54 protein-coding genes (2 of these 54 cut by a window edge) are annotated in these 56119 nt (G+C 67.7%); 23 read left to right on the top strand and 31 right to left on the bottom strand.

The window, feature by feature from the left end; all coding sequences use genetic code 11:
- The 3 genes in view from C1927_RS05855 to C1927_RS05845 are tightly spaced (at most 2 nt apart) and all read left to right on the top strand, a layout consistent with a single transcriptional unit that may run on beyond the window.
- Positions 1-115 carry the 3' portion of a DUF692 domain-containing protein gene (locus C1927_RS05855; RefSeq protein ID WP_108746159.1) on the top strand. The gene continues 731 nt to the left of window position 1, outside the view, so the window shows 115 of its 846 coding nt (coding positions 732-846); the start codon falls outside the window, past its left edge; the stop codon is at positions 113-115.
- Positions 108-890, top strand: coding sequence for a putative DNA-binding domain-containing protein (locus tag C1927_RS05850; protein WP_108746158.1), 783 nt, complete (start codon positions 108-110; stop codon positions 888-890). Before C1927_RS05855 ends, C1927_RS05850 begins: the two co-directional genes overlap by 8 nt.
- Positions 891-892: 2 nt before the next feature.
- Positions 893-1531, top strand: a complete 639-nt coding sequence (locus C1927_RS05845) for a ferric reductase-like transmembrane domain-containing protein (RefSeq protein WP_108746157.1) — start codon at positions 893-895, stop codon at positions 1529-1531.
- A gap of 38 nt (positions 1532-1569) precedes the next feature.
- Here C1927_RS05845 and C1927_RS05840 read toward each other — a convergent pair whose 3' ends face one another.
- From C1927_RS05840 to C1927_RS05820, 5 genes are all read right to left on the bottom strand, one after another.
- A complete protein-coding gene (locus tag C1927_RS05840; protein ID WP_108746156.1) occupies positions 1570-1974 on the bottom strand; it encodes a hypothetical protein in 405 nt (134 codons plus the stop codon).
- 71 nt (positions 1975-2045) lie between these two features.
- A complete protein-coding gene (locus tag C1927_RS05835; protein WP_254051540.1) occupies positions 2046-3173 on the bottom strand; it encodes a metallophosphoesterase in 1128 nt (375 codons plus the stop codon).
- Between the two features lie 146 nt (positions 3174-3319).
- Positions 3320-4858 (bottom strand): TerC family protein, encoded by a 1539-nt coding sequence (locus C1927_RS05830; RefSeq protein WP_079221006.1) that lies wholly within the window; start codon positions 4856-4858, stop codon positions 3320-3322.
- A 42-nt stretch (positions 4859-4900) separates the two neighbouring features.
- Positions 4901-5125: a helix-turn-helix transcriptional regulator gene (locus tag C1927_RS05825; protein ID WP_079221005.1), complete on the bottom strand. Its 225-nt coding sequence runs from the start codon at positions 5123-5125 to the stop codon at positions 4901-4903.
- On the bottom strand, positions 5125-5592 hold the full coding sequence (locus tag C1927_RS05820) for a DUF2975 domain-containing protein (protein WP_108747778.1): 468 nt from the start codon (positions 5590-5592) through the stop codon (positions 5125-5127). The genes C1927_RS05825 and C1927_RS05820 overlap by 1 nt, the downstream gene beginning before the upstream one ends.
- Positions 5593-5838: 246 nt before the next feature.
- On the opposite strand from C1927_RS05820, the gene C1927_RS05815 reads away from it, so the two are divergent.
- The gene (locus tag C1927_RS05815) at positions 5839-6150 is read left to right on the top strand and encodes a metalloregulator ArsR/SmtB family transcription factor (protein ID WP_079221004.1); all 312 of its coding nucleotides are present in this window, start codon (positions 5839-5841) and stop codon (positions 6148-6150) included.
- A gap of 14 nt (positions 6151-6164) precedes the next feature.
- Positions 6165-7556, top strand: a complete 1392-nt coding sequence (locus tag C1927_RS05810; protein WP_108746154.1) for a DUF2867 domain-containing protein — start codon at positions 6165-6167, stop codon at positions 7554-7556.
- A gap of 34 nt (positions 7557-7590) precedes the next feature.
- Here C1927_RS05810 and C1927_RS05805 read toward each other — a convergent pair whose 3' ends face one another.
- Positions 7591-8022: a pyridoxamine 5'-phosphate oxidase family protein gene (locus C1927_RS05805; RefSeq protein WP_108746153.1), complete on the bottom strand. Its 432-nt coding sequence runs from the start codon at positions 8020-8022 to the stop codon at positions 7591-7593.
- Positions 8023-8160: 138 nt separating this feature from the next.
- Positions 8161-9186, bottom strand: coding sequence for an AI-2E family transporter (locus C1927_RS05800; RefSeq protein WP_108746152.1), 1026 nt, complete (start codon positions 9184-9186; stop codon positions 8161-8163).
- A gap of 139 nt (positions 9187-9325) precedes the next feature.
- On the opposite strand from C1927_RS05800, the gene C1927_RS05795 reads away from it, so the two are divergent.
- Positions 9326-9739, top strand: a complete 414-nt coding sequence (locus tag C1927_RS05795; RefSeq protein ID WP_079221000.1) for a hypothetical protein — start codon at positions 9326-9328, stop codon at positions 9737-9739.
- A gap of 27 nt (positions 9740-9766) precedes the next feature.
- Here C1927_RS05795 and C1927_RS05790 read toward each other — a convergent pair whose 3' ends face one another.
- Complete coding sequence (locus C1927_RS05790) at positions 9767-10774, bottom strand: LacI family DNA-binding transcriptional regulator (RefSeq protein WP_079220999.1); 1008 nt, start codon at positions 10772-10774, stop codon at positions 9767-9769.
- A gap of 95 nt (positions 10775-10869) precedes the next feature.
- On the opposite strand from C1927_RS05790, the gene C1927_RS05785 reads away from it, so the two are divergent.
- The 5 genes from C1927_RS05785 to C1927_RS05765 are packed head-to-tail and all read left to right on the top strand — an operon-like array spanning position 10870 to position 15502.
- On the top strand, positions 10870-11922 hold the full coding sequence (locus C1927_RS05785; protein WP_079220998.1) for a sugar phosphate isomerase/epimerase family protein: 1053 nt from the start codon (positions 10870-10872) through the stop codon (positions 11920-11922).
- Between the two features lie 27 nt (positions 11923-11949).
- Complete coding sequence (locus C1927_RS05780; protein ID WP_108746151.1) at positions 11950-13167, top strand: nucleoside permease; 1218 nt, start codon at positions 11950-11952, stop codon at positions 13165-13167.
- Positions 13168-13179: 12 nt separating this feature from the next.
- A complete protein-coding gene (locus C1927_RS05775; RefSeq protein WP_108746150.1) occupies positions 13180-14304 on the top strand; it encodes a Gfo/Idh/MocA family oxidoreductase in 1125 nt (374 codons plus the stop codon).
- Between the two features lie 19 nt (positions 14305-14323).
- Entirely contained in the window at positions 14324-15187 is an 864-nt protein-coding gene (locus C1927_RS05770; RefSeq protein WP_108746149.1) for a sugar phosphate isomerase/epimerase, read from the top strand.
- Between the two features lie 18 nt (positions 15188-15205).
- On the top strand, positions 15206-15502 hold the full coding sequence (locus C1927_RS05765) for a cytochrome c (protein WP_174208674.1): 297 nt from the start codon (positions 15206-15208) through the stop codon (positions 15500-15502).
- A 9-nt stretch (positions 15503-15511) separates the two neighbouring features.
- Here the strand turns inward: C1927_RS05765 and C1927_RS05760 are convergent, their stop codons facing one another.
- The 5 genes from C1927_RS05760 to C1927_RS05740 all read right to left on the bottom strand — a co-directional run bounded on the left by C1927_RS05760 (position 15512) and on the right by C1927_RS05740 (position 20526).
- Positions 15512-16261: a DUF1080 domain-containing protein gene (locus tag C1927_RS05760; RefSeq protein ID WP_174208673.1), complete on the bottom strand. Its 750-nt coding sequence runs from the start codon at positions 16259-16261 to the stop codon at positions 15512-15514.
- Positions 16261-16836, bottom strand: coding sequence for a gluconate 2-dehydrogenase subunit 3 family protein (locus C1927_RS05755; RefSeq protein WP_108746147.1), 576 nt, complete (start codon positions 16834-16836; stop codon positions 16261-16263). The genes C1927_RS05760 and C1927_RS05755 overlap by 1 nt, the downstream gene beginning before the upstream one ends.
- The gene (locus tag C1927_RS05750) at positions 16836-18521 is read right to left on the bottom strand and encodes a GMC family oxidoreductase (protein WP_108746146.1); all 1686 of its coding nucleotides are present in this window, start codon (positions 18519-18521) and stop codon (positions 16836-16838) included. Before C1927_RS05750 ends, C1927_RS05755 begins: the two co-directional genes overlap by 1 nt.
- 27 nt (positions 18522-18548) lie before the next feature.
- Entirely contained in the window at positions 18549-19445 is an 897-nt protein-coding gene (locus C1927_RS05745) for a TIM barrel protein (protein ID WP_174208672.1), read from the bottom strand.
- A gap of 148 nt (positions 19446-19593) precedes the next feature.
- Positions 19594-20526 carry an AraC family transcriptional regulator gene (locus C1927_RS05740; RefSeq protein ID WP_202818505.1) on the bottom strand — a complete coding sequence of 311 codons (933 nt, stop codon included), beginning with the start codon at positions 20524-20526 and terminating at the stop codon, positions 19594-19596.
- 61 nt (positions 20527-20587) lie between these two features.
- On the opposite strand from C1927_RS05740, the gene C1927_RS05735 reads away from it, so the two are divergent.
- On the top strand, positions 20588-21337 hold the full coding sequence (locus tag C1927_RS05735) for an SDR family oxidoreductase (protein WP_108746145.1): 750 nt from the start codon (positions 20588-20590) through the stop codon (positions 21335-21337).
- An 80-nt stretch (positions 21338-21417) separates the two neighbouring features.
- On the opposite strand, the gene ssb is transcribed toward C1927_RS05735, so the two are convergent.
- Positions 21418-22029: a single-stranded DNA-binding protein gene (ssb, locus tag C1927_RS05730; RefSeq protein WP_108746144.1), complete on the bottom strand. Its 612-nt coding sequence runs from the start codon at positions 22027-22029 to the stop codon at positions 21418-21420.
- Between the two features lie 375 nt (positions 22030-22404).
- Between ssb and C1927_RS05725 the strand changes: the two genes are divergently transcribed.
- The 4 genes from C1927_RS05725 (at position 22405) to C1927_RS05710 (ending at position 28574) form a co-directional block, all read left to right on the top strand.
- Positions 22405-23436, top strand: a complete 1032-nt coding sequence (locus C1927_RS05725; RefSeq protein WP_079220988.1) for a LacI family DNA-binding transcriptional regulator — start codon at positions 22405-22407, stop codon at positions 23434-23436.
- A gap of 277 nt (positions 23437-23713) precedes the next feature.
- Positions 23714-24616, top strand: a complete 903-nt coding sequence (locus C1927_RS05720; RefSeq protein ID WP_079220987.1) for an ABC transporter ATP-binding protein — start codon at positions 23714-23716, stop codon at positions 24614-24616.
- 12 nt (positions 24617-24628) lie between these two features.
- The gene (locus tag C1927_RS05715) at positions 24629-28213 is read left to right on the top strand and encodes a M1 family aminopeptidase (protein ID WP_108746143.1); all 3585 of its coding nucleotides are present in this window, start codon (positions 24629-24631) and stop codon (positions 28211-28213) included.
- A 61-nt stretch (positions 28214-28274) separates the two neighbouring features.
- Positions 28275-28574, top strand: a complete 300-nt coding sequence (locus C1927_RS05710; RefSeq protein WP_159095301.1) for a hypothetical protein — start codon at positions 28275-28277, stop codon at positions 28572-28574.
- Positions 28575-28615: 41 nt separating this feature from the next.
- On the opposite strand, the gene C1927_RS05705 is transcribed toward C1927_RS05710, so the two are convergent.
- The 7 genes from C1927_RS05705 to C1927_RS05675 all read right to left on the bottom strand — a co-directional run bounded on the left by C1927_RS05705 (position 28616) and on the right by C1927_RS05675 (position 35689).
- A complete protein-coding gene (locus C1927_RS05705; RefSeq protein ID WP_079220984.1) occupies positions 28616-28927 on the bottom strand; it encodes a hypothetical protein in 312 nt (103 codons plus the stop codon).
- Positions 28928-29018: 91 nt separating this feature from the next.
- Positions 29019-29303: a hypothetical protein gene (locus tag C1927_RS05700; protein ID WP_108746141.1), complete on the bottom strand. Its 285-nt coding sequence runs from the start codon at positions 29301-29303 to the stop codon at positions 29019-29021.
- Positions 29304-29317: 14 nt separating this feature from the next.
- The gene (locus C1927_RS05695; protein WP_079220982.1) at positions 29318-29704 is read right to left on the bottom strand and encodes an SseB family protein; all 387 of its coding nucleotides are present in this window, start codon (positions 29702-29704) and stop codon (positions 29318-29320) included.
- A gap of 93 nt (positions 29705-29797) precedes the next feature.
- Positions 29798-30199, bottom strand: coding sequence for a hypothetical protein (locus tag C1927_RS05690; RefSeq protein WP_159095300.1), 402 nt, complete (start codon positions 30197-30199; stop codon positions 29798-29800).
- A gap of 86 nt (positions 30200-30285) precedes the next feature.
- On the bottom strand, positions 30286-32001 hold the full coding sequence (locus tag C1927_RS05685) for an alpha-amylase family glycosyl hydrolase (RefSeq protein WP_108746139.1): 1716 nt from the start codon (positions 31999-32001) through the stop codon (positions 30286-30288).
- Complete coding sequence (locus C1927_RS05680; RefSeq protein WP_108746138.1) at positions 32001-33488, bottom strand: MFS transporter; 1488 nt, start codon at positions 33486-33488, stop codon at positions 32001-32003. Before C1927_RS05680 ends, C1927_RS05685 begins: the two co-directional genes overlap by 1 nt.
- A complete protein-coding gene (locus C1927_RS05675; protein WP_108746137.1) occupies positions 33485-35689 on the bottom strand; it encodes a Six-hairpin glycosidase-like protein in 2205 nt (734 codons plus the stop codon). The genes C1927_RS05680 and C1927_RS05675 overlap by 4 nt, the downstream gene beginning before the upstream one ends.
- 236 nt (positions 35690-35925) lie before the next feature.
- Here C1927_RS05675 and C1927_RS05670 point away from each other — a divergent pair, with 236 nt between their 5' ends.
- Both C1927_RS05670 and C1927_RS05665 read left to right on the top strand, forming a co-directional pair.
- Positions 35926-37977 carry a glycoside hydrolase family 97 protein gene (locus C1927_RS05670; protein WP_108746136.1) on the top strand — a complete coding sequence of 684 codons (2052 nt, stop codon included), beginning with the start codon at positions 35926-35928 and terminating at the stop codon, positions 37975-37977.
- A gap of 255 nt (positions 37978-38232) precedes the next feature.
- Positions 38233-40989 (top strand): TonB-dependent receptor, encoded by a 2757-nt coding sequence (locus C1927_RS05665; protein ID WP_174208671.1) that lies wholly within the window; start codon positions 38233-38235, stop codon positions 40987-40989.
- A gap of 168 nt (positions 40990-41157) precedes the next feature.
- Here C1927_RS05665 and C1927_RS21800 read toward each other — a convergent pair whose 3' ends face one another.
- Entirely contained in the window at positions 41158-41292 is a 135-nt protein-coding gene (locus tag C1927_RS21800) for a hypothetical protein (protein ID WP_265349647.1), read from the bottom strand.
- 25 nt (positions 41293-41317) lie between these two features.
- Complete coding sequence (locus C1927_RS05660; RefSeq protein WP_079220976.1) at positions 41318-41779, bottom strand: hypothetical protein; 462 nt, start codon at positions 41777-41779, stop codon at positions 41318-41320.
- A 107-nt stretch (positions 41780-41886) separates the two neighbouring features.
- On the opposite strand from C1927_RS05660, the gene C1927_RS05655 reads away from it, so the two are divergent.
- Complete coding sequence (locus tag C1927_RS05655; protein ID WP_108746135.1) at positions 41887-42516, top strand: hypothetical protein; 630 nt, start codon at positions 41887-41889, stop codon at positions 42514-42516.
- 40 nt (positions 42517-42556) lie between these two features.
- Here C1927_RS05655 and C1927_RS05650 read toward each other — a convergent pair whose 3' ends face one another.
- Both C1927_RS05650 and C1927_RS05645 read right to left on the bottom strand, forming a co-directional pair.
- A complete protein-coding gene (locus tag C1927_RS05650) occupies positions 42557-43072 on the bottom strand; it encodes a hypothetical protein (protein WP_159095299.1) in 516 nt (171 codons plus the stop codon).
- Between the two features lie 154 nt (positions 43073-43226).
- Complete coding sequence (locus C1927_RS05645) at positions 43227-44840, bottom strand: alpha-glucosidase family protein (protein WP_108746133.1); 1614 nt, start codon at positions 44838-44840, stop codon at positions 43227-43229.
- A 215-nt stretch (positions 44841-45055) separates the two neighbouring features.
- On the opposite strand from C1927_RS05645, the gene C1927_RS05640 reads away from it, so the two are divergent.
- Positions 45056-46054, top strand: coding sequence for a polyprenyl synthetase family protein (locus C1927_RS05640; RefSeq protein WP_108746132.1), 999 nt, complete (start codon positions 45056-45058; stop codon positions 46052-46054).
- Positions 46055-46240: 186 nt separating this feature from the next.
- Here the strand turns inward: C1927_RS05640 and C1927_RS05635 are convergent, their stop codons facing one another.
- Positions 46241-47026 carry a dienelactone hydrolase family protein gene (locus tag C1927_RS05635; RefSeq protein ID WP_108746131.1) on the bottom strand — a complete coding sequence of 262 codons (786 nt, stop codon included), beginning with the start codon at positions 47024-47026 and terminating at the stop codon, positions 46241-46243.
- A 129-nt stretch (positions 47027-47155) separates the two neighbouring features.
- On the opposite strand from C1927_RS05635, the gene C1927_RS05630 reads away from it, so the two are divergent.
- On the top strand, positions 47156-47746 hold the full coding sequence (locus tag C1927_RS05630) for an SMI1/KNR4 family protein (RefSeq protein ID WP_108746130.1): 591 nt from the start codon (positions 47156-47158) through the stop codon (positions 47744-47746).
- A gap of 26 nt (positions 47747-47772) precedes the next feature.
- Here C1927_RS05630 and C1927_RS05625 read toward each other — a convergent pair whose 3' ends face one another.
- The 4 genes from C1927_RS05625 to C1927_RS05610 form a co-directional block, all read right to left on the bottom strand.
- Positions 47773-48306 carry a hypothetical protein gene (locus tag C1927_RS05625; RefSeq protein ID WP_108746129.1) on the bottom strand — a complete coding sequence of 178 codons (534 nt, stop codon included), beginning with the start codon at positions 48304-48306 and terminating at the stop codon, positions 47773-47775.
- 110 nt (positions 48307-48416) lie between these two features.
- Positions 48417-49826, bottom strand: a complete 1410-nt coding sequence (murD, locus tag C1927_RS05620) for a UDP-N-acetylmuramoyl-L-alanine--D-glutamate ligase (RefSeq protein WP_108746128.1) — start codon at positions 49824-49826, stop codon at positions 48417-48419.
- Complete coding sequence (gene murL / locus C1927_RS05615) at positions 49807-51159, bottom strand: UDP-N-acetyl-alpha-D-muramoyl-L-alanyl-L-glutamate epimerase (RefSeq protein ID WP_108746127.1); 1353 nt, start codon at positions 51157-51159, stop codon at positions 49807-49809. Before murL ends, murD begins: the two co-directional genes overlap by 20 nt.
- A gap of 76 nt (positions 51160-51235) precedes the next feature.
- The gene (locus C1927_RS05610; RefSeq protein ID WP_079220967.1) at positions 51236-53830 is read right to left on the bottom strand and encodes a bifunctional aspartate kinase/diaminopimelate decarboxylase; all 2595 of its coding nucleotides are present in this window, start codon (positions 53828-53830) and stop codon (positions 51236-51238) included.
- 75 nt (positions 53831-53905) lie between these two features.
- Between C1927_RS05610 and C1927_RS05605 the strand changes: the two genes are divergently transcribed.
- Complete coding sequence (locus tag C1927_RS05605; protein ID WP_108746126.1) at positions 53906-54781, top strand: PhzF family phenazine biosynthesis protein; 876 nt, start codon at positions 53906-53908, stop codon at positions 54779-54781.
- Between the two features lie 98 nt (positions 54782-54879).
- Positions 54880-55758, top strand: coding sequence for a PhzF family phenazine biosynthesis protein (locus C1927_RS05600; RefSeq protein ID WP_108746125.1), 879 nt, complete (start codon positions 54880-54882; stop codon positions 55756-55758).
- A gap of 112 nt (positions 55759-55870) precedes the next feature.
- Here the strand turns inward: C1927_RS05600 and C1927_RS05595 are convergent, their stop codons facing one another.
- Positions 55871-56119: the 3' portion of an OsmC family protein gene (locus C1927_RS05595; protein ID WP_079220964.1), read on the bottom strand. It continues 183 nt past the right edge of the window; 249 of the gene's 432 nt are visible here — the last part of the coding sequence; its start codon lies off the right edge, out of view; its stop codon occupies positions 55871-55873.

Genomic DNA, 56119 nt, shown 5'->3' with positions numbered 1-56119 from the left:
CACCCTGCTGGAGCGTGATTTCAATTTTCCGCCGCTGGCCGAGCTGCTGGCCGAGGTCGCGCAGATCCGCCAGGCCCAGGCCGACGTACGACTGCCCGAGGTGGCCCGTGGCTGAGTCGCTCGCCACCCTGCAGCAGCGCTGGGCCGACCATGTGCGTGATCCGTCCCGGCCCGCACCCGAGGGCGTCGATGCGCGCCGGCTGGCGGTGTATCGCCGCCTCTGCATCGACAGCCTGGACAGCCTGCTGGCCGGCTGCCTGCCGCGGCTGCAGCAGCAGCTGGGTGCGGCGCGCTGGCGCGGTGTGATCGAGCACTACTACGCGCACCATGCCTGCCATACCCCGTTGTTCCCGCAGATCGCCAGCGAGTTCGCCGCGTGGCTGGCGCTGCAGGACAGCCTGGCGCTGCCAGCGTGGGCGGCCGAGCTGGCGCACTTCGAAAGCACGCAGCAGGCGCTGCACATCGAAGCGCGTGATGCCGGGCAGGCGTTGCACCACGTGGCGGTGGGCAGTGACCTGCTGGCGGTGTCGCCGCTGGTGCGTGTGCTGGGCTACCAATGGCCGGTGCACGAGGACGCGGTGCTGGACGATGCACCGGCCACGACGCCCACGCTCCTGCTGCTGCGCCGCCAGGCCGATTACCGCCTGCAGGTCGAGACGCTGGCACCGCTCGCGTATGCCCTGCTTTCGGTCTTCGGCCATGACGGTGTGCGCGTCGATGACGCCCTGCAGGCGTTGGCCGATGCGCATGGCGTGCTTGCGGAAGAGCTGCGCGTGGCCTGCGCGCCGCTGCTGGCCGAGCTGTGTGCCGCCGGCGTGCTGGTTGTGTTGGCCGGTTTCCAGAGTTGCCGGCCAGCGGCCGGCACTACCCACTTCCCTTCCGAGGTTTGATCATGGCTGTTTCCAATACTCCCCTCCTGTCCGGCTGGCGCCTGTTCGTGGCCATTGCCGTGGTGCTGATCGCCTTCGCGCTGGCTGCATTCGCCCTGCAGGCCGACGTGGCCGAAGGCAGCCGCGCGGCGATCCGGGTGACCGCGCGCACCTCGTTCCTGCTGTTCCTGGCGGCCTTCACCGCTTCATCGTTCGCCAGCCTGCTGCCCGGGCCGACCACCCGCTTCCTGCTGCGCGAACGCCGGACCATCGGCCTGTCGTTTGCGTTCTCGCACCTGCTGCATGCCATCGCCATCACCGCGTTCGGCATCCTCAACCCGGCGTTCTGGCCGGCACGCTCGGCCCTGGCCAACCTGCCCGGCACGGTGGGCTACGTGGCCATCCTGGCGCTGGCGATCACGTCGCACCGCGCCATTGCACGGCGCATGGGGCCCACCGCATGGCGGCGCCTGCACGTCACCGGCATGTGGATCATCGCTGCGGTGTTCACCTACTCGTACTTCAAGCGCGTGCCCGGCAACTTCTGGTACGCGGTGCCTTCGGCGCTGCTGTTCACGGCCTTCGTGGTACGCGCCATCGCCAAGCGCGCGCAGTCGCTGAAGCGCCACCTGCATGCGCGGCCGGTGCTGCGGAGTTCCTGAGGAGGCGGGTTCTTGTGGAGCCGAGCATGGGCTCGGCTCTACAGAGGAATGGCAGCACGATAAGCAGCGTAGGTATCGAGGATCTTCTGCATCCGGGCCTGCTGCTTCGCGCCCATCGGCACCCTCTGCACGCGCTTCAGCAGCGTCTTCCACATGTATCCGGAACGGAAGAAGTATGGCCGCACCTCGAGGAAGGTCAGCACGACATCCACCGTATCCGGATCGTGCTCCGCCAGTTGATTCAGTGCGTTGACGTAGCCACCCGGGAACGCAAGCTGCTCATAGCGCTGGTTGTACTCCGCACAGGCTGCCGCATGCCGCTGCATTTCTTCCGGGCCACGCCAGCGCGCGCCAGCGGCTTCGCGGATGGCTTGGCGCAGCCGGTTGATTTCATCCGCATTGGCGCGGATCAGCCGTTCCATGGGTGCGCGGGTATGGGACATGGTTCCTCGCATGGGGTGCGTCGGGGTCAAAGCCCGTTGCCAAGCAAAGGGACCTGACCCCAAGGCAGACATCACGGCGCGCGGCGCAGGGTGAACAGGGTGATTTCCGAAGGCACGCCGATGCGCGCCGGAAAGCCCGCCCAGAGGCCGGCACCGTTGCTGACGTAGAGCGTCATGCCATCCACCTCGTAGCGGCCCGACACGAAACCGCCATTGGCCCGCTTCACCAGCTGGTCCATGCCGATGATCTGCCCGCCGTGGGTATGGCCGGACAACTGCAGCTTCACCCCGCGTGCGGCCGCATCAACGGCATTGCGCGGGCGATGGTCGAGCAGGATCACCGGCGCGGCCGGGTCGGCACCGGCCAGGGCCGCCTGCAGGTCGGGCAGCGGCAGGCCATAGCGCGCGGCCACCGGGTCGGTGACACCGGCAATGGTCAGCGCCGCATCGCCACGCCGCACCTGGGTGTGGCTGTTTTCCAGCACCTGCATGCGCAGCGCGCGGAAGGCCTGCATCCAGTCGCTGTACTGGGCGTAGTACTCGTGGTTGCCGGTGATGGCGATCACCCCGTCCGGCGCCCGCAGGTCTCCCAGCGGGCGGAAGTCATCGCGGCGCGCGTCCACCGTGCCATCGATCAGGTCACCGGTGATGACGATCAGGTCCGGCTTCAGCGCATTGCTCTCGGCCACCACCTGGCGCACCCAGTCGCCGGTGAGCAGGCGGCTGGCGTGGATGTCGGTGAGCTGCAGCATGCGGTAGCCATCGAACGCGGCCGGCAGGTCCTTGATCGCCACTTCGACCTGGCGCGGCTGGGGCACGGCCATGCCCTGGCTGACACCGTAACCACTGAGCAGCAGGGCAACGGCGGCCGCCGACGGGCGCAACAGCGGCGCCCGCAGCGCCGACACCGCGCGCGGCAGGCGCAGCACGCGCGCCGCCAGCAGGCCGGCATCGAACAGCAGCATGGCCAGCGCCAGCAACAGCACGGCGGTGGAGCCGGTGGCCAGTACGGCGATGGCCATCTTCGGGATTTCCGGCGAGGCCATCGTGCCCCAGAACGTGGCGACGATGCGCAGCTGCACGGCCAGCCCCACCAGCAGCAGCGACACCACCGCCTTGGCCCACACCGGCAGGCGCAGCGGCCAGAACAGGCGCCAGGCCACGTAGAGGCCCATCAACAAACCAATCGTACTCAGCACTGCGACATTCCGGAACGTGGGGGCCCGCCATGGTGACGGGCAAAGGTTGCAAAGGGTAGCGCCGAGCGTCGGCTCGGCTGCATCCCGTGTAGAGCCGAGCCCATGCTCGGCTGCTGTGGAAGCAGTCGAGCAAGCTCGACTCTACGTCAGGTGCCGACCAGCCGCTGCACGCGCAGGCGGGCGATGCGGCGCTTCTCCATCGCCAGCACGGTGATGCGCACATCGGCCACGTCCACCGCATCGCCCTCATCGGGCAGGCGCCCCAGCTGGTCCAGCACCAGCCCGGAAATGGTCATGTAATCGCTACTGCGCGGCAGCGATACGCCCGCCAGGCGTTGCAGGTCATCCAGGGTCAGCGCGCCATCGGCTTCCCAGTGGTCCTCCCCCTGCGCCACGACGCCATAGCGGTCGTCCTGGGTGTCGGCCAGATCGCCGGCAATGGCCGCCAGCAGGTCGTTGGCCGTCACCAGGCCTTCCACGCTGCCGTACTCGTCCACGGCCACCGCCAGCGGCACCGGGTGCAGGCGGATCAGTTCCAGGGCCTGCAGCGCGCTGGCGCTGGACAGCACGTACTGCGGCTGGCGCAGGTTGGCTTCCAGCTGCAGCGGCTGGCCCTGCAGCAGGTCAGCCAGCAGGTCGCGGCTCTGCACCACGCCACGCAGGCTGTCCAGGTCGCCCTCGCCCACCAGCAGGCGCGTATGCGGCGAGGCCACCAGGCGTGCCACCACGTCGTCCTGGCCACGCGCCAGATCGATCCACTGCACGTCGGCACGCACCGTCATCACACTCGACACCGGCCGGTCGGCCAGGCCCAGCACGCTGCGGATCATCTCGTGCTCGGCCGGCTGCAGGCGCTCCTCCGCATCGCCATGGTCCTCTTCGCCCGCATCATCGTGGCCATTGGCCGGGCGTGCACCCAGCATGCGCAGCACTGCATCGGCCGTGCGCTGGCGGAACGGCTGGCGGCGTTCGTTGCGCTCGCGGTTGAAGCGCACCCACTGGTTGAACGCTTCCACCAGGATCGAGAACGCGATGGCCGCGTACAGGTAGCCCTTCGGGATCTTGTAGCCCAGGCCCTCGGCCACCAGGCTGAAGCCGATCATCAGCAGGAAGCCCAGGCACAGCACCACCACGGTGGGATGCTTGTTGACGAAGCGGGTCAGCGGCTTGCTCGCCAGCAGCATCAGCACCATGGCGATGGTCACCGCGGCGTACATCACGCCCAGGTTGTCGACCATGCCCACGGCGGTGATCACCGAGTCCAGCGAGAACACCGCGTCGAGCACCACGATCTGCGCCACCACCATCGCGAAGCTGGCATAGACCTTCTTGCCGTCTTCATGGTGCTGGCGGCCTTCCAGCCGTTCGTGCAGTTCCATGGTGCCCTTGAACAGCAGGAACAGGCCGCCCCCCAGCAGGATCAGGTCACGCCCGGAGAAACTGTGATCGAACAGCGTCAGCAGCGGCTCGGTCAGTTTCATGATCCAGGCCAGCGCGGCCAGCAGCACCAGGCGCATCAGCAGGGCCAGGCTCAGGCCGATCACCCGCGCGCGGTCACGCTGGTGCGGCGGCAGCTTGTCGGCCAGGATCGCGATGAACACCAGGTTGTCGATACCAAGCACGATCTCAAGCACGATCAGGGTCGCAAGGCCCATCCAGATCGAGGGGTCAGCCAACCATTCCATTTCGGGTCCGTTTCTTCATGAGGTAAGGGAAAGAGGGGGTATTCAGTCGTCGTCCTGCGCCTGCAGCGGGTCGTGCCCGAGCAGGTCACCCGGCGTGCACTGCAGCTCGCGGCAGATCGCATCCAGGGTGGAAAAGCGGATGGCGCGTGCCTTGCCGGTCTTGAGGATGGACAGGTTGGCCAGGGTGATGTCGATGCGCCCGGCCAGCTCGGACAGGGTCATGCCCCGCGCCTGCAGCATGCGGTCGAGCGTGATGACGATCGCCATCAGATGACACCATCGAGGTCATCACGCATGGCCGCACCGACGGCGAACACACGCGCCAGCACGAACAGCATGAGCACCGCGATCAGGCCGGTGATGGACATGCCACCGCCCACCTCCATCCACGCGAAGTCCGGCCCCATCCAGGAGGCGTACACGCCGATGATGATCGACAGCACTTCCATCGCCAGCATCAGCCACGCCATGCGCTGCAGGCGCTGCGCGTTGGCATGGGTGAACGGGCGCGCGCCGGCGGCCGAGCGCAGCAGGCGCGCCAGGTGCCGCAGGAATACCAGGCACAGCACCAGCAGGGCGACGATGGTGCCCAGGCCGATGCAGAAGTGCAGGAACAGGTCGCTGCCGTGCACGGCGGCGGCGTGCGCGTCATGCACGCTGGCCAGCAGCCAGCGCCGGTCGTAGGCAACCAGGGGAATGGCCAGCAGCGCGGCCAGGATGCCCAGCCAGCACATCGCCCGCACGGCCTGCACGGCGGTCTGGGCCAAGGTGAACAAGCCGCGCGCAGGTTCGGCGCGGGCGGGACGAGCGGTCAAGCAGCCTCCGGCATGGGGCGGCCTCGCCGCCCGGGATGGATTTATCGATAAACGATATACCACATCCAGAGCGAATGGATGAATCGCCCCCACCGGGTGGCAGCGGCTTGACACGCGCCCGGCCGCGCAGGATCATCAATTAACGAATTAGTTAATTAACGACCTATGGACCGCATCTTCGAAGCCCTCGCCTCCGGCGCCCGCCGGCAGATCCTGGCCTACCTCAGCGCCGGTGAACTGAGCGCGGGCGAGCTGGCCGAGCGCTTCGACTTCAGCAAGCCGGCGCTGTCCAGCCACCTGCGCATCCTGGAAGAGGCCGGCCTGATCGAACGCGAGAAGCGCGGCCAGTTCGTGTATTTCCGCCAGGTGCCCGAGCGCCTGGCCAACACGCTGTTTTCCTGGGCCGCCGAAGTATGTCCGGTGGGTGGCCCGCTCAAGCGCGAAGCCCGCGCCCGCCGCAAGTCCCCTGCCCGCTGACAAGGAGCACGACGATGCCTGGTTCGACCCGCAACAGCCGTTCGTTTCCAGGTGTCCAGCTGCCCGCGCAGGACGGCGCCGGCCCCATCGAAGTCACCCTCATCGCACAGCTCGGCATCGGTGCCGGCGATGCGCTGGTGAACGATGCGGGCGAGCGGCAGCGCCACCATCCTGCCTTCATCGATGCGCTGGATGAACCCTCCGCGCGCCTGGGCGGCATGCACCTGCAGCACGGCGATGCCTCCTCGTTGTACAGCTTCGTGGTGGAAGGCGGCGGCCACCCGTTCCATCGCCATGCCGGGCCGCGCATGTTCACCGCCATCGCCGGCAGTGCCGGCGCCGAGCTGCGTTTCGCCACCGCCGCCGATGCGCAGCTTGCGGGGGATCCGTCCGCGTTCCTGCGCAGCCTGCGCCGTATCCGCATCCCGCCGGACTGCCTGTTCACCGTGCGCTTTGGCGGCGGCACCTGGCACCAGTTCGCATCGAACCATCCCGCCCACCCTGCCCTGTTCGCGTTGTCGTGCCACAGCAATGAACTGGCCGGGGCGATGAGCGAGGCCACCCGCGCGCGGGTGCAGGCCAACAGTGCCGACATCCCCAGCCTGACCGAGGTGCTGGCGCAGCAGCACTGGCCGAGCGCGGCCATGCTGGCCACTGCGCCGCTGCTGCAACTGTCACTGCAGGCCGCGCCGCCCAGCCTGTGCGCGCGCCTGTGTGCGCAGACCCGCTCGATGCTCGGCCCGCTGCGGCGGATCAAGCTGCGGCCGCTGCGCGGGTTCGTCGAACGCAGCACACCGCGCTACCCGGTACACAGCGGGCGGCCCGACGCACAGGGCCTGCTGGCCGGTGCGCTGCCACACAGCCACTACCACGACCTCACCGTGCTGACCCTGCGCAGCGGGCACTGCACGCAGCGCTCGGCGTCTGCCCTGCTGGTGGACGTGCTGGAAGGCTTCCTGCGCAATCCGCCGGGCGGCGTGGGCCGGCTGATGGCCCTGCGCAACCGCCTGGTGGCACCGTTGCGCCTGCGCACCTCGCCGCTGGGCTGCCCGGTGTCGTCGCTGCTGTCGGCGGATCGCAGCCGCCTGTTCGCCGGGCGCTTTCCGGTGCTGGACGCACGCGTGGATGGCGCCGACCGCAGTGCCGAAGTACTGCTGGGCGCCGATGACCGCCACCTGCGCTTCCGCAGCAGCGTGCGCGTGCAGTTCGACGACGACGGCCGCGTGCAGATCAGCCTGGGGTCGCGCGTACAGACCCACAACCGGTTCGGCCGCCTGTACATGGCGCTGATCGATGCCGTGCACCGCCACTACATCGCCCCGGCGCTGCTGCGGCGTGCGGTGGAACATGCGCTGGCGCCGGAGCTGGCCGACTGGGTGGATGAGGGCGTGGCGACAGCGGGTTGAGCCGCCGGGCATGGCCCGGCGCGACCGCGGATGATCAGACGATCAGCTCGCCCTGGTCCTCGCCATCCCAGTAATGGATGCGCTGCGCGTGCACATGGATCAGCACCAGCCCCGGCGTATCCACGCCCTGCTCGAACCAGCGTTCCAGATCCTTGACCCAGTGCTGGGCCAACACGCCACGTTCGCGGATGATCGTGGCCCGGCCTTTGACATGGACGAACAACGGTGGCTTGCCCAGCAGCGACTTGCTGCCGGTGAAGCCCAGCGCGACCCGCGGATCGGCTTCGATCTGCTGCACCATGTCGGTGCCCTGCAGGGCGAAGAACCAACTGTCACCATCGTAGTCGACGTCGCCGTTGTTGCTCATCGGACGGCCGTCGATCTCGCCGCCCGCATGGGTCTGCAGCATCGCAAAATCGATGCCGGCCATCTTTTTCGCCAGTTCGGGCAGGGTGAGCGTGGTCATGCGCAGGGTCCGGGCGGAAAGGGAAGCCCAGCCTCCCCCGCGCGCGGTGACCGGCGCGTGCAGTGGCGCTGGCGCAGCCTTCACGCGCATTCGCCGGGCATGGCCCGGCGCTACCGGATCAGGGACGCCTGGCCGGAATCAGATCCAGCCCTGGTCGACCAGCTCACGCTTCAGGTACGCGTAGAACACCGGGGCCGCCACCAGCCCGGCCAGGCCGAACGCCGCTTCCATCACCAGCATGGCCAGCAGCAGCTCCCACGCGCGCGCCTGGATCTCGCCGCCGACGATGCGCGCGTTGAGGAAGTACTCGAGCTTGTGGATCACGATCAGGTACAGCAGCGCTGCCACCGCCACGTAGAACGACACCGACAGCGCGACGATGGTGATGATGGTGTTGGAGATGATGTTGCCCACCACCGGCAGCAGGCCCGCCAGGAAGGTGATCAGCACCAGCGTCTTCGACAGCGGCAGGTGCACGCCGAACAGCGGCAGCACGCCCAGCAGGAACACCGCGGTGAACACCGTGTTGAGCAGCGAGATCTTCACCTGGGCGAACACTACCTGACGGAAGGCCACGGCCAGGCGCGTCGTGCGGCCGACCAGCTCCTGCGCCAGCGGTCCCATTTTCGGCAGCGGTAGTTCGTCGTAGAGGGCGATCATCGCACCGAGCACCATGCCGATGAGGATGCGCACGCCCACCTGCACCACCGAAGTACCGGCCACGCCCAGTTGCCGCTGGTGCTCGGCCGCCCATTCGTTCAGCGCCTCGCGCAGCCGCGTCAGGTCTTCGGGAATGTACGGCTGCAGCAGCGCAGGCACCTGGTGCCGCGAGGTGTTGAGGATGTCCATCAGGCGCGCCAGCAGCACGTCGGGGCCACCGGTCTCGTTGCGGAAGAACGAGGCCACGCCGATACCGGCCAGCACCAGCGCGCCGATGATGACCGCCGACAGCACGATGACCGCCACCGCGCGTGCGCGGCCCGGCGGCAGCTTGCCTTCCACGCTGTTGGCCAGCACGTGGGTCAGCTGGAACACCAGCAGGCCCGACAGCAGCGTGACCACCAGGCCCAGCTTCAGGGCCAGCCACATGCCCAGCAGCATCAGCAGCCAGGCGGCGATGCGCGCGGCAGGCGGCTTGGGCAGGGCGAGGGTCACGTCGGTCATGGCAGGGCATCCACTGGGGTGGCCCATGGTAGTGGATTGCCATGGCGGTTCCGGGGCAGTGCCGGTGTTCCGTTCAGCCCTCTGGCGGCCGCGCCCACGCCAGCGCACACTGACGCCCCACCCGCCGCATGGATGCCCGATGCCCCGCTTCTTGTCCGCCGCCCTGGCGCTGATGCTGTTGCCGCTGCCGACACTGGCCATGAGCAGCGACGACACCACGCCGCTGCCGCCGCAGGTCAAGGCCGATGCCGAGGCCATCGCCGCCTCGCTGCTGAAGGTGCAGCGCACCGATGTCGAGCTGTCCTGCCCCAAGGCCGTCGAGAACGCGCGCTACGGGCTGGAAACCATGCTGGAAGTGGGTGCGAAGAACGTGGCCGGCGGCTACCTCGATGCCGCGAAGTTCGAGGCCATGGCCACGCCGATGCGCGGCCTGCTGCCGCAGATCACCGATGCCGACTGCGAAGGCGCGACTGACGCCAAGCGCGATTTCTACCAGTGCATGTCCAGCGACTACAACCACGTGCTGGCCTGCGCCAAGGCGCATCTGCAATGACGCCACGCGCGCGGTGGCGCCCGCCGCTCACCCCGCTGCGGGCGCGGCCGTCGAGCCACGCAGCATCAGGCTGAAGTCCAGCGTCTGCTGCAGCGGCACATCGATGCGCTCGATGATCGCCAGCAGCAGGTTGACCGCACGCGCACCGATCTCCCGCATGGGCTGGCGGACGGTGGTCAGCGGCGGCGTCAGGAAGCTGGACGAGGCGAGATCATCGAAGCCGACGATGGACAGCTTGTCCGGCACGCGGATGCCCAGGTCGCGGCAGGCCGCCAGCGCGCCCAGCGCCATCTGGTCGCTGAAACAGAACACCGCGGTCGGTGCCTGCGCAAGCGCGAGCAGCGCCGTGGCGGCCGCATGGCCGGATTCCAGCGAGAAATCACCGGGTACCACGCTCAGGCTGCGCAGCCGGCCGCGTGCCTTGCCGGCACTGCGCACGCCTTCCAGCCGCTGCTGGTGCAGCGGATTGTCGGGCGGCCCGCCAACCACAGCGATGCGTTCGTGCCCCAGTGCATACAGATGTTCCATCACCGCGCGGGCAGCGGCGGCATTGTCGATGTGCACGCTGGGAATGCCCAGCGCGGGATCGAACTCGCAGCCATTGACCACCGGCGCGGTGGCGCCCAGCGCCTGCACGATCTCGCGCGCGGTCGGCGGCAGGCGATGGCCGAGCACGATCAGGCCATCGGCCTCGTTGCGCCGGAGCATCTGCGCGTAGCGCTCCTCGCGATCAGGCTGGTGCTGGGTATCGCCCAGCAGCACGGCGTAGCCCGCGGCCTGCGCCGCATCTTCGGCACCCTGCAGGATCTGCGCGAAGAAGGGATTGGCGATGTCCGGCACAGTGACCAGGATCTTGCCGCTGCGCTGGGTCTTGAGCGTTCGGGCCACCGTGTTGGGCACGTAGCCCAGCGCGGCGGCCGCTTGTTCGATGCGCGCACGCGTGGCGGGCAGCACTTTTTCCGGCCGCGACAAGGCCCGCGACACCGTGCCGGCGGAGACGCCCACGTGCTTTGCGATGTCGTAGATGGTTGCCATGGTTTCAGCTCTGGTTGCCGCTGTGCACTGCACAACGGTTCTGCGGGAGGCCCATGCTAGGGTAATGCAATCGATTGCATCTAGGGCGAATCACCTTGAAGACGCTCAAGGGTCCGGCGCTTTTCCTAGCGCAGTTCATCGGCGACAAAGCTCCTTTTGATCGGCTCGACACGCTGGCCGGATGGGCCGCGGGCCTGGGCTATTCTGGCGTACAAGTGCCCACCACTGCGCCTCACCTGTTCGACCTGGCCGAGGCAGCGCGCAGCCAGACCTACTGTGACGACGTTGCCGGGATGCTGGCCGGGCACGGCGTGCAGATCACCGAACTGTCGACGCACCTGCAGGGACAGCTGGTCGCGGTGCACCCCGCCTATGACAGCCTGTTTGACGGTTTCGCCCCGGCAGACAAGCGCGGCGATCCTGCCGCCCGCCAGGCCTGGGCCGTGGATCAGCTGATGCTGGCGGCAAAGGCCAGCCAGCGCCTGGGCCTGACCGCGCATGCCACCTTCTCCGGCGCGCTGGCGTGGCCGTACATGTATCCCTGGCCGCAGCGTCCACCCGGCCTGGTGGACGAAGCATTCGCCGAACTGGGCCGCCGCTGGCGCCCGATCCTGGATGCGTTCGACGCGTGCGGCGTGGACCTGTGCTTCGAGATCCACCCCGGTGAAGACCTGCACGACGGCGCGACCTTCGAGCGCTTCCTCGACGTGGTCGACCAGCATCCCCGCGCGAAGATCCTTTACGACCCCAGCCACCTGCTGCTGCAGCAGATGGACTACCTCGGCTTCATCGACCGCTACCATCCGCGCATCGGCATCTTCCACGTCAAGGATGCTGAATACCACGCCAGCGCCCGCAGCGGCGTGTATGGCGGCTACCAGGACTGGATCGATCGCCCGGGCCGCTTCCGCTCGCTCGGCGATGGCCAGGTCGACTTCAAGGCGATCTTCTCGAAGTTCGCGCAGTACGACTTCCCCGGCTGGGCGGTACTGGAATGGGAGTGCTGCCTGAAGCACCCCGAGGACGGCGCACGGGAGGGCGCCGCCTTCATCCGCGACCACATCATCCGCGTGACCGAGCGCGCCTTCGACGACTTTGCCGACAGCGGAACGGATGCCGCATCACTGCACCGCATGCTGGGAATCTGAGCTGACAACGCCCCGGGAGGGCAAGCCATGACGCACGCCATGTCGCGCTTGGGCGCGATGATGTTTCTGCAGTTCTTCATCTGGGGCGCGTGGTTCGTGACCCTTGGCACCTACCTGGTGCAGGGCCCGCTGAAGGCCAGCGCAAGCCAGGTGGCCACGGCCTTCCTCAGCCAGTCCATCGGTGCGATCGTCGCCCCCTTCCTGGTCGGCCTGATCGCCGATCGCTACTTCGCGGCGCAGCGCATCCTGGCCGTGCTGCACCTGGCCGGCGCGGTACTGATGTGGCTGGCTTCCACGGCGACCAGCTTCAGCGTGTTCTCCGCCTGCGTGATGGGCTACATGCTGCTGTTCATGCCGACCCTGGCACTGGCCAACAGCGTGGCGATGCGCCACATGCAGTCGCCCGAGAAGCAGTTCCCGCTGGTGCGCGTTGCCGGCAGCATCGGCTGGATCATCGCCGGCGTGCTGATCGGCTGGCTGGGCTGGGAACAGGCACACCGGCTGGAACTGACCTTCCGGATGGCCGCGGTGGCCTCCCTGCTGCTGGGCCTGTACGCGTTCACCCTGCCGCACACGCCGCCGCTGGCCAAGCAGCGCGACGCCGGGCTCGGCCAGATCCTCGGCCTGGATTCGCTGCGCCTGCTGAAGTCGCGCGCCTACCTGGTGTTCTTCATCGCCTCCATCGCCATCTGCATCCCGCTGTCGTTCTACTACAACTTCACCAACCCGTATCTCAACGACCTGGGCGTGCGCGGTGCCGCCGGCCTGCAGTCGCTGGGGCAGGTGTCCGAAGTGCTGCTGATGCTGGCCATGCCGTTCCTGTTCGTGCGGCTGGGGGTGAAGACCATGCTGGCGGTGGGCATGGCCGCGTGGGTGGTGCGCTATGCCATGTTCGCCTTCGGCGATGCCGGCGGCGGCTTCTCGCTGCTGGTCATCGGCATCGTGCTGCACGGCATCTGCTACGACTTCTTCTTCGTCACCGGGCAGATCTACACCGATGCACATGCTGGCCCGGACGCGCGCAGCAGCGCACAGGGCTTCATCACCCTGGCCACCTACGGCGTCGGCATGTTGATCGGCACCTTCCTGTCCGGCGCGGTGGTGGAGCACTACACCACGGCCGCAGGGCCCGACTGGCAGCAGATCTGGCTGTTCCCCGCCGGCGTCGCGCTGGTCGTGTTGATTGCCTTCCTGCTGCTGTTCCGCGACCGCCCCGCCGTTGCGGCCGCTTCCACCACGCACTGAGGACCGCAATCGATGCCCAAGCTTGGAATCGCCATCGTCGGTAGCGGCATGATCGGTGCGGTACATCGCCGCGCCGCCCTGCTGGCCGGTGCCGAGGTGCGCGGCGTGGCCGCGTCCACGCCGCAGCGCGCGCAGGAGGTGGCGCAGGCATGGAATGTTCCGCGCGCTTACCGCGATATCGAAGAGGTGGTCGCCGACCCGCACGTACAGGTCGTGCATGTGTGCACGCCCAACCACCTGCACCGGCACATGGCGCAGGCCGCACTGGCCGCCGGCAAGCACGTGATCTGCGAAAAGCCGCTGGCCACCACGCTGGGCGACGCGCAGGACCTGGCCACGCTGGCCGCGTCCAGCGGTCTGGTCGCCACGGTGCCCTTCGTCTACCGCTACCACCCGGTGGTGCGCGAAGCACGTGCGCGCATCGCTGCAGGCGACATCGGCCCCCTGCACCTCATCCACGGCAGCTACCTGCAGGACTGGTTGCTGGACCCGGCCAGCAACAACTGGCGCGTCGATCCGGTGCTGGGCGGCACCTCGCGTGTGTTCGCCGACATCGGTTCGCACTGGTGCGACCTGGTGGAATGGGTCAGCGGCGAGCGCTTCGCCGAGGTCAGCGCCGCCTTCGCCACGGTGATCGCCGAGCGCAGCGCCGAAGGCGCGCAGAGTTTCAGCACGCCCGCGGCAGGCGGCGCAACGCAGGCGGTTTCCAGTGAGGACGTGGCCACGGCGATGTTCCGCACCGGCGCAGGGACGCTGGCGTCGTTGACGGTCAGCCAGGTCTCGGCAGGGCGCCACAACCGGCTCTGGTTCGAGATCGACGGTGCCAAGGCCAGCGTCGCCTTCAACCAGGAAGACCCCGAGCGGCTGTGGATCGGCCGGCCCGACCAGCGCGAGGAAACCTTCGTGCGCGGGCCGGGCGCCGGCAGTGCCGAACAGCGCCGGCTGTCGGCCCTGCCCCCCGGGCATGCGCAGGGTTACGCGCAGTGCTTCGAGGCCTTCGTCGCCGACACCTATCACGCCATCGACGGCGAGCGGCCGCAGGGCCTGCCCACCTTCGAGGACGGCGTGCGTTCGGCGCGGATCGTCGACCGCGTCATCGCATCGGCCAGGTCGCGCGCCTGGACCACCATCGAATGAATCCCCGGAGGATGTACGGATGAAGGCTCCAACACGCAGGATCGCCACCCTCGCACTGCTGCTCGCCGCCCTGCCCGCCTTCGCTGCGGAAACCGGCAGCGCTGAAAAGCCCATCGCGGTGCAGATGTACACGCTGCGCAACGCCGGCACGCTCGACCAGCAGTTGAAGATCGTCCACGACGCGGGTGTGCACGCGGTGGAAACGGTCGGCACGCAGAACGTCAGTGCGGGCGAACTCAAGCAGCTGCTCGACAAGTACGGGATCAAGGCGATTTCCTCGCACACGGCATTGGCCGACCTGCGCAACGACCTCGACAAGGTGGTGGCCTTCAACCGCGCCATCGGCAACACCACGCTGGTGGTGCCCTACCTGGACAGCAAGGACCGGCCGACCGATGCCGCCGGCTGGGCCGCGCTGGGCAAGGAACTGGGCCGCATCTCCGAACGCGTGCGCGCCAAGGGCATGCGTCTGGCCTACCACAACCATGACTTCGAGCTGGTCGATTTCGATGGCCGCACCGCACTGGAGCTGCTGTTCGAAGCCGCCGGCCCCGACCTGCAGACCGAGCTGGACCTGGCCTGGGTGGCGCGTTCCGGGCATGACCCGGTGGTGATGCTCGGCAAGTTCCGCGGCCGCCTGTTCGCGGTGCATGCCAAGGACAACGCGCCCAAGGGCGAGGCCGAGGACGAAGGCGGATTCGCCGCCGTCGGCCAGGGCGTGCTCGACTGGAACGCGATCCTGCCGGCTGCAGCCGGCGCAGGCGTGAAGTGGTACATCGTCGAGCACGACCAGCCGCGCGATCCGGCCAAGGTGATCCAGACCGGCGCCGACTACCTGCGCGAACACCTCACCGTCAGCCTGCCCGCCCGCGCATCGCGCTAGCCCGCAAAGGAGCCTTGCTTGAAAACCGTCCTGACCCTGGCCCTGACCCTCTGCGCGGCGACGCATGCGCTGCCGGCGTGGTGCAAGGAAGATCCTGCTGCCGGCGCCAAGCTGTACGCGACGAACTGCTTGGCCTGCCACGGCGCGGATCGTGCGGGCATGCCAGGCGCGTTCCCTGCGCTCACCGACATCAGCAAGCGTCTGCAGCCTGCGCAGATCAAGGAAAAGATCAGCAAGGGCGGCGGGCTGATGCCGCCCTTCTCCCAGCTGTCCCAGCAGGAGATCGATGACCTCGCCAGCTTCCTGGCGAAGTAGACGCGAGCCTTACAGCTCGCGCACCCAGATGTTGCGGTAGCTGACCTTGGATGCGTGCTCCTGCAGATACAGCGGCGCGCAGCCATGCGGCGAGTACGACGGTGCGCCGATGTACTCGGTCCGGCCCGCCAGTACCGTGTCGTCCTGCACCAGCACACCGTTGTGCAGCACGGTGATGCGCGCCGGCGAGGTGAGCCCGCCGCCGGCCGAGAAACGCGGTGCCTTCCAGATGATGTCGTAGGCCTGCCATTGGCCGGGCGCACGCGAGGCATTCACCAGCGGCATGGCCTGCTTGTAGATCGAACCGGCCTGGCCGTTGGCGTAGGTCGGGTTGCCGTGGCTGTCGAGTACCTGCAGTTCGTAGAGCTCCTGCAGGAAGATGCCACTGTTGCCACGGTTCTGGCCGTCGAAGCCCTTTGTGTCGGTGGGCGTGCGCCACTCGACATGCAGCTGCATGTCGCAGAAACGCTGCCGGGTGCGGATGCCCTTGCTGCCCGGCACCACGGTCATCGCCCCGTCGGCCACCGTCCACGGCACGCGCCCGCCCTCCTCTGCCTCCCACGCGGATACGTCCTTGCCATCGAACAGCACGATGGCATCCGACGGTGCCGCGCCGGCCGGCGTGGCGACTTCCGCCACCGGCGCCCATACCTCGGTTTTTGCCGGATCACGCTCCGCACCGGCCTGCGCGAACGCCGGCACTGCCGCCAGCACGCCCGCGGCCATCAAGAAAGGTCTGATCATCCTGTCGTACTCCATCAGCTGGTGGCCCAGGCCGGCGTACCTGGCGCATAGGCCATGTCGCCATCGTAGCGTCCGGGCACGGCGACGTACTTCAGCACTTCGGTCGCGCCCTGTTTCGAGGTGAAGAAGCCGAAGATGGCCAACTGCTTGATCATGGTGAACGGATGCGGCATCGCCTTCGCGGTTTCCCCGGTGCCGGTCTCGCTCACCTCCACCGCACGCTTGCGGGCCTCGGCATCCAGCGTGCGCAGCAGCGTGGTGCGCGCCTCGGGCGCAAGGGCCACGAAGCTTCCGCCGGCGCGCTTGTCGATGTCGGCCAGGCCGGCACGGAACGTCGCCTGCTGCCGGGCGGTGTAGCAGTCGGTCACGAACCGCGCCATGAAGGCGCCGGTGGCCGCGTCCTTCGCGCCGGGGGTGCGGGTGCGCGGCAGGATGGTCTCGGCGATCTCATCAAGCGTGGCGATCTCGGCCTCGGAAAAGCCAGCGCTCGCCGCCGGTGCCGGCAGCTTGGCGCTGGCCAGCGTCGGCAGGCCGATCATGGCCGCGCCGGTGGCGGCGAAGATCATCTTCAGCAGTTCACGGCGGTCCATCAGAGATTCCCCGCTTTGAGTTCGCGCACGGCATGGTCGGCGGCCCGCGCAGTCAGCGCCATGTAGGTCAGCGACGGATTCACGCAGGCGCTGGAGGTCATGCACGCACCGTCGGTGACATAGACGTTGGGCGCGTCCCAGACCTGGTTGTGCTGGTTCAGCACCGAGGTCCTGCGGTCACGTCCCATGCGCGCGGTGCCCATTTCGTGGATGCCCTTGCCCGGCGCATAGTCGTTGTCGTGCATCTCCACGTCCTTGACGCCGGCGGCTTCCAGCATTTCCGCCGCGTCGGCCGCCATGTCCTTTCGCATCGCCTTTTCGTTCTCGCGCATGGCAACGTCCATGGCCAGCACCGGCAGCCCCCACTTGTCCTTGCGCTCGTGGTCCAGGCGGATGGTGTTGTCGTGGTGGGGCAGCATTTCGCCGAAACCGGTCATGCCGATGCGCCAGTCACCGGGCAGGCTCAGCGCGTCCTTCAGATCGGCGCCGATGTTCAGTTCGGCGATCTCGCGTGACCAGCCGTTGCGGCTGGCACCGCCCTGGTAGCCGAACCCGCGCAGATAGCCGCGCTTGTCCGCCGCCACGTTGCGGAAGCGCGGGATGTAGAAACCGCAGGGACGACGGCCGAAGTAATACTTGTCGTCGTAGCCTTCCACCCGGCCGGACGCGCCCGCGCCGAAGTGATGGTCCATCACGTTGTGCCCCAGCTCGCCGGACGACGAGCCCAGTCCGCCGTCCCAGACATCGGTGGCCGAGTTCATCAGCAGCCAGGTCGAATTGAAGGACGACGCGTTGAGGAAGATGACCTTGGCCGTGTACTCGTAGGTCTGGCCGGTCTCGGCGTCGAGGACCTCCACCCCGCGCGCACGCTTGCGGTCCTTGTCGTAGAGCACTTCCTTGACGATCGAGAACGGCCGCAGGGTCAGGTTGCCGGTCTTCATCGCCGCCGGCAGGGTTGCCGCCTGGGTCGAGAAATACGCACCGAACGGGCAGCCGAGGATGCACTTGTTGCGGTACTGGCAGTTCACCCGGCCCTGCTCCGGCATCGGCTTGGTGATGTTGGCGGTGCGCGAGTGGATCATGTGGCGCGTGCCACCAAAGGCTTTCTGGATCCGCGCAGCGACGTCCTTCTCGACGATGTTCAGCGGGATCGGCGGCAGGAACTCGCCATCAGGCAGCACGTCCAGCCCTTCGCGCGTGCCGGCGATGCCGGCGAATTTCTCTACGTGGTCGTACCACGGCGCGATGTCGGCATAGCGGATCGGCCAATCAGTGGCGATGCCGTCCTTGAGGTTGGCTTCGAAATCCAGATCGGAGAAGCGGTAGCTCTGCCGGCCCCACATCAGCGAACGCCCACCGACGTGGTAGCCGCGGAACCAGTCGAACCGTTTGGTCTCGATATAGGGCGAGTCCTGTTCGTCAGCCCACATGCCCTCGAGATTCTCGGCCAGCGCGTAGTCGCGCATCAGCACCGGGAACGCCGCCTTCATCGCCTGGGTCGGACGGTTGCGATGCGGGAAATCCCACGGTTCCTTCATCGCATTGACGTAGTCCTTCACGTGTTCGATGTTGCGCCCGCGTTCCAGCATCAGGACCTTGAGACCTTTTTCGGTCAGTTCCTTCGCCGCCCAACCGCCACTGATTCCCGAGCCAACAACGATGGCGTCGTAATGATTATCTGCCATGGGTCTATCACCTGGGTGGATATCGTTTCAGACGTCGCAGAGACGGATCGCCTCGCGCAATGAGCCAACGGGATCCGGCGCTGCAGGCATGAATTCCTGCGCCAGATACCCATCAAAACCGGTGTCGCGGATCGCGCGACAGATGGCCGGATAGTTCAGTTCCTGCTGGTCCCCGATCTCGTGTCGGCCAGGCACGCCTGCGGTGTGGTAGTGCTTGAAGCACGCGTGGTGCCGACCGATGGTGGCGATGATGTCGCCCTCCATGATCTGCATGTGGTAGATGTCGTAGAGCAGGCCGAAGTTGTCCGAGCCGAGCCGCTTGCACAGTTCCACGCCCCACGCGGAGTGGTCGCACAGATAGTCGGGATGATCGACGCGCGAGTTCAGCAGCTCCATCACCAGGACCACGCCGCGCTTCTCGGCATGGCCGAGGATGCGCTTGAGCCCGGCTTCGGCATTGGCCATGCCCTGCTGCGGGTCCATGCCGTTGCGGTTGCCGGAGAAGCAGATGAGGTTTCGATAGCCGGCATCGGCCACCAGGTCGATGTGCCGGGTGTAGCGAGCGACCAGCTCATCGTGGAACTCGCTGCCGGCGAAGCCCTTGGTCAGGCTCAGTTCCGCGCCGTTGCACATCGAGCTGGCTACGCCATGGGCCTTCAGCGTCGGCCAGTCCTCCGGGCCGACCAGGTCGATGGCGGCAAAGCCGAGGCCCTTCACGGTCTGGCAGAGCTGGGCGACCGACAACTGCGGGAAGGTCCAGCGGGCGACGGAGTGCTTCAGCCTGCCCTTCAGGGGCGCGGCAGTGGCGACGGCGGGCAGGATGCCTGCGGCCGCCAGGCCCAGGCTGCCGGTGAGCGCCATGCGCAGCGCCTCGCGCCGCGTGAGCCCCGGCACCGGTGCCGGTTCGATGGAATGGATCGACATCCACTTCCCGGCCTCCCAACCGGTGCAAACATTGATGATTCACCGCGATGCAATCGATTGCACCATAAGGGAGGAATTATTTTTTTTGCAAGACGCGGTGCACGAAAATTGATGCTGCGGGGCACAACGGCAGTGAGGCCGCAGGTGATCAACCACGCATGCGCGCGAAACGCGCCGGTGGCATGCCCACCAACCTCGCGAACGCCGCACCGAAGGTGACCGCGCTGGCATAGCCGACCCGCTCGGCAACCTGTTCCAGGCTCAGCGAGCGATCGTTGAGCAGGCGCTTGGCCAGTGCCATGCGCCAGTGCAGCAGGTATTCCATGGGAGCCACACCTACCACCTGCATGAAACGCGCGGCGAAACCCGAGCGCGACATCGTCGCCTGCCCGGCCAGCGCCTCCACCGTCCACGCGTGCTGTGGCCGCGCATGCAGGGCACGCAATGCGGCAGCGAGCCGCTCATCGCCCAGCCCGCGGACCAGCCCACTGCCCCCCACGCTGTCCATGCCACTGCGCAGCGCCTCGATCAGCAGCACTTCCAGCAGGCGTTCCAACACGACATCACGCGCCGGTCGCTGCGCACGCGCTTCCTCGCCCACCATCTGCACCAACGTGGCCAGGCGCGGCTCACCGCGTACATGCAGCAGCCGCGGCAGCAACGAAACCAGCAGGGCCGCATCGGGCGAAGCGAATCCGCAGTGGCCGATCTGCGCGCACAGCGTCACGGGTCCATCGAGGCTGCCTACCCGGAAGTGGCCCTCGGCGATACGCACTGGCAGGCTCGGCGTGATGTCCGCCGGCGCCTGCATGCTGGTATTGACCAGCTCGCGCAGGGCCGGCACCAGCACGAAATCGCCGGCCTGCAGGGTGATCGGTGCGCCCCCCTCCACCGACAGCCGGCATTGCCCGTGCAGCACCGCCATGTAGAACGGCTCGCCTTCCCCTTCGCGGCGCACACACCACTCGCCAGCGGCCTCGACGCGCTTGGAGAAGCGTGCCGTAGGCTGCAGCAGGGCCACGACGTCGGACAGCGGATCGGACGACACTGGACGCTCGACGAGGAAATATGGACGTTTCATTGTAGCGCGTCCATCCAGCGGGACCGACCATGGTCACTCGTTCCTGCTGAAGGCGTACACGATGCAAACCGTACTGATCACCGGCTGTTCCTCCGGTTTCGGGCTGGAAACGGCCCGCCTGTTCCTCGACCGTGGCTGGAAGGTCATCGCCACCATGCGCACGCCGCGCACCGATCTGCTGCCCGCCTCCGCGCACCTGCGCGTGCTCGCCCTGGACATCACCGACCCGGCCAGCATCGCGCGGGCCATCGCCGAGGCCGGCCCGATCGATGTGCTGGTCAACAATGCGGGGTTCGGCGCACCGGTGCCGGTGGAACTGACCCCGATGGAAACCGCCCGCGCCCTGTTCGACACCAACACACTGGGCACGCTGGCGATGACCCAGGCCGTGCTGCCGCAGATGCGCGAGCGCGGCGACGGCGTGATCATCAACGTGACCTCCACGGTGACGGTGAAAGCGCTGCCGCTGGTGGGCGTCTATACCGCCAGCAAGGCGGCGGTGAATGCCTTCACTGAATCGCTGGCCATCGAAGTCGCGCCGCTGGGTGTGCGCGTGCGTCTGGTACTGCCCGGCCGCTCGCCGACCACGCGGTTCGGCGAGAACGCATTCCCGCACCTGGGCGGCGTGGAGCACCCGGCCTATGCGCCGCTGGTGCAGGGCGTGCTGGCCAGCTTCCGCGACAGCAGCGGCCCGGTGACTACGCCGGAAGCCGTGGCCGAAGCAGTGTGGCGCGCGGTGACCGACGAGAACGCGCCGATGCGTATTCCCGGGGGCGATGACGCGGTGGAGTGGATGAACGCGGCGGGGTGATCCCAGCACAATGCTCATAAAAAACCCCGGCAGGCGCAGGGCCTTGCCGGGGTTTTCTGCTGGCTGATGCCAGGCGCGCGTCAGAACGGAATATCGTCGTCAGCGAAGTCGTCCATCGGCGGGGCCTGCTGCGGCTGCGGGCGCTGGTTGCCACCCTGGTTGCCATAACCGCCACCCTGGTTGCCGCCGCCCTGGTTGCCGTAGCCGCCCTGGCCACCGCCCTGGTTGCCGTAACCACCGCCCTGGCCGCCGCCACGCTGGCCGCCGCCACCGCCGTACTCCTGGCGCGGGGCCTGCTGGCGCTGCGGACGGTCGCCGCCGAAGTTGCCACCACCGCCACCACCGCCGCCGCCTTCACCGCGGCCGCCCAGCATCTGCATTTCGTCGGCGATGATGTCGGTGGAGTACTTCTCCACGCCATCCTGGCCGGTGTACTTGTCGTAGCGCAGGCTGCCTTCGACGTAGACCGAGCTGCCCTTGCGCAGGTATTCGCCGGCGATTTCGCCGAGCTTGCCGAAGAACACCACGCGGTGCCATTCGGTGCGCTCCTGCTGGTTGCCGTCCTTGTCCTTGCGGACGCTGGTGGTGGCCAGGCTGATACGGGTGATCGCCATGCCGCCCTGGGTGTACTTCACGTCCGGGTCGTTGCCGAGGTTGCCGACCAGGATGACTTTGTTGATGCCACGCGCCATAGGTGTGTTCGTCCGTTGTACAGGGGCAGACCACCAGTGATAGCACGTCCTCCTGGCAGGAGGCAGTGGCCCAGGGCCGCCCCCGATGCATTTGGGGGAATTCAAGAATGTCCCATCTTATCATCGCCGCCGCCGTGCGCCCGGTCAGGGAAGCCCCCGGCGGCGGCCGGAATGCGCCCCGAGCCCTTGCCCCGTCAGGCTCTGGAGGCCTTTCAATCCAGCCGGCAGTGAGGATGACCTGGCCTGGTCCGCACCGTGCGGGTCCGGTCGCGTCACAGCCAAGCGCTGTCCGCTCCGTCTCCCCGGCGGGACATCGGCAGGGCCAGCAGCAGCCACCCGTGGCATCATCCGTGAATCCCCCCGCCTGCACCGCCCATGACCATCAAAGGCAAAGCCACGTCCCTGGACATCGCCCACCTGGCCGGGGTCTCCCAGCCCACGGTGTCGCGTGCCCTGCGCGGCAGCCCCATGGTCAATGCCGAAACCCGCGAGCGCATCCTGCGCATCGCCCGCGAGCTGAACTACAAGGTCGACAAGAACGCCTCCAGCCTGCGCCTGCGCAATGCCGGCACGCTGGCGCTGCTGTTCTTCGAAGACCCGACCAACGATGATTCGCTGATCAACCCGTTCTTCCACTCGATGCTGGGCTCGATCACCCGCGCCTGCGCGCTGCACGGGCAGGACCTGCTGGTGTCCTTCCAGCAGCTCTCCACCGACTGGCAGGCCGATTACGAGGACAGCAACAAGGCCGACGGCATCATCCTGCTGGGCTACGGCGACTACCACCAGTCGCGCGACCGCCTGCAGCGGCTGGTCGAACAGGGCACGCACTTCGTGCGCTGGGGCGCGGCCCTGCCCGGCCAGCCGGGCGTGTCGATCGGCAGCGACAACTTCCAGGGCGGGCATGACATCACCGCCCACCTGCTGCAGCAGGGCTGCCGCCGCATCGCCTTCCTCGGCCATGCGTCCAGCCATTACCCGGAGTTCGAGGAACGCTACCGTGGCCATGTCGAAGCGCTGCGCACGCACGGCCTGGCCGCCGACCCGGCACTGCAGCACGATGCGATCACCACCGAGGCCTCCGGGCAGGAAGCGTGCATGGCGCTGCTCGCGCGCGGCGAGCGCATCGATGCGATCTGCGCGGCCAGCGACCTGATCGCCATCGGTGCGATGCGCGCATTGCGCGAGGCCGGCCTGCGCGTGCCGCAGGACGTGGCGGTCACCGGCTTCGACGATATTCCGCTGGCGGCCTCGGTGTCGCCTGCGCTGACCACGGTGCAGCAGGACACCAAGCAGGCCGGCCAGCTGCTGGTGGAGAAGCTGCTGGCGCTGATCGGCCGGCAGCCGGTGGAAAGCCTGAGCATTCCCGTGAAGCTGGTGGTGCGCGAGTCGTCGCTGCGGATGTAGGGCCGAGCCCATGCTCGGCTGCCGTTCGCCTTTCTGTAGAGCCGAGCCCATGCTCGGCTGCCGTTCGCCTTTCTGTAGAGCCGAGCCCATGCTCGGCTGCCGTTCGCCTTTCTGTAGAGCCGAGCCCATGCTCGGCTGCAATTGTTTCCAGCGGCCAAAGCAGTCGAGCATGGCTCAGCTCCCCCCCGGCTGGCAGTAATCATTACCAACGGCGATTGACCGGCACCCCTGTTCAGCGCGATAAACGGCCATTCATACAGGGAAGGGGTGTACGCGCATGCTGCAGATCGACTCGCTGTCCAAGACCTACGCCAACGGCGTCCACGCGTTGAACGGGGTCACCCTGGACATCCCGCGCGGCATGTTCGGCCTGCTCGGCCCCAACGGCGCCGGCAAATCGTCGCTGATGCGCACCCTGGCCACGCTGCAGGAAGCCGACAGCGGCACGGCCGTGCTGACCATTCCCGGCGAATCGCCGATCGACGTGCTGCGCGACAAGGATGCCGTGCGCCGCCGCCTGGGCTACCTGCCGCAGGACTTCGGGGTCTACCCCAAGGTCAGCGCGCTCGACCTGCTGGAGCACTTCGCCGTGCTCAAGGGCCTGACCCAGCGCGCGCAGCGCCGCGAAGTGGTGGACGGCCTGCTGCAGCAGGTGAACCTGTGGGACGCGCGCAAGCGCAAGCTGGGCACCTATTCCGGCGGCATGCGCCAGCGCTTCGGCATCGCCCAGGCCCTGCTTGGCGATCCGCGCCTGGTCATCGTCGATGAACCCACCGCCGGCCTCGACCCGGAGGAACGCAACCGCTTCCTCAACCTGCTGGCAGCCATCGGCGAGAACGTCGCGGTGATCCTCTCCACCCACATCGTGGAGGACGTGACCGACCTGTGCCCGAGCATGGCCATCATGAACAAGGGCCAGGTGCTGCTGACCGGCCGCCCCACCGATGCCATCGAGGCCCTGCAGCAGCAGGTCTGGCGCAAGCAGGTGGACCCGTCCGAACTGGCCGACCATGAGGCGCGCTACGTGGTGCTGTCCACGCGCCTGGTCGGTGGCCGCCCGGTCATCCATATCCACAGTGCCAGCGATCCCGGCGATGGCTTCCGTGCCGTGGCCCCCGATCTCGAGGACGTCTACTTCCAGCGCCTGCGCCTGCAGGCGCGTGCCCGCGCGGCAGCCTGAGCGGAGCACGCCATGATCCTCAATTTCTTCCGCTTCGAGCTGCGCGAGCAGCTGCGTTCTCCCCTGCTGTGGCTGCTGGCCGGGCTGTTCGCCCTGCTCGCCTTCGCCGCCGCCTCCAGCGATGCGGTGCAGATCGGTGGTGGCAGCGGCAACGTGCACAGCAATGCGCCGACGGTGATCGCGCAGATGCTCGGCATCTTCACCTTGCTGGGGATGCTGGTGAACGCGCTGTTCGTCAGCAACGCGTTGCTGCGTGACTTCGAACTGGGCACTGCCGAACTGATCTTCGCCAGCCCGGTGAAGCGTCGCGACTACCTGGCCGGTCGCATCGCCGCGGCCCTCGCGGCCGGGCTGCTGGTCTACATCATCATTGCGTTCGGCGTGTGGCTGGCACCGTTCATGCCGTGGGTCGATCCCGAGCGCATGGGCCCGATCAGCTGGCAGGGCTTTGCCTGGGCCTTCGCGGTCATCGTCATTCCGAACCTGCTGTTCACCACCGCGCTGCTGTCGCTGCTGGCGGCGCTGACTCGCTCGATCCTCTGGGTGTACATCGGCCTGGTGGCCTACCTGGTGCTGTACGGTGCCAGCGCCGCCCTGCTGCGTGACATCGACAACACCTGGATCGCGGTGCTGAGCGAGCCGCTGGGCATGCGTGCGCTGGGCCGTACCATCCGCTACTGGTCCACTGCGGAACGCAACGGCGGCATCCCCGAACTGGCCGGCTACCTGCTGGCCAACCGCGCCCTGTGGCTGGGCGTGGCCGCAGCACTGTTCGCCGCCACGCTTGCCCTGTTCCGTACCGAACGCAGTGGCAGCGGCCGCCGCCGCTGGGGCCGCAAGCAGGTGCTGCCGGCCGCCGATGCGGGTGCCATCCGCCCCACCCGCGCGCCCCTGCCGCGGGTGGTACCGGTGTTCACCGCGGGCACGGCGTGGCAGCAGTTCCTGCGCCAGGTCCGCTTCGACACGCGCGGCGTGCTGCGCAGCGTGCCGTTCATCGTGCTGCTGGTGCTGGGCCTGGCCAACTTCCTGCCTAGCGCATTGTTCCGGCAGACGCTGTACGGCACTTCGATCTGGCCGGTCACCTCGCAGATGGTCATGGCCCTGCAGGGCGCCTTCAGCTGGCTGCTGGTGATCATCGTGCTGTTCTTCGCCGGCGAGCTGGTCTGGAAGGAACGCGGCGCACGCATCAATGAAGTGACCGACGCCATGCCCGTGCCGAACTGGGTACCGCTGCTGGCCAAGTTCACCGCGCTGCTGGCAGTGATCGCCTGTTTCCAGGCCGCTGGCGCGCTGGCGGCGATGGGCGTGCAGCTGGCCAAGGGCTACACCCACCTGGAGCCACTGCTGTACCTGCGCAGCCTGGCACTGGATTCGGTGGTCTACATCCTGATGGGTGGCCTGGCGCTGGTGCTGCAGGTGCTCACCAACAACAAGTTCGTCGGCTATGCACTGCTGATCATCGTGATGATCGGCCAGGGCGTGCTGGGCATGCTGGACTACACGCAGAACATCTACAACTTTGGCAGCTGGCCCAATGCCCCCTATTCGGACATGAACGGCTATGGCCACTTCCTGGCCGGGCAGCTGGCGTTCCAGGGCTATTGGGCGCTGTTCCTGCTTGCGTTGATGTGCCTGGCCTCGGCCTTCTGGGTACGCGGTGTCAGCCAGGGCCTGCGCCAGCGCCTGGCCCTGGCCGGCCGCCGCCTGCGCGGTCCGACCGGTGCCTTCGCCGCGGTCGCTGCGCTGGCGTTCGTCGTCGTGGGTGGCTGGTTGTACTGGAGCACCAACATCCGCAACGAGTTCATTTCCCCCGACCAGCAGCTGGACCTGCAGGCCCGCTACGAGCGCGAGCTGTCCAGGTACCGCACGCTGCCGCAGCCGCGCATCGTGGCGGTGGACAACCGCGTGGACCTGTTCCCCGAATCGCAGTCCATGGTGATCGACGCCCACTGGAAGGTGCGCAACACCCATGCCGTCCCGATCCAGGACGTGCACGTCTCGATGGGGGATGACAAGCAACTGCTCGCCGTCGATCTGGGTGGGCAGACCCTGGCGATGCACGACGCCGATCTTGGCTACCGCATCTACCGCCTGCAGGCGCCGCTGCAACCGGGTGAAACGCGCGACGTGCACTTCCGGGTGATGCAGAAGCCCGACGGCATCACCGCCGGCCAGGCGCCGAGCAACATCGTGGACAACGGCACGTTCTTCAACAGCCGCGTGCTGCCTTCCTTCGGCTACAACGAAGGTGCCGAGATCAGCGACCGCAATGAGCGGCGCAAGCGCGGTCTGGGTGAACCACGGCGCATGCCCAAGCTGGAAGACGAGGCCGCGCGCGCCAACAACTATGTGTCCAACGATGCCGACTGGCTCGACTTCCGCACCACGGTCTGCACCGCGCCGGACCAGGTGGCGCTGGCCCCGGGCTACCTGCAGCACGAAACCACGGTCAATGGCCGCCGCTGCTTCAGCTATGCCATGGACCGGCCGATGCTGAACTTCTATGCCTACCTGTCGGCACGCTGGGAAGTGCGCAGGGCGAAGTACAGGGACATCCCGATCGAGGTCTACTTCGACCCGGCGCACGGCTACAACGTGGACCGGATGATTGAAGCCGTGCAGAAGTCGCTGGCCTACTACGAAGCGAACTTCACGCCTTACCAGCATCGCCAGGTGCGCATCATCGAATTCCCCGGCTATGCCCGCTTCGCGCAGTCCTTCGCCAACACCATTCCCTATTCCGAGGCCATCGGCTTCATCGCCGACCTGCGTGATCCGGACAAGGTGGACTACGTGTTCTACGTGACCGCCCATGAGGTTGCCCACCAGTGGTGGGCGCACCAGGTGATCGGTGCCAACGTGCAGGGCGCCACGGTGCTGTCCGAGTCGCTGTCGCAGTACTCGGCATTGATGGTGATGGAGCAGGAGTACGGCCGCCAGCACATGCGCCAGTTCCTCAAGCGCGAGCTGGATGGCTACCTGTCCGGGCGCGGCGGCGAGGCCATCGAGGAACAGCCGCTGGAGCGCGTGGAGAACCAGCAGTACATCCACTACCAGAAGGGATCGCTGGTGTTCTACCGGCTGCGCGAGGAGATCGGCGAAGAGGCACTGAACCGTGCATTGAAGCGCTTCCTGCAGGACAAGGGTTACCAGCAGCCGCCGTACACCACCTCGCGCGAACTGCTCGACTACATCCGCGCCGAAACGCCGGCAGATCGCCAGGCGCTGGTCACCGACCTGTTCGAGAAGATCAGCTTCTACGACAACCGGGTGATGTCCGCGAGCGCGCGCAAGCGCGAGGACGGTCGCTACGACGTGACACTGGTCCTGCACGCGGCCAAGCAGTACGCCGACGGCAAGGGCCAGGAGAGCGATGGCAGCATGGATGACTGGATCGAGATCGGCGTGTTCGCCAACGGGCCGTCGGGCAAGGAACGCGACCAGAAGGTGCTGTACCTGCAACGCCACCATGTGACCACGGCCGAGCCCACCATCACGGTGACGGTGGACAGCAAGCCGGACGAGGCCGGGTTTGATCCGTACAACAAGCTGATCGACCGCGTCAGCGACGACAACCGCAAGAAGGTTTCGATGTGATGCTGGCGGTGGTGCCGGGCCGCATGCCCGGTACCACCGCCGTCCTGCCTGGAGATGAAACGTGATCGTGATGGTCTATGGCTTTACGGGCCGCTATGCAGGCGCGTCCGAACTCGAATGGAATGCGCCGGAAGCAGGTGCGTTGCATAGAGCCATGCTGTTCCTGCGGCAGGACGAAGAGCGCGATGCGTTCGACCTGGCCCAGGCCGAATGCGCACGATTCGGCTTTGATGAGATCACCGACCTGCGCTGCGGCCGCTTGCAGGTGGATGTGCTGGACACCGATGCCTACCGTGGCTTCGCCGGGTTCTACGAAGAGGCTCTGACCAAGGGCTCCGCCCTGCTCTACTACCCGAACTGATTCCGGTAGTGCCAGGCCATGCCTGGCAGGGCTTCCCCGCATCACCCTCGCGGCGATGTCCCGCGCTTCGGCCCCAGCAACGCCAGCAGCACGTACACGACGATCGAGGCGACCGTACCCAGCAGCGCAGGCCCACCGAAGGCCCAGGCCGCCCGGCCCTGCTGCCGCGCCCACTGTCCAAGATGCCAGGCCGCCCCCAGGTTGATCAGCCACGCAAGGGCGAACACCGGCCACTGTGCCATGCCGACGGCGCGCAGCAGCGGCAGGGCCAACAGTGCGGCAACGATGGCCGCGACCAGGAAGATCAGGGCGGAGCGGGAATGGCGGGGCGTGGGAGCAGTTTCCAGTTCCATGGACAGTCTTCCCTGTGGGCCTGATGCCACCATTGTGGAACGCCGCACCATGCTCGGCAAAGGCCCCCCTGGTGCGGGGCGAGGCGCAGCACTACGACCCGCGCAACGAGAGATGGACCAGGAATGCTGGCACTGGCCCCAGCATGGCGAAGCCACCCAGCAACCACGCCCGCCGTCCCTGCAATCGCGCACGCTGGTACAGATGCCAAGCTGCGCCCCAGCTGCCCACCCATGCCAGCAGCGGTGCGGGGCTGCCGTCGATATCGAAGCCGAATGCAAGCGTCAACCCGATCACCATCGACAGCGCCACGCCGGTTGCCAGCCAGATGGCAGCCCGCCGTTCGTGGTGGGCGGCAGCGCGTGCCATCGAGTCCATGCCGGAGACCCTGCTCACCCCTGCGCGAAGTCCTTCAGGATCTCGCCCACGCCGCTGGCGGAAATCTCGAAGCCGAGCGTCGTACCAGGGTTGACCACCACGCCGTAGCCACCCGGCACGCGGCGCAGCACGTCCAGCATCAGCCAGCGGATCTGGTGCGGGGCCTGCTGGGAATGGATGCCGACCCGCGCCGGATCGGTGAACACAGCCACGTGCAGGGTGCCCTGCTTGTCGAACAGCAGCGGGTCGAAACCGCTGCCGTCAGGGGTGACCAGGCTGCCGGTCAACAGCACCACCTCGGACGCCACGAAGGCTTCCATGAAGGCGCGGATCGGCACGGCCCCGTCCATGGCGGCCTTCAGCAGGGTTTCGATCGGGGTCTGCGGGGCGAGGTCGGTCATGGCGGTACGGCGGGGAGGTAGGGGCGCCTATTGTAGAGCCGAGCCCACGCTCGGCTGCCCCTGCCCGCCGAAGCAGCCAGGCATGGCCTGGCTCTACCGGGCATGTGCCTGCAGCGGGGCCTGGCCGGAACGGCGCCAGTACCGGTGAACCAGTGCAGCCAGCAGCATGCCCGCGGCCCACGCCATCAGCACGCTGCCGCCGCCCTGCAGCGCATCCATCGCGGCCAGTCCCGCAACCAGCGCCAGCAGGGCCGCCACCAGCATTACTGCCACGCCCGTGCCACGTGCGCTGGCCAGGCGCAGGGCCAGCAGCATCAGCGGGAACGCCACCAAGGTGGCGCCGAGGCCGAACACCACCAGCGCGTCCCACAGGTACACATTGAAGCTGCGCGGCATCGCGATGGCGGCGGTGCGCGCCAGCCACGGAAAGGTCACGGCGGCGATCAGGCCACCGGTGGCCACGCCAGCACAGAGTGGAATCAGTAAACGTCGCATCATTCAGCCCATCCTTGCCGAAGTACCGGCCGCTGGCCGGCAGTTGCATCTGCCAATGATCTGGAGCTGCCGGCCAGCGGCCGGCCCTACCGCTTCAAACGCTGGTCCCGCGCCTGCTGGTCAGCCACCGCCTTGTCCAGCTCGGCCTGCAGGGCCGGCTGCTGCACCGGCGCATCCAGCACGTACACCTTCACGCCGTGCGCCGGCACCTCCACCTTCAGCGAGCGCTTCACCTTCAGTTCGTTGCCGCCCAGCGCATCACGCCAGGTGCCCGCCTGCAGGTACCGCTCCACCTCGATGCTGCGCACTGTATCACCCTTGTTCAGCAGCACCAGCGCGGTCTGCGCCACGTCACCGTGCTGCAGCACGCGGAAGAACACTGCCTCGTCGCCCTGCAGGCGCTCGTTCACCTGCAGGCCGCGCTGCAGGGCCGGGGTGGCTTCGCGCAGCTTGGCGATGCGCTGCAGCGGCGCGAAGATCGGGCTCTGCGGTGCATCGTCCACGCGCTGCTGGCCGAAGTACGCGCGGTTGCCGGCGTGTTCGGCGCGGCCGCGCATGAAGCCGGTCTCCGATCCGTAATAGACCACCGGGATGCCGCGCGCGGTGAACAGCCAGTTGTGCGCGTCGATGAAGCCGGTGTCGCTGGCCTGCAGGCGTGGCATGTCGTGGTTGTCGTAGAAGCTCATCAACTCGTACGGGTTGGCGTACGGGCCACCGGTCAGGTGCAGCGGCTCGGCCAGCGTTTCAAACCCCTTGCCCGTGGTGCCGAAGGTCTGCTCCAGCGCGCCGCGCAGCGGGAAATCGAGCACGCTCACGTTCGCATTGGCCGGCCAGGTGTGCTCGGCGATGCTGGCCGCGTTGTAGTCGAAGGCTTCGCCGAACATGAACATGCCCGGGTGCTCGGCGCGGATGCGGTTGACGAACTCATGCCACCACGGGTGCGGCAGCCAGCCGATGGTGTCGATGCGCAGTGCATCCACGCCCTGTGCGGTCCACTGCAGGTAAGCGCCCACCAGGTAATCCATCACCGCCGGGTTGTCCTGGTTGAAATCGGACAGCTCGGCCAGGTTGCCGTCGAAGATGGAACCGTCCTTGCCGTCGACCGGACCGATGTTGTTGTAGAACGCGTGCAGCGGGTTGTGCTTCGGGTCCAGCTTCTGCGGCGGCAGGTTCTGGTGGTCGGCAATCAGCGTGCCGTCCTTGTCGAAGATCTGGCCGAACTGCGGCTGCCGCTTGGGCATGGTCCAGGCAGGCGAACCGTGGTTGCCGACGATGTCCAGCACCACTTTCAGGCCGGCATCGTGCAGGCCCTTGTTGAGGCCGGCAAAATCCAGGTCCCTGCTGGGCAGGTGTTCGTCGAGCTTGTAGAAGTTGATGCCCCAGTAGCCGTGGTAACCGGTCTTGCCGCGGTCGGTCAGCGTGCTGGTGCAGCTGATCGGCTTGCTGCCGGTGAAGGCCTCGTCCGGGTTGTCTACGATGGGCGTGATCCACACCGCACCGAAACCGAGGCTGCGGATGTACTGCGCATTGTCCAGCACGCCGCGGAAATCACCGCCGAGGTAGCCGATGTTGCCATCGACCTTGTCCGGGCACGGCACCGGGATGTCGAACGTGCGGTGCTTGCCACCCTGTTCGCGGTGGTCGTTGGACGGATCGCCGTTGACGAAACGGTCGGTGACCACGAAGTACACCGCATCGCTGGCGAACGGCTCGGTGGTGCCCACATAGTCCGGGCGCGGCGCAGCCACGGCCGGGCCGGCGAACAGGGCAAGGGAAACAGCAACAGCCAGCACACCACGCATCACACCACCTCCGGACGGGACGGAACCCGCAGTACGCACACACCGGCCACGAGCAGGCTGCAGCCCCCCAGCACCAGCACGTGGATCGGCTGCTCACCCAGCCACGCGCGCAGGGCAAAGCCGAGCGCACTGGCCGCGACCAGCTGCGGGATCACGATGAAGAAATTGAAGATGCCCATGTATACGCCCATCTTTGCCGCCGGAACGCTGTCCGACAGCAGGGCATACGGCAGGGACAGGATCGAGGCCCAGGCAAAGCCCACGCCGACCATCGACAGCAGCAGCCAGCGCGGATCATCGATGAACATCATCGAGATCAGCCCTGCCCCGCCCAGCCACAGGTTGACCAGGTGGCTCCAGCGCAGGCCGAGCGCGCGCACCATCGGCGGGATCAGCAGTGCGGCCAGTGCAGCGAAGCCGTTGTAGGCACCAAACAGCACGCCCACCCAGTTGGCGCCTTCGTTGTAGGCCGCCGACTGCGGATCGGTGGAACCGAAGTGGGTACCGGCCACGGCGGCGGTGGTGAAGATCCACATCGCAAACAGTGCGAACCACGAGAAGAACTGCACCCAGGCCAGGCGCCGCATGGTCACCGGCATTGCCCGCAGGTCGCCGACGATGGCCGCCAGCATGTGCGGGCCGGGCAACAGGCGGGCCAGCGCCAGCAGCAGGCCGTAACCCGCACACAGGCCGGCCAGCACGTACAGCATCTTGTCGCCCTGGCGCCAGGCGATCAGCGCTGCCAGCAGCACGCCCAGGCCCAGCCACAGCGCCACCTGGCCCCACGGTGCGGGACCGCTGACGGCGGCACCGGCGTGGTGCGCGGGCGGCTCGGCATCGTCGAAGGACGCAAGCTCGGTGGGCGAATACTCGCGCGTGCTGAACACCGTCCAGCTGATTGCCGCCAGCAGCACCACCGCGCCGAAGTAGAACGCGTAGCGCACCGAGTCGGGCACTTCACCCGGCACGGCCGTGTTGCTGACGCCGAAGTGAGTGAGGATGAAGGGCAGGAAGCTGGCGACGATGGCGCCGACGCCGATGAAGAAGCTCTGCATCGCATAGCCGGTCGGCCGCTGCCGCGGCGCCAGCTGGTCGCCGACGAACGCGCGGAACGGTTCCATCGACACGTTGATGGAGGCATCCAGCACCCACAGCGTGCCGGCCGCGATCCACAGCGTGGGCGAGTTCGGCATCACCAGCAGGGCCAGCGTGGTCAGCACCGCGCCGATCATGAAGAACGGGCGGCGTCGCCCCCAGCGCGTCCAGGTACGGTCGGACAGATAGCCCACCACCGGCTGCACCAGCAGGCCGGTCAGCGGTGCGGCGATCCACAGCCCCGGCACCGCGTCCTGCGATGCCCCCAGCGTTTCGAAGATGCGGCTGGCGTTGGCGTTCTGCAGTGCAAACCCGAACTGGATGCCGAGGAAGCCGAAACACATGTTCCAGATCTGCCAGAACGACAGCTGCGGCTTGGCGGGACGACTCATCGTGCACCCTCGACCGCAGCGACCGGCGCCACCTTCAGCGCCTGCACCTGGGCCTGGTTGAGCACGCCTTCGCGCCCGCCCTTGCCGCCGGTGTAGTGCGCGAAGTGCTCCAGCGCGCTCATGTTGAAGCCTTCTTCCAGAGTGACCGTGCAGCGGCCCTTCGGCACGGCGAAGCTGGCCGCGGTCGATTCCTGCGCGGCAACGCTGTGCGGCAGGGTGACGGTCTGCCGCTGCGCCGGCTGGCCTGCGCACTGCAGGTTCAACTGCTTCACCGCCGCGGTCACGCCGGTGTTGATCGGCCCGTTCGGGTTGTTGTACTGCAGGCGCAGGCGCACATGGCCAGCCTTGGCATTGCTGAAGCGCCACTGGCGATCACCGCGCAGCACCTGCTGCGGGCCCACGCACAGCATCGGGCTGTGCAGCGATTCCAGCGCACCGTCGCGGCGGGTCAGGCTGAGGCAATGCTGCAGCCCATCGTCGCCCACGCGGGCCACGCCCTTGGCCGGCTGCAGTGCCTTGCCGTCCTGCCACAGCACCTGGTCGGCGGCCACGGCCACGGTCCAGCCCTTGCCACTGCGCCTGGCCTGCGGTGCGGCCGGCGTGGCCGATGCACGCGCATTGGCGTCGGCGCTGGCCACCGCATCACGCGGCGCGGCAGCGGCCGGCACCAGCTGTACGGTGGTGGTCGCACCCCGCGTCTTTACCTTGCCGGCCACCAGCAGGCCGTCGCCCAGCTGTTTCGGCCGCTCCAGCACATAGCGCTTGCCGTTCGCCTCCAGGCTGATGCGGCGCTGCTTTCCGAACAGGTCCGGCACCAGGCTGGCCGGCAGCTTGGGCTGCACACTGCCATCGTCCTGCAGGCCGAACACGCCTTCGCTGACCATGGCCAGGTAACCGGCCACCGACCACAGCTGGCGCTCGGAGTTGACCACCGGGCCACTGAGCGCGCCTTCGTCCACGTGCACGGCCTGGGTGACCAGCTCGTAGTTCTCCATGTTGGAACCGGCCAGTGCCGCGCCCTGCATCAGCGAACGGATTTCGGCGGCGATGCGCGGGGCATCATCGAGCTTGCGCGCGGCACGCAGCGAGTAGGCGCTGACGAACGGCCAGATGGCGCGGTTGTGGTAGATCGGCTGCTGCGCTTCCTGCGGCCACACCACCGGGCTGCCGGCCGGCCCCATCGGGTAGGCGGCCAGCGCATGCTGCGCGCGCCCGGCGGGCAGCACGTCGGCGAGGATGCCCAGCGACAGGCCCAGCAGATCGACCTTGGCGTACGGCACCGGGTGCGCGGCCTCGCCGATGTAGCTCATGTACTGGCCCATGTCCTCGCGCCAGAAGCGTGCATCGATCTGCAGCGCCAGCGCGTCGGCCCAGGCCTTGTATTGTTCGCTGCGCTCGTCGCCCAGCTGCGCGGCCATCTGCTGGCCCAGGCGCAGCGCCTGGTAGTGCAGCACGTTGGTGGACAGCGCGTAGGAATCACCGATGAAGCGCACGTTCTCGCGCGTCCAGTCCGGGTAGGTCTGCTCACGCCAGTCCAGGAAAGACGTCTCGCCGCGGTACAGGCCCATCTGCGCGTCGAACACCATCGCCCGGTCCTGCGCCAGCGTGCCCTGCAGCGCCTGCCACACCTGGTCGGCGAACGCCGGATCATCCAGCAGGTGGCGCGCGGCGAGGAACCACACCACGCGGTCGCTGCTGATCGGCCAGCTGCCACCGGAACCGGTGTCCTGGGCAACGAACAGGCCGGGAGTGTGGCCATCGCGCGCGGCCGACAGCTTGAACTGCAGCGACTGCCGGGTGCGCTGCGGGTCCAGCTTGGCCAGTGCCAGATCGGCGGCGAAGCTGAGATCGCGGGTCCACACATAGGGCCAGCGCGCACCGGTCTGGAAGCAGTCGCACGGCACCGGTCGGCCTTCGTCGAAGGACGGATCGCGGATCGCGTCCACGCGGTCCTGGTCCATTTCCTGCTGCGCCAGCGCGAACAGCGCGTCGAACATCACGCTGCCGGTCTGGCTGCGCATGGGCGCGGCGGCGATCTGCACGGCGCCGTGCCCTTCCAGCGTGGGCGCATGCAGGACAAAGCTGCCCTTGGCAGCGGCTTCGGCACGCGCATGGCGGCCGTTGAATTCCAGGTCGGCCGCGTGCGCGGTCGTTCCCAGCGCTGCCCCAAGGGCAGCCGTCAGGCAAATGATCTTCAGCATCGAAGCGGCAGACCGGCTTGCGCCCGTCGACCTCCCTCCCTCTCTGCACCGTTGTGGGTCCGCGCCACCTTGGACGGTGCGCGGGCGCGGCGCCTCCCTCAAGGTGCCTTGGCCCCATGGTAGACGCGGCGCTGCAGCCTGCGGCCAGTTGCATACGTATTCATCGCAGTTGCGTGAAGAGCGGCGCCCACGCTGGCTTATGGTCCGGGTCTGCCAACGGCGCCTTGGGAGGGGAAATGCCGGCTTCATCTGCTGCAATCCGCGCGATGTTCGCGCACGTGATCGGCCTGGCCCTGCTGGGCCTGGCTGCCCTGGCCCAGGCCGCGCCACAGGTGGCCAGCGTGGAATCGCCGGGCAAGGTACTCAAGGTCAGCCTGGTGCTGGACGGTGGCACCGCGCGCTACCGCGTCGAGCGCTTCGGCGAGCCCGTGGTGGCCGATTCGAAGCTGGGCTTTGAACTGCGCGATGGCCGCCTGGACCGCGATTTCGCCCTGCTCGGCCAGCAGCAGCGCAGCGTCGATGACACCTGGGAACAGCCCTGGGGCGAGCGCCGGGTCACCCGCAACCACTTCAACGAACTGACCGTGCAGCTGGCCGAAACCACCGGCAGCAAGCGCCGCCTGGACGTGGTGTTCCGCGTGTACGACGACGGCCTTGGCTTCCGTTATGTGTTCCCCGAGCAGCCCAACCTGCGCGAGGCGATCATCGATGACGAGCTGACCGAGTTCGCCATCGCCCCCGATTCAACCGCCTGGTGGATTCCGGCCGGCGAGCCGATCCACTACGAGTACCTGTACCAGCGCACGCCGCTGCGCGAAGTGCCGCTGGTGCACACGCCGATGACCCTGCGCAGCCACGATGGCCTGCACGTGGCCATCCACGAGGCCGCGCTGGTGGACTACGCCGGCATGTGGCTGCGCCGCACCGAGGGCCAGCGCCTGCGCGCGCAGCTTTCGCCCTCGGCCGAAGGCTGGAAGGTGCGCCGTGCCCTGCCGTTCGCCACGCCGTGGCGCACGCTGCAGATCGCCGACCGCGCCGGTGGCCTGGTCGAATCGGACCTGATCCTCAACCTCAACGAACCCAATGCACTGGGCGATGTGAGCTGGGTGAAGCCGGCCAAGTACCTGGGCGTCTGGTGGTCGATGCACCTGGACAACGAAAGCTGGGCGACTGGCCCGAAGCACGCCGCCACCACCGCGAAGACAAAGAAGGTGATCGACTTCGCCGCCGCGCATGGCTTCCGCGGCGTGCTGGTGGAAGGCTGGAATCCCGGCTGGGACGGCATGTGGGTCGGCAACGGTTACGACTTCGATTTCACCCGCGCCACGCCGGACTTCGACATCGAGGCGCTGTCCGCGTACGGCCTGAAGAAGGGCGTGCACCTGATCGGCCACCACGAAACCGGCTGCGCCATCGAGCACTACGAAGACCAGCTGGGCGCCGCGCTGGACCTGTATGCACGGCTGGGCGTGGACCAGTTCAAGACCGGCTACGTCTGCGATGACGGCCAGGTCGACCGCCGCAATCCGGCCGGCGGCCCGCTCTGGCGCGAGTGGCATGACGGCCAGTTCATGGCCCGCCACCACCTGAAGGTGGTGCAGGAAGCCGCGCGCCGGCATCTGTCGGTGAATCCGCACGAGCCGATCAAGGACACCGGCCTGCGCCGCACCTACCCCAACTGGATCTCGCGCGAAGGCGCGCGCGGCATGGAGTACAACGCCTGGGGCCAGCCGCCGAACCCGCCCGAGCACGAGGTCAACCTGGTGTTCACCCGCATGCTGGCCGGCCCGTTCGACTACACCCCCGGCATCCTCAGCCTGAAGGGCCGCCACGGCCAGGCCATTCCCAGCACGCTGGCCCGCCAACTGGCGCTGTACGTGGTGCTGTACAGCCCGATCCAGATGGCCGCCGACCTGCCCGAGCACTACCTGCAGCACCGCGAGGCGTTCCGCTTCATCGAGGACGTGGCGGTGGACTGGGAGCAGAGCCGCGTGCTGGATGGCGAAGTGGGCGACTACGTGACGATCGTGCGCCGCGACCGCACCAGCCGTGACTGGTTCCTGGGCAGCATCACCGATGAACACGGCCGCGTGCTGCCGGTGTCGCTGGGCTTCCTGGAACCGGGCGTGCGCTACCGCGCCGAGATCTACCGCGACGGCGATGGTGCGGATTTCCGCAGCAATCCGTTCGCGTTCAAGCGCGAGACCCGCGAGGTGACCAGCGCCGATGCCCTGACCCTGGTGCTGGCGCCGGGCGGTGGCCAGGCGATCCGGTTCACCCCGCTCTGAATGGAACGGTAGTGCCGGCCGCTGGCCGGCATCCATCCGCATCGCGTGGTTGCCGGCCGGCGGTCGGCACTACCGGGATACAGACACTGGAATCGATTACAACGCTGCGAAAGCCATTGAATACGTATGCAGGGTGATTCCCGCGGAGAAGCCGCTGCCTACCATAGCGGCGACGACAGCGGCCACCGCGTCGCACGTCCACGGCACCGCCGGGACGACCACAAGATGCTCTACAACATTGCCTGGGAGGGGAAAATGTTGAACCACACGCGCACCGCGCTGAGTCTGGCGCTGGCCGTTGCACTGGTGCCGTCGCTGGCATCGGCGCAATCCACGCAGTCCACCGAAACCACCACCGGTACGTCCGCCACCAACCTGGACACCGTGCAGGTCACCGGCATCCGCCGCGGCATCGAAAACGCCATTGCGATCAAGCAGGACGCCACCTCGGTGGTTGAAGCGATCTCGGCCGAAGACATCGGCAAACTGCCCGACGTCAGCATCGCCGAATCGCTGGGTCGCCTGCCCGGCCTGGCCGCCCAGCGCGTGGCCGGCCGTGCCCAGGTCATCAGCGTGCGCGGCCTGTCGCCCGACTTCGCCACCACCCTGCTCAACGGGCGTGAAGTGGTCAGCACCGGCGACAACCGCAGCGTCGAGTTCGACCAGTACCCCTCGGAACTGGTGAACGGCGTGACCGTCTACAAGACCCCGGACGCCGCCCTGGTCGGCCAGGGCCTGTCGGGCACCATCGACATGCAGACCGTGCGTCCGCTCAGCTTCCCCGACCGCGTGATCGCCGTCAGCGGCCGCCTGCAGAAGAGTTCGCTCGGCGAAGCCGCCAATGTCGATGAATTCGGCAACCGCTTCAGCGCCAGCTACATCGACCAGTTCTTCGACAAGACCCTGGGCATCTCGATCGGCTACGCGCACAGCGACAACCCGATCCAGGAAAACCAGGTCGGCCTGTACGAGCCGTGGACCACCGAGCAGACCACCAACGGCAACCGCCCGGGCGTGGCCGCAGGCACGTACTTCTCCGACGGCATCAAGGCGCTGCGCCGTACCGGCAACAACAAGCGCGACGGCGTGATGGCCACCATCCAGTTCCGGCCGAACAACGCCTGGACCAGCACCTTCGATGCGTTCCACACCGAAGCCGAGCAGATCGACACCGCCAACCAGTTCGAGCTCAACCTGAGCAACTTCAATGGTGGCTATACCCCGGGCCTGCTGATCAGCAACCCGCAGGTCAATGCCGATGGCACTTTCACCGGTGGCACCGCCAGCGGCGTGTACCCGCTGGTGCGCGGCATGTACAACAAGCGCAAGGACAAGATCGATGCGTTCGGCTGGAACAACGAGTTCACCTTCGGCAGCGTCAAGCTGGTCGCCGATGTGAACTACTCCAAGGCCACGCGCGATGAGCTGAACCTGGAAAACAATCTGCAGCTGACCCCGATGCCACAGCTGGACACCATCGGCCTGCAGATCCGCCCGAACGGCTTCTCGCAGATCAGCCCGGGCCTGGATTACTCCGATCCCAATGCGCTGTTCCTGACCAACACCATCTATGGCTCCGGCTACGGCAAGGTGCCGCAGGTGGAAGACCGCCTGAAGGGCGCCAAGCTGGCCGCGACCATCGCCCTGCCCGAGGCCATCGCCTCGTGGGCACCGGACGTGGACATCGGCGTGAACTACGCCGACCGCCGCAAGACCAAGACCCAGTCCGAAGGCAACATCCTGCTGGGTGCGCAGGGCGATGCCAACATCGCCTCGGACCTGCAGTATTCGCCGGTCAACCTGGGCTTTGCCGGCATCGGCTACATCCCGGCCTGGAACGTGCCGGCGGCCGTGGGCCGCTACATGACCTTCAATCCGGTCGACAACCTTGATTACCTGATCCCGAAGTCGTGGGTGGTGCAGGAAAAGATCACCACCGCCTGGGCGCGCCTGAACATCAACACCGACATCGGTGAGGTGGGCGTGCGCGGCAACATCGGCGTGCAGATGCAGCACACCGACCAGAGCTCGGATTCGCGCTACTGGGACAGCTCACAGCCGGCCGGCAGCAACATCCAGCCGTACTCCAACGGCAAGACCTACAACGACTGGCTGCCGAGCTTGAACCTGGCCTTCATGTTCCCGCACCAGCAGACGCTGCGCTTCGCCGCAGCCAAGCAGGTCGCGCGCCCGCGCGTGGACCAGATGCGTGCTGGCCTGGAGTTCGGCGTGGATACCGCCACCGGCAAGCCCGGCGGCAGCGGCGGCAACCCGCTGCTGGATCCGTGGCGTGCCACCGCGCTGGACCTGTCCTACGAGAAGTACTTCGGTGAAAAGGCCTACGTGGCCGCCGCGATCTTCTACAAGGACCTGAAGAGCTACGTCTACACCCAGTCGGTGGACGACTACGACTTCACCGACCTGCTGGGCAGCTACGTGCCGCCGCCGGGCATGACCGCACCGGTGCTGACCACCGGCACGTTCTCCACCCCGGAAAACGGCAAGGGCGGCACGCTGAAGGGCCTGGAACTGACTGCATCGTTCCCGCTGGACATGCTGACCGACAGCCTGCGTGGCTTCGGCGTGCAGGCCAGTGCCACCTTCAACAAGAGCGACATCAAGATCCTCGACCCGGAAAGCGCTTCCAGCGTGGGTTCGGATCCGATCAGCCTGCCCGGCCTGTCCGAGCGCGTGTACAACTTCACCGCCTACTTCGAGCGCAACGGCTTCGAAGCGCGCGTGAGCCAGCGCCGTCGTTCGGACTTCATCGGTGAGATCGGCAACTTCAACGGCAACCGCACGCTGCGTTACGTGGTGGGCGAGAACGTGACCGATGCGCAGATCAGCTACACCTTCAGCGACAGCAGCGCCATGCGTGGCCTGACCCTGCTGCTGCAGGGAAGCAACCTGACCAACGAGCCGTACCGCACCTACGCCGGCACCACGGACCGCCCGCTGGAATACATCGAGTGGGGCCGCACCTACGTGCTGGGCGTGAACTACAAGTTCTGACCACGATCGGTAGTGCCGGCCGCTGGCCGGCAACGCACCGGTAGCGCCGGGCCATGCCCGGCGACACACAAGGGGAGCAGGACCGGAAACCCGCTGCGCAGGCAGCGGGTTTTCTTTTTGCGCATGGACACCGCATCCACGCATGGCGTGGATGCACCCGGCAGAACATCATGAGATCAGCACAGCGCAGCTGATGGCGATGACCAGCATCATCACCAGCAGGATGCGCCCGCTGGATCGGCCAAGAGCATGGCCAACATTGTTCAGGGCCACGGTAATGATCTGCCCCAGCAGTTCCCACATGGCACAACCTCTCTCTCGTCAGGACTCAGGCGCCCTCTTCCGGGGAACCACTGGTGGAACGCAAATGGACAGGCGGCAGGTCGAATCGCCTGGCCCAGACCAGCAGGACGCGGTGCTGCAGTTCACCTGTCGTGGAGAAGTAACGCACCGCTCGGTCTTCCGCGTTGTAATACGCCGCGTGCAGGGCGCCATCGGGATAGACCAGGACCGCCGCGGCATGGTGTGCAGGGAAACCCAAGCGCCACCCATCCAGCAGCAGCCCTCCATCCTTGAGCGGCACCGGCACCGCCGACTCGTCGAAGTTGCGCCGGAACGCCGCGTACTCCCCTCCGAGCAACTGCTTCAGGCCAGGCACCACGTCAGAGCCCTCGAAGGCATCCTCCAGCGCGGGGCCCACGATCATGATGGGCGTGGCGCAGACGGGATGGGCAACGGACAGTGCCACCGCCAGTGCCAATACACGCAACCAGGAATCAAAGGAACGCATCGGAAATCCGCCATGCAGGGAGGGCCATCAGGATCAGTGGCTTGAAGACCGCCGGCCACCGTGCATTACCATCTTCAAGCGTGTCGCCCAGAACAACAAGAAACCCGATGAATGCCCCGAACCAGATTCTGCAGAAGACCCTGATGGCACTTCATCGTGATGCCAGCGAAGTACACCGGCTGTGGCATGACAAGGCCCGGTTGCTACCGCTGCTGGAATGCGCACTGGCCATCCAGGCCGGGCAGCCGGGCCGCACCGCGCTTGGCCAGAGCGCGGCGTATCTGATCAATTACGTACTGGTTTTCTTTGCAGGCACGGCAGAAGGTCTTGGTGCACTGCTCAGGTCACTACCCCGGGCCGATCTACGCGCCACCCTCGCAAACCAATGGCTGTCCAACGAACTCATCGCATTGGCTGAAGTCTCGGCATTGGCCCGATCGCAGGACGTATGGACGCTTGAACACCTGTCTGCAGAGGATACAGAGTGGCTTGCCCGGCTCAGTGCCCAGTATCTGCTGAGGCATGCGCTGCCGAACTCCCTATCGGTGCAGGTCCTGGTGCCGGAAGAACTCAGGCTTGGCCCGCTTGCCCGGGAGTACCTGCTTGGCTGGGCCTGCGAAGAAGGCAAGCTTGACCCCGCCGCCACGCAGTACTTCGCGCAGGCGCATCCTGCCAAGTTCGCGATGCTGCAGACCCTGGCTGCCGCGCATCCTCCTGCCGCTACGCGGCCGCTGTGACAGGCGGCATGTGCCGAAGCAGAAGCGTCCAGCATCGCGTTCAGACGACAGTCCCGGAAAAAAAGGGGCGGGGCGCTCCGGCCCCGTCCCCGCAAGTACCGCCACCGGAGAAATCGATCAGCAGCCCGGCGGTCTGTGCGATGCAGCCAACGTATTGCCTCGCCCAGGCCCGCAGCGCCAGGTGGTGGGGCTGGTCTGCGTTCGAGAAATGGCGCGGGGCGCGCTGACCCGCGTTGTAGTAGGCCGCGTCCAGGCTTCCGTCTGGATGCAGCACCACCACCGCACCGTAGGAATCAGGAAAGCCCAGCCGCCACCCGGCCAGCAGCAGGCCACCACTCTTCAGCGGCACCGGCGTCGCAGATTCATCGAAGTTGCGCCGGAACGCCGCGTACTCCGGCCCGAGCAACTGCTTCAGGCCGGGCACCACGTCAGAACCCTCGAAGGCCTCTTCCAGCGCCGGGCCCACGATCACGATGGGTGTGGCGCAGGCGGGGTGGGCAATGGACAGCGCCACCGCCAGTGCCAACAGGCGCAACAGCGAAGATAAGCCATGCATCGGAGGGCCACCATGGAGGGGGGCCACCAGTGTCCACGCCCACCCCGGCCGTTTCCATTCCAATAGTTGGAAAGTGACGGCCAACAGCGACCCACAAAAAAGGGACGGGGCGCTTCGGCCCCGTCCCCGCAAGTACCGCCACCGGAGAAATCGGTCAGCTGCGTCGTGCGCAATACACCGCGCGCGGCGGCAGCTGGAGTTCATTGCCCTGCACCGTGCCCGCATCCGGGCCCGGCACCGCCACCTGCTGCCAGTTGCCCGGCGGCAGCGGATGGCTCACCGCCTCGGCCGACAGGTTGAAGGCCAGCAGGAGGGTTTCATCTGCAAGCATACGCTCGAACAGCAGCACTGGCTCGGCACTGTCCAGGAAACGGATGTCGCCGTGCTGCAGGGCCGGCTGGGTCCGCCGCCAGGCGAGGAAGCCGCGGAAGGCCGCCAGGACCGAACCCGGGTCGGCCTCCTGCACCGCCACCGCCGCCGCCCGGTGCTCGGCCGGGATCGGCAGCCAGGGCTTGCCGGTGGTGAAGCCGGCCAGCGGGGCGTCGGTCCACGGCATCGGCGTGCGGCAGCCATCACGGCCCTTGAAGTTCGGCCAGAAGGTGATGCCGTAGGGGTCCTGCAGGTCCTCGAAGGCGACTTCCGCCTCGGCCAGGCCCAGCTCTTCCCCCTGGTACAGGCAGACCGAACCGCGCAGCGAGCACAGCAGCGCCACCAGCATGCGGGCCAGGCGCGGGTCGGACGGACGGCCGCCCCAGCGGCTCACCGCCCGTTCGACGTCATGGTTGGACACCGCCCAGCACGGCCAGCCTTCGGTCATCACCGCTTCCAGGCGGGAGACCGTGTCGCGGATGTAGGCCGCGCTGTAGTCGTCCACCAGCAGCTCGAAGCTGTAGCCCATGTGCAGGCGGCCGTCCTGGGTGTACTCGGCGGTGGTGGCCAGCGAGTCCTCCGAGGAGATCTCGCCCAGGCTCACCGCCCCCGGGTACTCGTCCAGCAGCGCGCGCAGCTGCTCCAGGAACGGCAGGTTCTCCGGCTGGGTGTTGTTGTAGTAGTGGTACTGGTACGCGTACGGATTGTCCGGGCTGAAGCCGCGGCCCACGCGCTTGTCCGCCGGCTTGGGCGGGTTGTCGCGCAGCTGCGCATCGTGGAAGCAGAAGTTGATGGCGTCCAGGCGGAAGCCGTCCACGCCGCGGTCGAGCCAGAACCGCACGTTGTCCAGGGTGGCCTGCTGTACGTCCGGGTTGTGGAAGTTCAGGTCCGGCTGGTCGACCAGGAAGTTGTGCAGGTAGTACTGCTCGCGGCGCGGCTCCCACTGCCAGGCGCCGCCACCGAACAGCGACAGCCAGTTGTTGGGCGGGGTGCCGTCCTCGCGCGGGTCGGCCCACACGTACCAGTCGGCCTTGGGGTTGGTCCGGTCCTGGCGGCTCTCGCGGAACCAGGCATGCTCGAGCGAGGTGTGGCTGAGTACCTGGTCGATCATCACCTTCAGGCCCAGTCCATGCGCCTTGGCCAGCAGGCGGTCGAAGTCCTCCAGGCTGCCAAACAGCGGGTCGACATCGCGGTAGTCGGCGATGTCATAGCCGAAATCGGCCATCGGCGATTTGAAGAACGGCGAGATCCAGATCGCATCGGCGCCCAGCGCCGCGATGTGGTCCAGCCGCTCGATGATGCCCGGCAGGTCGCCCACCCCGTCGCCGCTGGCGTCGAGGTAGCTGCGCGGGTAGATCTGGTAGATGACGGCTCCGCGCCACCATGGATTGTGCGACATCGACAGCCCCCCTCCGGGCATGCGGGACCCACCGGAAGCGGGCCGAAAACCAACTCCGGCAAGCTTAGCGGCGGCTTCCCGGGCATGGCGCTGCCTGCATACGTATTCACGCCGCCGGGCCGGCCAACGCCCTGCGAAAAGGCCGGATGGGCCGGTTTCCGCCCGATTTCACGGCCAGCCCCTATAATTGGCGGTGAGCCTGAAAGCCTGATCGCATGACCATCACCGAAGACACCCGTCCCGCCCTGGGCCTGCCCCAGATCCAGTCGCTTGCTGCGGCCGACATGGCCGCCGTCGATGCCCTGATCCGGCACCGCTTGTCCTCGGACGTCGTACTGATCAACCAGATCGCCGACCACATCATTTCCGCCGGCGGCAAGCGCCTGCGGCCGATGCTGGTGATGCTGGCCGGGCATGCTGTCGGCACGGCCGGCCCGGAACACCACCAGCTGGCGGCGATCATCGAGTTCATCCACACCTCCACCCTGCTGCATGACGACGTGGTGGACGAATCGAGCCTGCGGCGCGGCCGCAGCACCGCCAATGCCCTGTGGGGCAACGCGCCGAGCGTGCTGGTGGGTGACTTCCTGTATTCGCGCAGCTTCCAGCTGATGGTGGAACTGGACCGCATGCCGGTCATGCAGATCCTGGCCGACACCACCAACCGCATCGCCGAAGGCGAAGTGCTGCAGCTGCTGCACGTGCACAACCCGGATACCGACGAAGCTGCCTACCTGCGCGTGATCGAGCGCAAGACCGCGGTGCTGTTCGCCGCCGGCACCCGCCTGGGCGCGCTGGCCAGCGGCGTGGACGAAGCCACCCAGCAGGCCCTGTACGACTACGGCATGCGCCTGGGCTATGCCTTCCAGATTGCCGACGACGTGCTGGATTACTCGGCCAACGCCGAGGAACTGGGCAAGAACCTGGGCGACGACCTGGCCGAAGGCAAGGCGACCCTGCCGCTGATCCACGCCATGGCCCATTCGGACGACGCCACCCGCGAGCGCCTGCGCAGCATCGTGCAGGACGGCGACGCCTCGGCCATGCCGGAAGTGCTGGCCGCCATCCGCGCCACCGGCGGCCTGGACTACAGCCGCCGCCGTGCCGAGGAATACGCCGAAGCCGCCGAGCGCGCGCTTGACGGCCTGGGCGACAACGATGCCGTGGCGGCCCTGCGCGGCCTGGCCCGTTACGCGGTGCAGCGCTCGCATTGATGGGTGAAGGTGTGCCGACCAACGGTCGGCACCTACCTCGTCCTGTGGGTGCCGACCAACGGTCGGCACCTACCTCTTCCTGTGTGTGCCGACCAACGGTCGGCACCTACCTCGTCCTGTGGGTGCCGACCGTTGGTCGGCACAGAAGCATCGGTGGGTGCCGACCGTTGGTCGGCACGCCTTTGATTACCGGAACCGCTCCTCGAAGAACTCATCCAGCGCCTTCCATGCGCGCTTGGCCGCCCGTTCGTTGTACTGGCAGCCGGGCGGATTGTTGGCGTCACGCTCGGCGAAGCAGTGCACTGCGCCGCTGTAGTTGGTGAACTCCCAGTCGACCTTGGCCGCGTCCATTTCCTTCTGGAAGCTGCCGATGTCTTCGGCGGTCACGCTCTTGTCATCGGCGCCGTTGAGCACCAGCACCGAGGGATGGCTGCCACCGGCCTGTGCCGCCAGCGGCGAGCCCAGCCCGCCGTGCAGGCTGACCACGCCCGCCAGCGGCGCACCGGCACGGGCCAGTTCCAGCACCGTGGTGCCGCCGAAGCAGAAGCCCACCGCACCGATCCGGCTGGCATCCAGCGGTGCCTTGCCGGCCTGGGCCTTGAGCACGTTCACCGCCTCCAGCGCGCGCGCCCGCAGCAACGGCCGGTCATTGCGCAGCTTGGTCGCCACCGGGCCGGCCTCGGCATCGGTCTTCGGCCGCACGCCCTTGCCGTACACATCGGCCACCAGCACCACGTAGTCATCGCCGGCCAGCTGCTTGGCCTTCTCGATGGCCGATTCGTTCACGCCCTTCCAGTTGGGCACCATCACCAGGCCCGGGCGCTTGTCGTTGTCGCCGTCGTCATAGACCAGCACGCCACTGAAGGTCGTGCCCTGGTGCTTCCATTCCACCGGCTGGATCTTCATCGCCGCCCAGGCCGGCATCGCCGCCAGCCCCAGCACCATCGCCACGCCACAACGCCATCGGTTCATGTGACTGTTCCACTGAAAAGGGAATGGAGGGGATCACGTCGCAGAACACCCTCCCGCGTCGCATTCTGCATTGGCGACGTGACGCAGGTGTGGTTGGATACGACCTGATCCCCTCCGCCCCTCTTTTACATGAACCTTGTTGATCGCTTTCTCTCCGGCCTTGTCCCGCGCCTGCCTGCCGAGGACGCTGCGCAGTGGGCACATGTCCAGGGCGCCAGCGCCGAAGACCTGCAGCGCCTGCGCACGCAGTGGCCGCAGGTGCCCGACAGCCTGCTGGTCCTGCTGTCGCGGGTGGATGGCACGCACTTCCGCGAGTATCCCGGTGGCGAAGTGGTGGTCTACGTGCTGGGTTCGGACGTCGAGGACGGCGGCTACCCGTACTACCTGCGCTCGGTCGCGCAGATTTTCGAAGACCAGCAGCAGTGGGACGACAGCATCCGCTCCATCTACGAGGAGTGGCTGGATGACGAGCCGGAGATCCTGGGCGATGGCATCGATGGCGACCTGCCGATGAACCGTCGCCTGTGTTTCTCGCACTGCATGAACAACGGCGGCACCTCGATGCTGTACCTGGATTTCGACCCCGCGCCCGGCGGCACCGTCGGCCAGGTGGTGCGCTACCTGCATGATCCGGACAGCTATGCAGTCATCGCGCCCAGCTTCGATGCCTACCTGCAGCAGTTGATTGATCGCGATTACGCGTTCATCGATCAGGAGTAGATCCACGCCATGCGTGGATGGCGCTCTCAGCCGTGCTCGATCCAATGCAACGTGCCCGGCGCGAGCGCCAGCAGATCCGCAGCGGCCAGCTGATCCCGCGACCAATGATGTTCCGGCGGGTTCGGCTGCTGGGCACTCACCGCACCGTCGTAGTCACGCACCAGCAGGCCGATGCGCGCCGCACCGGCCTGCAGCAGCGCGTCGATGCGCTGCAGCCACTGGCCGGCATCACCCAGGCCTTTGCTCTGGCGTGCCTGCCGCTCCTGCTCGAAATGCGCCAACTGCTCGGCCAGGGCGCGGGCGATCTTCGCCTCGCTCCAGCCCTTCTTCCGCCAGCGCTCGGCATCGCCCTTCCATTCCGGCTCCGTGCGTGCCGACGCCAGGGCCGTGCCGCAATCGCAGTGCGCGGCGCTCAGCCACGGCTGCCAGCCGGGCCCGACCGCCGCCTGCAGGCTGGGCGATGCCTGGGCGAACAAGCTCCGGCCGCTGCGCTTCATGATCGCGGCGGCTTCAACGTGCGCAAACGAGGTGGGCAGGAACAGGGTGATGAAGGTGCACATGCAGGCTTCTCGAATCCGTCCGGGAATGCGCCGATGGTAACTCGCCCCCTGCAACTCGCTGGGGTCAGAGCCCTTTCCTGCGGAAAGGGATCCGACCCCGGGCCGGTGGATCAGGCGATGCCCAAGCCTGGAATCGCGCTGATGCTGTCCGGATCGAACCCGGCCAGTTCTGCGAAGTGGCGGCCGCGGGCCACGTAATCGCGGTAGGCACCAAAGCTCGGCGCGCCCGGCGACAACAGCACCACCCCGCCCTGCGCACCCAGCGCCGCGCGTGCCAGCGCCATCGCCTCGGGCAGATCGCCTGCCGCGTGCAGGCCGAAACGGCCGGCATCCGCCAGCGGCTGCAGCATCGCGTGGATGCGCGGGCCGTTGCTGCCCATGGTCACGATCTCCACCGGCGGCACGTCGTGCGCCATGTGCTGCATGAAATCGGTCCAGTCCAGGCCACGGTCGTGCCCGCCCACCAGCAGCGCGATGCGCTGGCCGGCGAAGCACTCCAGCGCGGCCAGGCTGGCATGTGGCGTGGTGCTGATCGAATCGTTCACGTAGGTCAGGCCATCGGCCACGCCGAGGCGCTGCAGGCGATTCGGCAGGGGCCGGAAATCCTGCACCGCCGGTGCCAGCGCCACCGCGTCCAGGCCCAGCGCTTCCAGCGCGGCCAGCACCGCGCACAGGTTGCCACGGTTGTGGCGGCCCGGCAGCGGCGTGTTGCGGGTATCGAACACGGCCTGTTCGCCGCGATGCACGATGTCACCGCGCATGTGCCAGCCCTGCGGCTGGTTGAACCAGACCACCTCGCTGTCAGGCAACGACAGCGCGGCCAGGTGTGGATCGGCCGCGTTGAGCACGGCGATCCGCGGCGCGGCGTCGGTCACCAGCCGCAGCTTGTCTTCGATGTAGCGCTGTTCGCTGCCGTGCCAGTCCAGGTGTTCCGGGAACAGGTTCAGCACCACCGCCACCTGCGGGTGGGCGCCACTGCGCGCCACTTCGCCGGTCTGGTAGCTGGACAGTTCCACCGCCCAGTACTCGGGCGCAGGCTGCGGGTCCAGCACTTCCAGCAACGGCAGGCCGATGTTGCCGACCAGGCCGGTGCGGTGGCCGGCGGCGCGCAGCAGGTGCGCGACCAGCGCGGTGGTGGTGCTCTTGCCCTTGGTGCCGGTCACGCACACGGTGTCGTGCACGATGCCGTCGTCAGCCGCGTGTTCGGCAAACCACAGCGCAGTGCCACCGATGAAGGTGGTGCCCTGCCCTGCCGCCGCCAGCGCGATCGGCTGGTACGGGCTGATGCCGGGCGACTTGATCACCACCTCGAACGCGGCCAGCGCTTCAGCGGAAGGTTCACCGCGCACGTCCAGTGCGCCCCGCGTTTCCGCGCGTGCCGCCTCTACCTCGGCGGCCGGGCAGAACAGGCTCAGGGCCAGCGCAGGCAGGCGCGCGTGCAGCACGGCAAATGCCGCACGGCCCTCACGCCCCCAGCCCCACAGCGCAACGCGCTTTCCTTCAAGCTTCGAAATCTTCACGTACCCGTTCCCACAGCGCTGCCGGAACGCGATGCTCGCCCTGCAGCTGCAGCAGCGGCGCCAGTTCCAGCTCGGCGGCATCCAGCTGCGGCTGGATCTCATTGCAGAAGCGCTTCACCAGCGCGTCTTCCTTCCATTCCGGGCGCTGCGCCAGGGTCGCCATCGCTGCACGCGACTCGCGGCCTTCGCCCACGCATTCGAACGGCTTGTGGTCCTGGAACTCCAGCAGTGCGTCGAAACCACCGGCCTGCGCGGCATCGTCCAGCAGGTTGCGGCCGAAGATGCGCACCAGGCGGGTCTTGGGCATGAACGGGGCCAGCGCCAGGAACACGAAGTGACACTTCGGGCAGACACCGCACCAGCGGTTCACCGGGCGCTCGCCCAGGATATGGAAATTGCGGTTGCAGCTGGAGAAATGCGCGTCGTAGAAATCGCTCTTGGCGAACTGGCGGGCCACCGCCAGCTCGGACATCGGGCGCAGCAGCGAGTAGTACTGCAGATCGGCGGCCACCTGCTTCTGCACGTGGTTGCCGAACGCCTGCTCGAATGCCCAGCCCTTGGACCACTGGTGGTTCACTTCGCCGGTGCCCGGAATCTGGCTGCCGTAGCTGGCCGAACGCTCGTTGGAGAACACCACCTGGTCCACGCCCTGCAGCAGCGCGGCCAGCACCATGATCGCCGAGTTCACCGCGGTGACCGGGATATGGCCGTTCCAGGCGCCCTGGCGGTTGAGCTCGAACAGTTCCGGCGCCAGCGCGCGGCCCAGGTTGAGGGTCGGCAGGCCGGTGCGCTCGGCGCAGGCGCGGATCAGCTGCGAACCACCGATCCAGGTCACCGTCTCGTCCACGCCGGCACGGCGCAGCGCTTCGATACTCACCAGCGAATCCTTGCCGCCGCCGATGGCCACCAGCGCATGCGGCTGCAGGCCCAGCACCGGCGCCTGCACCGCTTCGCCCTGTACCGGCAGGCGGAAGCGCCCGCGCAGGTTCAGGCCGTTGCGGTAGGCGAACTCGCCCAGGCCGTTGAGGTAGACCGTCTCCACCAGCGCTGCGGTATCGGCATCGATGGCATAGCTGTCGATGCTGACCGTTTCCGGCACGCCCGCCTTGTAGTAGCTGACACCGGCAATCAGGTGCAGCAGCTGCAGTGCGCGCTGCACCGCGGCGGCACGCGCGTCGTCCAGTACGAACGGGGCGCCGGGCACGGTAATGGTTTCCACCATCTCCGGGCCGTCATCGAAAGCGTAGACCAGCTTGGCCACGCCGGTATCCGCGGCGAATTCGCAGCGGACGAAGCGGAAGCGGGAAACCTGGTGTTTGTCGAAAGCAGTCATGGTGTTTCCGGTCAGGCACGGACCCGCGCGCGGGCGCGGGGCGTGTCGGTGGGCGGGTGCAGGGCGCGGGTGGTGATCACTCGATCACGTCTTCGCGCGGCATCGCCCGCTGGTTGTAGGTGTTGGACATCACATAGCCGTAGGCACCGGCGTCGGCGATCAGCATCACATCGTCCGGCGCAGTGGACACCGGCAGCTTGCGGCGCTTGCCGAACACATCGCTGGATTCGCAGATCGGGCCGACCACGTCGAACGCCGCCTCGGCATAGCCGCCCTGGCGGCTGAGGTTCTCGATGTCATGCCAGGCGTCATACAGCGCCGGGCGCATCAGGGTGTTCATGCCGGCATCCAGCCCGACGCGGCGCACGCCGTCCTTTTCCACCACCTGGGTGGCATGGGTCAGCAGCACGCCCGATTCGGCCACCAGGTAGCGGCCCGGCTCGATCGCAAGGCGGAACGCCGGGTGCAGCGCCTTCACTTCGGCCAGGCCCTCGGCCCAGGCATCCAGGTCGAACGGCTCGTCTTCGTCGCTGTACGGAATCGGCAGGCCGCCACCGATGTCGATGGTCTGCACGCTGCCGATGCGGCGGGCGAAACCGGCCAGCTCATCGCACATCAGGCGCCAGTGCTGCGCGGTTTCCACGCCGCTGCCCAGGTGCGCGTGCAGGCCGACCACGCGGGTGCCCAGGTCGGTGGCGGTGCGCACGAACTCATCCACGCGCGCCATCGGCAGGCCGAACTTGGAATCCTTGCCGCCGGTGCGGACCTTGGCGTGGTGGCCTTCGCCACGGCCCAGGTCGACGCGCAGCCAGATTTCGCGGTTGCGGAACAGGTCCGGCCAGCGCTGCAGCGCTTCCAGGTTGTCCACGGTGACGGTGACACCGAGCGCGAAACCGGCTTCGTACTCTTCGCGCGGGCAGAAGCTGGGGGTGAACAGCACGCGCTTGGGCGACAGCTCGGGCAGGTGCTGGAACACGTGCTTCAGCTCGCCGTGCGAGACGCATTCCAGGCCGAAGCCTTCGGCTTCCAGCAGCTCAAGGATGGCCGGGTGGCTGTTGGCCTTGATCGCGTAGTAGCGCTGGTCGATCGGCTTGATCGCGGCCAGCGCGCGGGCGCGGGCACGCACGGTCGGCAGGTGGTAGACGTAGCGCGGCGTACCGGCGTCGGCCAGCTGCAGCAGGTGCGCACGCTGGCCGCGCCACCACGGCGTGCCGCGCGGGCGCACGGTGCCGGCGATCTCGCGCCAGCGCGGGCCGAACACTTCGGTCTCTTCCACCGGCATCGCGCCGCTGTCGATCAGCTCGGCATGCAGGATCGGCAGCAGGCCATCGGCATCGGCTTCATCGATGACGAAGGTCAGGTTCAGGTCGTTGGACGACTGCGAGATCATGTGCACGCGCTCGCGGCCGAAGGTGGCCCACACGTCCGACAGCTTGTGCAGCAGCGAACGCATGCCACGGCCGACCAGGGTGATGGCCGCGCACGGCACGATCACCTTCACCTTGCAGATCTGCGACAGGTCGGCCGACAGCGCGGCCAGCACATCGGTGTTGACCAGATTCTCGGACGGGTCCAGCGATACGGTGACGTTGGTCTCGGCCGAACCGATCAGGTCCACCGACAGGCCATGCTTCTTGAACAGGCCGAACACATCGGCCAGGAAGCCGACCTGCTGCCACATGCCGATGCCTTCCATCGACACCAGCACGATGCCGTTGCGGCGGCTGATCGCCTTCACGCCCGGTACCGGTGCGGCGCTGCCATCGATGCTGGTGCCCGGCAGTTCCGGGCGCTCGGTATCGAGGATGGCCATCGGCACGCCGGCATCGCGGCACGGCTTGATCGAGCGCGGGTGCAGCACCTTGGCGCCGGTGGTGGCGATTTCCTGCGCTTCGTAATAGTCCAGGCGGGTCAGCAGGCGCGCGTCCGGCACATCCTTGGGGTTGGCGCTGAACATGCCCGGCACGTCGGTCCAGATTTCCACGCGGCTGGCGCCCAGCAGCGCACCGAAGTACGCCGCCGAGGTATCAGAACCGCCGCGGCCGAGGATGGCGGTGCCGCCGTCGGCGTGGCGGGAAATGAAGCCCTGGGTGATCAGCAGACGGGTCGGCTGCGCGCGGAAGCGCTGCATCCACTCCGCGTCGGCGCGCCACTGGCAGTTCACCGACAGGCGCTGCGACCAGTCGCTCTGGTTCGGCTGCGGCGGCATCGCGTCCAGCCACTGGCGGGCGTCCATCCAACCCATGTCCAGGCCCGAGGCGTGCAGGTAGGCCGCGCCCAGGGTCGAGGACAGCAGTTCGCCCTGGCCCAGCACTTCAGCCTGCCATTCCAGCGGGCGGGTGGCCGCGCGCGGGTCATCCAGCAGCCCCTGCAGGGCGGCCAGGCGTTCGCCCAGCACCTCGCGGCCCAGGCCGAGCTCGGCCAGGAAGCCCTCATGGCGTTCGACCAGGGCGGCCACGCGATCGCGGCTGTCCGGCGCGCCATCGGCAATCGCGGTCAGTTCGTTGGTGACCCCGGACAGCGCCGAGACCACCACCAGCACGCGCGAGCCGGTCTCTTCCGCACGTTTTTTCGCCAGCTTCCCGATCGTGTCCCAGCGGTGGCGACGCGACACCGAGGTGCCGCCGAACTTCAGTACGATCCAACGATCGACAAGGGGGGAAGCTGACATGGATAGGCTATGTGTAATGTGGGGGAGCCGCCCGAGGGGGCGGAACCTTCGATTCTAAGCCCAATGGACCCGCCGATGGCCGCCTTCCGCTACCTGCAGCTTGATGTCTTCGCCCACCAGCCCGGCAGCGGCAACCCGCTGGGCGTGGTGCTGGACGCCGACGGGCTGTCCGCCGGGCGCATGCAGGCGCTGGCGGCCTGGCTGAACCTGTCCGAGACGGTGTTCTTCCTGCGCCCCAGCGCCCCCGGCGCCGACTACCACATCCGCATCTTCACCCCCGGCAGCGAGCTGCCGTTTGCCGGCCACCCCAGCGTCGGCGCGGCCTGGGCGGCGGTGACCTGCGGCCTGGCCACGCCGCGCGACGGCGGCGCCCTGGTCCAGCAGTGCGCTGCCGGCCTGCTGCCGGTGCGGGTGAGTGGCCCGGCGGACGCGCCCAGCATCGAACTGGCCAGCCCGCCGGCACGCCACCTGCCGACCGCGCCCGGGCAGGTGCCGGAACCGCTGCAGGCCCTGGCCGCCAGCGGCCACGCGCCCGAACTGTGGGACAACGGCCCGCGCTGGTGGCTGCTGCCGCTGCGCGATGCCGCCGCCGTGCGCAGCCTGGCCCCGGACATGGCCGCCCTGCGCGACTGGACCAATGCCACCGGCGCGACCGGGGTGGCGGTGTTCGCCGATGAAGCCGGCGCTGGGCACAGCCGCGTGGTGCGCGCGTTCTGCCCCGGTGATGCGGTGAACGTGCCCGAGGACCCGGTGACCGGCAGCGCCAACGCGCTGATCGGCGCCTGGCTGCGTGCGCGAGGTGCCCTGTCCGGCGGCGGTGGCGCGTACGTGGCCAGCCAGGGCCGCGAAGTCGGCCGCGACGGCCGCGTCCATGTCCGCGTCGATGCCGAAGGCACGGTGTGGATCGGCGGCCAGGTACAGCCGGTGATCGACGGCAGCATCCACTGGTAGCGCCGGGCCACGCCCGGCGGCGTCACCCCGCCGCGCTGCGCGCTCGCGGGGCATGGCCCCGCGCTACCATTTCCGCATTTCCTGGAGTTCTACCCCCTATGACCACCCGCCGTTTCCTGCAGCTCGATGTGTTCTCGCCGCGCGCCGGCGCCGGTAATCCGCTGGCCGTGGTGCTGGATGCCGAGGGCCTGGACGACGCGGCCATGCAGGCCATCGCTCGCTGGACCCGGCTGCCGGAAACCACCTTCGTGTTCGCCCCGCAGGCCGCCGGCAGCAGCTACCGGCTGCGCATGTTCAGCCCTCAGAAGGAGGTTCCGTTCGCCGGCCACCCCAGCGTCGGCACCGCCCATGCGGTGCTGCAGGCCGGCCTGGCTGCGCCGGTCGAGGGCGTTCTGGTGCAGGACGGCATCGCCGGGATGCTGCCCCTGCAGGTCAGCGGTGAAGGCGCGCAGCAGCGCATCGCCATCCGTACCCCGCGCGCGCAGCTGGCCGAAACCGCACAGGCCGGGGATCCGCGCCTGCAGCCAGCGCTGAAGGGCTGGCCGCTGGGCGAACTGCCGCCGGCACGCATGCAGGGCGGCCGCAGCTGGTGGGTGGTGCAGGTGGCCAGCGAGGCCGCGCTGCGTGCGCTGCAGCCGGACTGGGACGCCATCGCCACGCTGGCCGAATCCACCGACAGCATGGGCGTGTTCGCCTACGCCTTCAGCGATGGCAGCGAAGGTTTCGACCTGGCCGTGCGCGCGTTTGTCGGCAACGGGCGGCGCTTCGAGGATGCCGCCTCCGGTGCGGCCAATGCCGTGCTGGCGGCCTGGCTGGACCTGCGCGGCGTGCTGCCGCGCGGCCGCGAAGCGTATGAAGTCAGCCAGGGCCGCGAGGTTGGCCACGATGCGCGGCTGACGCTGCGCGTGGACGAGGCCGGCGAGGTCTGGTCCGGCGGCCAGGTGCAGACGGTGATTGCCGGAACGATTGATTGGTGATTGCGCTGGGGATGGTAGAGCCGGCCGCTGGCCGGCTGTTACCTGGACCTCGACATCATGCGGTTGCCGGCCAGCGGCCGGCACTACCGTGACTATCCCGGCCCGCGATTTCTCAGCCCAGCTCGGCTTCCAGGCTGATCGGCACCGCGCTGAGCGCCTTGGACACCGGGCAGTTCTGCTTGGCGTCGTCGGCGATCGCGCGGAACTGCGCGGCATCGATGCCCGGCACCACCGCCTTCACCTTCAGCCGGATCTGCGACAGCTGCGGGCCACCTTCCATCGACAGGTCGACCTTGGCTTCGGTATCCAGCGAGGTCGGTGTAAACCCGGCATCACCCAGCTTGGCCGACAGCGCCATGGT

Origin of the sequence: Stenotrophomonas sp. ZAC14D1_NAIMI4_1 (assembly GCF_003086775.1) — a bacterium.
Taxonomy (GTDB): Bacteria; Pseudomonadota; Gammaproteobacteria; order Xanthomonadales; family Xanthomonadaceae; genus Stenotrophomonas.
This window is presented reverse-complemented; position numbering and strand designations above follow the sequence as displayed.

Coding starts and splice junctions, on each gene's coding strand:
- C1927_RS05845 (WP_108746157.1), top strand. CDS start 893: ATGGCTGTTTCCAATACTCCCCTCCTGTCCGGCTGGCGCCTGTTCGTG.
- C1927_RS05840 (WP_108746156.1), bottom strand. CDS start 1,974: ATGTCCCATACCCGCGCACCCATGGAACGGCTGATCCGCGCCAATGCG.
- C1927_RS05830 (WP_079221006.1), bottom strand. CDS start 4,858: ATGGAATGGTTGGCTGACCCCTCGATCTGGATGGGCCTTGCGACCCTG.
- C1927_RS05825 (WP_079221005.1), bottom strand. CDS start 5,125: ATGGCGATCGTCATCACGCTCGACCGCATGCTGCAGGCGCGGGGCATG.
- C1927_RS05820 (WP_108747778.1), bottom strand. CDS start 5,592: ATGTGCTGGCTGGGCATCCTGGCCGCGCTGCTGGCCATTCCCCTGGTT.
- C1927_RS05815 (WP_079221004.1), top strand. CDS start 5,839: ATGGACCGCATCTTCGAAGCCCTCGCCTCCGGCGCCCGCCGGCAGATC.
- C1927_RS05810 (WP_108746154.1), top strand. CDS start 6,165: ATGCCTGGTTCGACCCGCAACAGCCGTTCGTTTCCAGGTGTCCAGCTG.
- C1927_RS05805 (WP_108746153.1), bottom strand. CDS start 8,022: ATGACCACGCTCACCCTGCCCGAACTGGCGAAAAAGATGGCCGGCATC.
- C1927_RS05800 (WP_108746152.1), bottom strand. CDS start 9,186: ATGACCGACGTGACCCTCGCCCTGCCCAAGCCGCCTGCCGCGCGCATC.
- C1927_RS05795 (WP_079221000.1), top strand. CDS start 9,326: ATGCCCCGCTTCTTGTCCGCCGCCCTGGCGCTGATGCTGTTGCCGCTG.
- C1927_RS05790 (WP_079220999.1), bottom strand. CDS start 10,774: ATGGCAACCATCTACGACATCGCAAAGCACGTGGGCGTCTCCGCCGGC.
- C1927_RS05780 (WP_108746151.1), top strand. CDS start 11,950: ATGACGCACGCCATGTCGCGCTTGGGCGCGATGATGTTTCTGCAGTTC.
- C1927_RS05775 (WP_108746150.1), top strand. CDS start 13,180: ATGCCCAAGCTTGGAATCGCCATCGTCGGTAGCGGCATGATCGGTGCG.
- C1927_RS05770 (WP_108746149.1), top strand. CDS start 14,324: ATGAAGGCTCCAACACGCAGGATCGCCACCCTCGCACTGCTGCTCGCC.
- C1927_RS05760 (WP_174208673.1), bottom strand. CDS start 16,261: ATGGAGTACGACAGGATGATCAGACCTTTCTTGATGGCCGCGGGCGTG.
- C1927_RS05755 (WP_108746147.1), bottom strand. CDS start 16,836: ATGGACCGCCGTGAACTGCTGAAGATGATCTTCGCCGCCACCGGCGCG.
- C1927_RS05750 (WP_108746146.1), bottom strand. CDS start 18,521: ATGGCAGATAATCATTACGACGCCATCGTTGTTGGCTCGGGAATCAGT.
- C1927_RS05745 (WP_174208672.1), bottom strand. CDS start 19,445: ATGTCGATCCATTCCATCGAACCGGCACCGGTGCCGGGGCTCACGCGG.
- C1927_RS05740 (WP_202818505.1), bottom strand. CDS start 20,526: ATGAAACGTCCATATTTCCTCGTCGAGCGTCCAGTGTCGTCCGATCCG.
- C1927_RS05735 (WP_108746145.1), top strand. CDS start 20,588: ATGCAAACCGTACTGATCACCGGCTGTTCCTCCGGTTTCGGGCTGGAA.
- ssb (WP_108746144.1), bottom strand. CDS start 22,029: ATGGCGCGTGGCATCAACAAAGTCATCCTGGTCGGCAACCTCGGCAAC.
- C1927_RS05725 (WP_079220988.1), top strand. CDS start 22,405: ATGACCATCAAAGGCAAAGCCACGTCCCTGGACATCGCCCACCTGGCC.
- C1927_RS05720 (WP_079220987.1), top strand. CDS start 23,714: ATGCTGCAGATCGACTCGCTGTCCAAGACCTACGCCAACGGCGTCCAC.
- C1927_RS05715 (WP_108746143.1), top strand. CDS start 24,629: ATGATCCTCAATTTCTTCCGCTTCGAGCTGCGCGAGCAGCTGCGTTCT.
- C1927_RS05705 (WP_079220984.1), bottom strand. CDS start 28,927: ATGGAACTGGAAACTGCTCCCACGCCCCGCCATTCCCGCTCCGCCCTG.
- C1927_RS05700 (WP_108746141.1), bottom strand. CDS start 29,303: ATGGACTCGATGGCACGCGCTGCCGCCCACCACGAACGGCGGGCTGCC.
- C1927_RS05695 (WP_079220982.1), bottom strand. CDS start 29,704: ATGACCGACCTCGCCCCGCAGACCCCGATCGAAACCCTGCTGAAGGCC.
- C1927_RS05690 (WP_159095300.1), bottom strand. CDS start 30,199: ATGCGACGTTTACTGATTCCACTCTGTGCTGGCGTGGCCACCGGTGGC.
- C1927_RS05685 (WP_108746139.1), bottom strand. CDS start 32,001: ATGCGTGGTGTGCTGGCTGTTGCTGTTTCCCTTGCCCTGTTCGCCGGC.
- C1927_RS05680 (WP_108746138.1), bottom strand. CDS start 33,488: ATGAGTCGTCCCGCCAAGCCGCAGCTGTCGTTCTGGCAGATCTGGAAC.
- C1927_RS05675 (WP_108746137.1), bottom strand. CDS start 35,689: ATGCTGAAGATCATTTGCCTGACGGCTGCCCTTGGGGCAGCGCTGGGA.
- C1927_RS05670 (WP_108746136.1), top strand. CDS start 35,926: ATGCCGGCTTCATCTGCTGCAATCCGCGCGATGTTCGCGCACGTGATC.
- C1927_RS05665 (WP_174208671.1), top strand. CDS start 38,233: ATGTTGAACCACACGCGCACCGCGCTGAGTCTGGCGCTGGCCGTTGCA.
- C1927_RS21800 (WP_265349647.1), bottom strand. CDS start 41,292: ATGTGGGAACTGCTGGGGCAGATCATTACCGTGGCCCTGAACAATGTT.
- C1927_RS05660 (WP_079220976.1), bottom strand. CDS start 41,779: ATGCGTTCCTTTGATTCCTGGTTGCGTGTATTGGCACTGGCGGTGGCA.
- C1927_RS05655 (WP_108746135.1), top strand. CDS start 41,887: ATGAATGCCCCGAACCAGATTCTGCAGAAGACCCTGATGGCACTTCAT.
- C1927_RS05650 (WP_159095299.1), bottom strand. CDS start 43,072: ATGCATGGCTTATCTTCGCTGTTGCGCCTGTTGGCACTGGCGGTGGCG.
- C1927_RS05645 (WP_108746133.1), bottom strand. CDS start 44,840: ATGTCGCACAATCCATGGTGGCGCGGAGCCGTCATCTACCAGATCTAC.
- C1927_RS05640 (WP_108746132.1), top strand. CDS start 45,056: ATGACCATCACCGAAGACACCCGTCCCGCCCTGGGCCTGCCCCAGATC.
- C1927_RS05635 (WP_108746131.1), bottom strand. CDS start 47,026: ATGAACCGATGGCGTTGTGGCGTGGCGATGGTGCTGGGGCTGGCGGCG.
- C1927_RS05630 (WP_108746130.1), top strand. CDS start 47,156: ATGAACCTTGTTGATCGCTTTCTCTCCGGCCTTGTCCCGCGCCTGCCT.
- C1927_RS05625 (WP_108746129.1), bottom strand. CDS start 48,306: ATGTGCACCTTCATCACCCTGTTCCTGCCCACCTCGTTTGCGCACGTT.
- murL (WP_108746127.1), bottom strand. CDS start 51,159: ATGACTGCTTTCGACAAACACCAGGTTTCCCGCTTCCGCTTCGTCCGC.
- C1927_RS05610 (WP_079220967.1), bottom strand. CDS start 53,830: ATGTCAGCTTCCCCCCTTGTCGATCGTTGGATCGTACTGAAGTTCGGC.
- C1927_RS05605 (WP_108746126.1), top strand. CDS start 53,906: ATGGCCGCCTTCCGCTACCTGCAGCTTGATGTCTTCGCCCACCAGCCC.
- C1927_RS05600 (WP_108746125.1), top strand. CDS start 54,880: ATGACCACCCGCCGTTTCCTGCAGCTCGATGTGTTCTCGCCGCGCGCC.